General features: G+C 67.6%; 36 protein-coding genes and 15 pseudogenes. 28 read left to right on the forward strand and 23 right to left on the reverse strand.

The window, feature by feature from the left end:
* The 6 genes and pseudogenes from IDM45_RS00005 to IDM45_RS17850 all read left to right on the forward strand — a co-directional run.
* Positions 1-682, forward strand: a pseudogene (locus IDM45_RS00005) (ABC transporter permease); the annotation flags it as partial.
* A 17-nt stretch (positions 683-699) separates the two neighbouring features.
* On the forward strand, positions 700-1,218 hold the full coding sequence (locus IDM45_RS17320) for an ATP-binding cassette domain-containing protein (protein WP_233457447.1): 519 nt from the start codon (positions 700-702) through the stop codon (positions 1,216-1,218).
* Positions 1,219-1,249: 31 nt separating this feature from the next.
* Positions 1,250-1,372 carry a hypothetical protein gene (locus tag IDM45_RS17845; protein ID WP_267912094.1) on the forward strand — a complete coding sequence of 41 codons (123 nt, stop codon included), beginning with the start codon at positions 1,250-1,252 and terminating at the stop codon, positions 1,370-1,372.
* Between the two features lie 3 nt (positions 1,373-1,375).
* Positions 1,376-1,522 carry an ABC transporter ATP-binding protein gene (locus IDM45_RS17325; protein ID WP_233457448.1) on the forward strand — a complete coding sequence of 49 codons (147 nt, stop codon included), beginning with the start codon at positions 1,376-1,378 and terminating at the stop codon, positions 1,520-1,522.
* Between the two features lie 218 nt (positions 1,523-1,740).
* A pseudogene (locus IDM45_RS00015) lies at positions 1,741-2,788 on the forward strand (ABC transporter ATP-binding protein).
* 372 nt (positions 2,789-3,160) lie between these two features.
* Positions 3,161-3,754 carry a metallophosphoesterase gene (locus IDM45_RS17850; protein ID WP_325168923.1) on the forward strand — a complete coding sequence of 198 codons (594 nt, stop codon included), beginning with the start codon at positions 3,161-3,163 and terminating at the stop codon, positions 3,752-3,754.
* Between the two features lie 16 nt (positions 3,755-3,770).
* On the opposite strand, the gene IDM45_RS17855 is transcribed toward IDM45_RS17850, so the two are convergent.
* Together IDM45_RS17855 and IDM45_RS18025 are read right to left on the reverse strand one after the other, a co-directional pair.
* Positions 3,771-3,905, reverse strand: a complete 135-nt coding sequence (locus IDM45_RS17855; RefSeq protein WP_267912095.1) for a hypothetical protein — start codon at positions 3,903-3,905, stop codon at positions 3,771-3,773.
* A 43-nt stretch (positions 3,906-3,948) separates the two neighbouring features.
* Positions 3,949-4,251, reverse strand: a complete 303-nt coding sequence (locus IDM45_RS18025; RefSeq protein ID WP_325168924.1) for a hypothetical protein — start codon at positions 4,249-4,251, stop codon at positions 3,949-3,951.
* A gap of 246 nt (positions 4,252-4,497) precedes the next feature.
* On the opposite strand from IDM45_RS18025, the pseudogene IDM45_RS18030 reads away from it, so the two are divergent.
* Positions 4,498-4,823: pseudogene (locus IDM45_RS18030) on the forward strand (5'-nucleotidase C-terminal domain-containing protein); the annotation flags it as partial.
* Between the two features lie 255 nt (positions 4,824-5,078).
* Positions 5,079-5,582: a YbhB/YbcL family Raf kinase inhibitor-like protein gene (locus tag IDM45_RS00025; RefSeq protein ID WP_209421119.1), complete on the forward strand. Its 504-nt coding sequence runs from the start codon at positions 5,079-5,081 to the stop codon at positions 5,580-5,582.
* 40 nt (positions 5,583-5,622) lie between these two features.
* On the opposite strand, the pseudogene IDM45_RS00030 reads toward IDM45_RS00025, so the two are convergent.
* Together IDM45_RS00030 and zwf are read right to left on the reverse strand one after the other, a co-directional pair.
* Positions 5,623-6,466, reverse strand: a pseudogene (locus tag IDM45_RS00030) (MurR/RpiR family transcriptional regulator).
* Positions 6,460-7,964 (reverse strand): annotated as a pseudogene (gene zwf, locus IDM45_RS00035) (glucose-6-phosphate dehydrogenase). The pseudogenes IDM45_RS00030 and zwf overlap by 7 nt, the downstream one beginning before the upstream one ends.
* Before the next feature lie 167 nt (positions 7,965-8,131).
* On the opposite strand from zwf, the gene tal reads away from it, so the two are divergent.
* Positions 8,132-9,088, forward strand: a complete 957-nt coding sequence (gene tal / locus IDM45_RS00040; protein WP_209421120.1) for a transaldolase — start codon at positions 8,132-8,134, stop codon at positions 9,086-9,088.
* Positions 9,085-10,691: pseudogene (gene pgi, locus IDM45_RS00045) on the forward strand (glucose-6-phosphate isomerase). The gene tal and the pseudogene pgi overlap by 4 nt, the downstream one beginning before the upstream one ends.
* Positions 10,692-10,897: 206 nt before the next feature.
* Here the strand turns inward: pgi and groL are convergent.
* The 10 genes from groL to IDM45_RS00095 form a co-directional block, all read right to left on the reverse strand.
* On the reverse strand, positions 10,898-12,544 hold the full coding sequence (groL, locus tag IDM45_RS00050) for a chaperonin GroEL (protein WP_209421121.1): 1,647 nt from the start codon (positions 12,542-12,544) through the stop codon (positions 10,898-10,900).
* A gap of 95 nt (positions 12,545-12,639) precedes the next feature.
* Positions 12,640-12,930 carry a co-chaperone GroES gene (gene groES, locus IDM45_RS00055; RefSeq protein WP_209421122.1) on the reverse strand — a complete coding sequence of 97 codons (291 nt, stop codon included), beginning with the start codon at positions 12,928-12,930 and terminating at the stop codon, positions 12,640-12,642.
* A gap of 242 nt (positions 12,931-13,172) precedes the next feature.
* Positions 13,173-14,060 carry an alpha/beta fold hydrolase gene (locus IDM45_RS00060; RefSeq protein ID WP_209421123.1) on the reverse strand — a complete coding sequence of 296 codons (888 nt, stop codon included), beginning with the start codon at positions 14,058-14,060 and terminating at the stop codon, positions 13,173-13,175.
* A 31-nt stretch (positions 14,061-14,091) separates the two neighbouring features.
* Entirely contained in the window at positions 14,092-15,168 is a 1,077-nt protein-coding gene (locus IDM45_RS00065) for a branched-chain amino acid ABC transporter permease (protein ID WP_209421144.1), read from the reverse strand.
* Between the two features lie 16 nt (positions 15,169-15,184).
* On the reverse strand, positions 15,185-16,168 hold the full coding sequence (locus tag IDM45_RS00070; protein ID WP_209421124.1) for a branched-chain amino acid ABC transporter permease: 984 nt from the start codon (positions 16,166-16,168) through the stop codon (positions 15,185-15,187).
* A 49-nt stretch (positions 16,169-16,217) separates the two neighbouring features.
* Positions 16,218-16,946, reverse strand: a complete 729-nt coding sequence (locus IDM45_RS00075; protein WP_209421125.1) for an ABC transporter ATP-binding protein — start codon at positions 16,944-16,946, stop codon at positions 16,218-16,220.
* On the reverse strand, positions 16,943-17,719 hold the full coding sequence (locus tag IDM45_RS00080) for an ABC transporter ATP-binding protein (protein ID WP_209421126.1): 777 nt from the start codon (positions 17,717-17,719) through the stop codon (positions 16,943-16,945). The genes IDM45_RS00075 and IDM45_RS00080 overlap by 4 nt, the downstream gene beginning before the upstream one ends.
* A gap of 82 nt (positions 17,720-17,801) precedes the next feature.
* Entirely contained in the window at positions 17,802-18,989 is a 1,188-nt protein-coding gene (locus IDM45_RS00085; RefSeq protein ID WP_209421127.1) for a substrate-binding domain-containing protein, read from the reverse strand.
* A 225-nt stretch (positions 18,990-19,214) separates the two neighbouring features.
* On the reverse strand, positions 19,215-20,789 hold the full coding sequence (locus IDM45_RS00090) for a sigma-54 interaction domain-containing protein (RefSeq protein ID WP_209421128.1): 1,575 nt from the start codon (positions 20,787-20,789) through the stop codon (positions 19,215-19,217).
* Positions 20,790-20,885: 96 nt separating this feature from the next.
* Positions 20,886-22,016, reverse strand: coding sequence for a bifunctional nicotinamide-nucleotide adenylyltransferase/Nudix hydroxylase (locus tag IDM45_RS00095; protein WP_209421129.1), 1,131 nt, complete (start codon positions 22,014-22,016; stop codon positions 20,886-20,888).
* A 112-nt stretch (positions 22,017-22,128) separates the two neighbouring features.
* Between IDM45_RS00095 and IDM45_RS00100 the strand changes: the two genes are divergently transcribed.
* The gene (locus IDM45_RS00100) at positions 22,129-23,676 is read left to right on the forward strand and encodes an ATP-binding protein (protein ID WP_209421130.1); all 1,548 of its coding nucleotides are present in this window, start codon (positions 22,129-22,131) and stop codon (positions 23,674-23,676) included.
* A gap of 524 nt (positions 23,677-24,200) precedes the next feature.
* Here the strand turns inward: IDM45_RS00100 and nadE are convergent.
* The 3 genes from nadE to metK form a co-directional block, all read right to left on the reverse strand.
* On the reverse strand, positions 24,201-25,919 hold the full coding sequence (gene nadE, locus IDM45_RS00105) for an NAD(+) synthase (protein WP_209421131.1): 1,719 nt from the start codon (positions 25,917-25,919) through the stop codon (positions 24,201-24,203).
* A 149-nt stretch (positions 25,920-26,068) separates the two neighbouring features.
* Entirely contained in the window at positions 26,069-26,254 is a 186-nt protein-coding gene (locus IDM45_RS00110; RefSeq protein ID WP_209421132.1) for a DUF1328 domain-containing protein, read from the reverse strand.
* Between the two features lie 163 nt (positions 26,255-26,417).
* Positions 26,418-27,599, reverse strand: coding sequence for a methionine adenosyltransferase (metK, locus tag IDM45_RS00115; protein WP_209421133.1), 1,182 nt, complete (start codon positions 27,597-27,599; stop codon positions 26,418-26,420).
* Positions 27,600-27,743: 144 nt separating this feature from the next.
* Here metK and IDM45_RS00120 point away from each other — a divergent pair, with 144 nt between their 5' ends.
* Positions 27,744-28,601, forward strand: coding sequence for a lysophospholipid acyltransferase family protein (locus IDM45_RS00120; RefSeq protein ID WP_209421134.1), 858 nt, complete (start codon positions 27,744-27,746; stop codon positions 28,599-28,601).
* Positions 28,598-29,467: a lysophospholipid acyltransferase family protein gene (locus IDM45_RS00125; protein WP_209421135.1), complete on the forward strand. Its 870-nt coding sequence runs from the start codon at positions 28,598-28,600 to the stop codon at positions 29,465-29,467. Before IDM45_RS00120 ends, IDM45_RS00125 begins: the two co-directional genes overlap by 4 nt.
* Before the next feature lie 69 nt (positions 29,468-29,536).
* Here IDM45_RS00125 and IDM45_RS00130 read toward each other — a convergent pair.
* Positions 29,537-30,435 (reverse strand): annotated as a pseudogene (locus tag IDM45_RS00130) (alpha/beta fold hydrolase).
* A 58-nt stretch (positions 30,436-30,493) separates the two neighbouring features.
* Complete coding sequence (gene yihA / locus IDM45_RS00135; RefSeq protein WP_209421136.1) at positions 30,494-31,240, reverse strand: ribosome biogenesis GTP-binding protein YihA/YsxC; 747 nt, start codon at positions 31,238-31,240, stop codon at positions 30,494-30,496.
* Between the two features lie 119 nt (positions 31,241-31,359).
* On the opposite strand from yihA, the gene IDM45_RS00140 reads away from it, so the two are divergent.
* The 5 genes and pseudogenes from IDM45_RS00140 to IDM45_RS00160 form a co-directional block, all read left to right on the forward strand.
* Positions 31,360-31,992 (forward strand): c-type cytochrome, encoded by a 633-nt coding sequence (locus tag IDM45_RS00140; RefSeq protein WP_209421137.1) that lies wholly within the window; start codon positions 31,360-31,362, stop codon positions 31,990-31,992.
* Positions 31,993-32,174: 182 nt separating this feature from the next.
* Positions 32,175-34,331 carry a cytochrome c biogenesis protein ResB gene (locus IDM45_RS00145; RefSeq protein WP_209421138.1) on the forward strand — a complete coding sequence of 719 codons (2,157 nt, stop codon included), beginning with the start codon at positions 32,175-32,177 and terminating at the stop codon, positions 34,329-34,331.
* Entirely contained in the window at positions 34,328-35,680 is a 1,353-nt protein-coding gene (gene ccsB, locus IDM45_RS00150) for a c-type cytochrome biogenesis protein CcsB (protein ID WP_209421139.1), read from the forward strand. The genes IDM45_RS00145 and ccsB overlap by 4 nt, the downstream gene beginning before the upstream one ends.
* 70 nt (positions 35,681-35,750) lie before the next feature.
* A complete protein-coding gene (gene msrP, locus IDM45_RS00155; protein WP_209421140.1) occupies positions 35,751-36,761 on the forward strand; it encodes a protein-methionine-sulfoxide reductase catalytic subunit MsrP in 1,011 nt (336 codons plus the stop codon).
* Positions 36,761-37,381 (forward strand): annotated as a pseudogene (locus IDM45_RS00160) (protein-methionine-sulfoxide reductase heme-binding subunit MsrQ); the annotation flags it as partial. The gene msrP and the pseudogene IDM45_RS00160, both read left to right, overlap by 1 nt.
* On the opposite strand, the pseudogene IDM45_RS00165 reads toward IDM45_RS00160, so the two are convergent.
* The 3 genes and pseudogenes from IDM45_RS00165 to lptM form a co-directional block, all read right to left on the reverse strand.
* Positions 37,382-38,148: pseudogene (locus IDM45_RS00165) on the reverse strand (oxygen-binding di-iron domain-containing protein). It lies immediately after the preceding pseudogene.
* On the reverse strand, positions 38,148-39,599 hold the full coding sequence (gene lysA, locus IDM45_RS00170) for a diaminopimelate decarboxylase (protein WP_209421145.1): 1,452 nt from the start codon (positions 39,597-39,599) through the stop codon (positions 38,148-38,150). The pseudogene IDM45_RS00165 and the gene lysA overlap by 1 nt, the downstream one beginning before the upstream one ends.
* Positions 39,562-39,795 carry an LPS translocon maturation chaperone LptM gene (gene lptM / locus IDM45_RS00175; RefSeq protein ID WP_209421141.1) on the reverse strand — a complete coding sequence of 78 codons (234 nt, stop codon included), beginning with the start codon at positions 39,793-39,795 and terminating at the stop codon, positions 39,562-39,564. Before lptM ends, lysA begins: the two co-directional genes overlap by 38 nt.
* A 15-nt stretch (positions 39,796-39,810) precedes the next feature.
* Here lptM and cyaY point away from each other — a divergent pair, with 15 nt between their 5' ends.
* A complete protein-coding gene (cyaY, locus tag IDM45_RS00180; protein WP_209421142.1) occupies positions 39,811-40,149 on the forward strand; it encodes an iron donor protein CyaY in 339 nt (112 codons plus the stop codon).
* Between the two features lie 93 nt (positions 40,150-40,242).
* Here the strand turns inward: cyaY and IDM45_RS17865 are convergent.
* Positions 40,243-42,597, reverse strand: a pseudogene (locus IDM45_RS17865) (penicillin-binding protein 1A).
* Positions 42,598-42,891: 294 nt separating this feature from the next.
* Between IDM45_RS17865 and IDM45_RS00190 the strand changes: the two are divergent.
* The 9 genes and pseudogenes from IDM45_RS00190 to IDM45_RS00220 all read left to right on the forward strand — a co-directional run bounded on the left by IDM45_RS00190 (position 42,892) and on the right by IDM45_RS00220 (position 48,885).
* Positions 42,892-43,967, forward strand: a pseudogene (locus IDM45_RS00190) (pilus assembly protein PilM).
* Positions 43,964-44,564, forward strand: a pseudogene (locus IDM45_RS00195) (PilN domain-containing protein); the annotation flags it as partial. The pseudogenes IDM45_RS00190 and IDM45_RS00195, both read left to right, overlap by 4 nt.
* 43 nt (positions 44,565-44,607) lie before the next feature.
* Positions 44,608-45,278 (forward strand): annotated as a pseudogene (locus tag IDM45_RS00200) (type IV pilus inner membrane component PilO); the annotation flags it as partial.
* 110 nt (positions 45,279-45,388) lie between these two features.
* Positions 45,389-45,847 (forward strand): annotated as a pseudogene (locus IDM45_RS00205) (pilus assembly protein PilP).
* A gap of 579 nt (positions 45,848-46,426) precedes the next feature.
* Positions 46,427-46,768: an AMIN domain-containing protein gene (locus IDM45_RS17355; protein ID WP_233457451.1), complete on the forward strand. Its 342-nt coding sequence runs from the start codon at positions 46,427-46,429 to the stop codon at positions 46,766-46,768.
* Positions 46,765-47,484, forward strand: a complete 720-nt coding sequence (locus IDM45_RS18165; RefSeq protein WP_411828403.1) for a secretin N-terminal domain-containing protein — start codon at positions 46,765-46,767, stop codon at positions 47,482-47,484. The genes IDM45_RS17355 and IDM45_RS18165 overlap by 4 nt, the downstream gene beginning before the upstream one ends.
* A gap of 14 nt (positions 47,485-47,498) precedes the next feature.
* Positions 47,499-47,633, forward strand: a complete 135-nt coding sequence (locus tag IDM45_RS18170) for a hypothetical protein (RefSeq protein ID WP_411828404.1) — start codon at positions 47,499-47,501, stop codon at positions 47,631-47,633.
* Positions 47,630-48,063: pseudogene (locus IDM45_RS18175) on the forward strand (hypothetical protein). The gene IDM45_RS18170 and the pseudogene IDM45_RS18175 overlap by 4 nt, the downstream one beginning before the upstream one ends.
* Positions 48,064-48,285: 222 nt before the next feature.
* Positions 48,286-48,885, forward strand: coding sequence for an Ig-like domain-containing protein (locus IDM45_RS00220; RefSeq protein WP_209421143.1), 600 nt, complete (start codon positions 48,286-48,288; stop codon positions 48,883-48,885).
* Positions 48,886-48,924 lie beyond the last annotated feature (39 nt).

The following is a 48,924-nucleotide window of genomic DNA, read 5'->3' on the forward strand; positions in this document are numbered from 1 at the left end:
ACGGACGACCAGGGCCGCGACATCCTGTCGGCGCTGATCTATGGCGCGCGCATCTCGCTGATCGTCGGCCTGGCCTCGGTGCTGATCTCGGTGGTGATCGGCGTGGCGCTGGCCTGTGGGCCGGCTTTGCCGGCGGCTGGGTGGACGCCGTGCTGATGCGCCTGTGCGACGTGATGCTGTCCTTCCCGGCCATCCTGATCGCCCTGCTGATCGCCGGCGTGGGCCGGGCGATGTTCCCAACGCGCCCGAGTCGCTGGCCTTCGGCGTGCTGATCCTGTCGATCTCGCTCACCGGCTGGGTGCAGTACGCGCGCACCGTGCGCGGCAGCACCCTGGTCGAGCGCAGCAAGGAATACGTGCAGGCCGCGCGCGTCACGGGCGTGCCCGCCTTTCGCATCATGCGCCGGCATGTGCTGCCCAACGTGCTCGGGCCGGTCATGGTGCTGGCCACCATCCAGGTGGCCACGGCCATCATCACCGAGGCCACGCTGTCCTTCCTGGGCGTGGGCGCGCCGCCGACCTCGCCCTCGCTGGGCACCCTGATCCGCATCGGCAACGACTACCTGTTCTCCGGCGAGTGGTGGATCACCGTGTTCCCGGGCGTCATGCTGGTCTTGATCGCGCTGTCGGTGAACCTGCTGGGCGACTGGCTGCGCGACGCGCTCAATCCCCGCCTGCGCTGAAACCGGGCGAATGCTGTATGTCCTTACTTGAAGTCAAGAACCTGATCGTCGAATTCCCCAGCCGGCGCGGCACACTGCGCGCCCTGGACGACGTGAGCTTTGCCATCGCCCCGGGCGAAATCCTGGGCGTGGTGGGCGAGTCCGGCGCCGGCAAGTCACTCACCGGCGCGTCCATCATCGGCTTGCTGGAGCCGCCCGGGCGCGTGGCTGGCGGGCAAATCTTGCTGGAGGGCCAGCGCATCGACCACTTGGGCCATGAGCAGATGCGCCACATCCGTGGCCGGCGCATCGGCGCGATCTTTCAGGATCCGCTGACCTCGTTGAACCCGCTCTATACCGTCGGCCAGCAGCTCACCGAGACCATACGCACGCATCTGCCGGTGAGCGCCCCGAGGCGCGCGAGCGCGCCGTGCAGCTCTTGCGGGACACCGGCATCCCGGCGGCCGAGCAGCGTATCGACACTACCCGCCCAGTTTTCCGGCGGGATGCGCCAGCGCGTGGTCATCGCCCTGGCGCTGGCGCCGAGCCGCAGCTGATCGTGGCCGATGAGCGACCACGGCGCTGGACGTGTCCATCCAGGCGCAGATCATTCCAACTGCTGAGAACATCTGCAAGAGCGCGGCGCGCGCCGTCATGCTGATCACGCACGACATGGGCGTGATTGCCGAGACTGCGACCGCGTGGCCGTGATGTATGCCGGGCGCGTGGCGAGATCGGCCGGTACACGAGGTCATCAACCACCCGGCGCACCCCTACACCGCCGGCCTCATGGCCTCCATCCCCGACATGGACAGCGAGCGCGAGCGGCTCAACCAGATCGACGGCGCATGCCGCGCCTGAACGCCATCGCGCGGCTGCGCTTCAATCCGCGCTGCCGAGGTCTTCGAGCGCTGGCGGTCGAGCGCCCGACTGATGCCCGCCGGCGCCACCCAGGCGCGTGCTGGCTGCACGCCGCGACGCAAGGAGGCCGCATGAACGAATCGCATAGCCTGCCGGCATTGGCTCTTCCCCCTCTGGGGGAAGGCTGGGATGGGGGCCGGTTTGATGGATCCAACGGTATGGGTGGCGGCGCCGGCCTCATCCAACCTTCCCAGGGGAAGAGGGAGCAGAGGAGAGCGTTGGTGCAGGCGCGCGACCTGGCGCGCACCTTCGATGTCTCGCCGCCTGGCTCAACCGGTGCTGGAGGGCAAGCCGCGCCTGCTGCTGCACGCCGTCGATGGCGTGAGCTTCGACATCGAGCGCGGCAAGACGCTGGGCTGGTGGGCGAGTCGGGCTGTGGCAAAAGCACCGTGGCGCGCCTGCTGGTGGGCCTGTACGCACCCACGCGCGGCGGCTTTGCTTCGACGGGCAGGATGCGCACGCGGCGTTCAAGGGGCGCGATGCCCGCGCCATGCGCCGGCGATCCAGATGATTTTTCAAGACCCCTATGCCAGCCTGAACCCGCGCTGGCTGGTACGCGACATCATCGCCGAGCCGCTGCGCGAGCACGGCATCCTGACCGACAAGGCGGCACTTGCCCAGCGCGTGGGCGAGCTGCTGCAGTCCGTGGGCCTGTCGCCGCTGGACGCGGCCAAGTACCCGCACCAGTTTCGGGCGGGCAGCGCCAGCGCATCTCGATCGCCCGGGCGCTGGCACCGAGCCTGAGTTCCTGGTCTGCGACGAGCCGACCTCGGCGCTCGACGTGTCCGTGCAGGCCCAGGTGCTGAACATCATGAAAGACCTGCAGCGCCAGCAGGGCCTGACCTATCTGTTCATCAGCCACAACCTGGCGGTGGTGCGGCATGTGAGCGACCAGGTCGGCGTGATGTACTGGGTCGCCTGGTGAGCTGGCCGACAAGGCCACGCTGTTTGCCGCGCCGCGCACCCCTACACACGCATGTTGCTCGACGCCATCCCAAGATGCACGACACGGGCCGGGCGCGCACGCCGGTGCAGGGCGAGGTGCCCAACCCTTTGAATCCGCGCCGGGCTGTGCCTTCAACCCGCGCTGCCCTGGGCAACGAGCGCTGCCGCGTCGAGCGGCCCGAGTTGCTCGACGCCGGCGACGGCACGCGCGTGGCCTGCCATGCGGTGCAGGAGGGGCGCATCGACCCGGCAGGGCCGTGAATTTGCATGAAAAATGCCGCAAAGCGTTGCTGGGCAAGCGGAGATAGCTATGCAAATGAGAGTTGCAATGTCCAGGTGGCTGCGTGTTTTTGCGCTCTTTCCCCTGCTGGGGGAAGGCCGGGATGGGAGCCGCGCCCGCAGTGAGCGCAGCGCCCGAACTGGCCCCCACCCCAGCCCTTCCCCAGAGGGGGAGGGAGCACCGAAGCAATACCCGGCCCAGCGCGCCACGGGCCATCCCAGCCCTCTCCCAAGGGGGGAGCGGGCAGACGAGTTGGCGCAGCTTGCGTGCGCCGACGGTGCCTCCAGACCTTTCCCAGCGAGCAAGAGCGCGCCCGGTTCCGACTCCCTCTCCGCGTGCGGGAGAGGGTGGGGGTGAGGGGGCCTGCTGCGGGCGCTGCGGCCCTCGCCCTGTCCCTCCTGCTGGCCGGCTGTGGCGGCTCCGGCCCGGTGCAGCCGCTGCCGCCCGCTGATGCGGCCTACCAGCTGACCATCCTGCACCTCAACGACCACCACTCCAACCTGCAGCCGCGCGCCGCCACGGTGCAGCTCGACGACGGCGCGGGCCGGCGCATCCCTGTCGCCATGGAGGTCGGCGGCTTTGCCCGCGTGGCCGGCGCCCTGGATGAACTGGCCGCCGCTGCCGGCCCCAATGTGCTCAAGCTGCACGCCGGCGACGCGCTGACCGGCACGCTGTACTTCGAGCGCGCCGGCAGCGCCGGCGAGGCCGATGCAGCCCTCATGGACGTGGCCTGCTTCGATGCCTTCACCCTGGGCAACCACGAGTTCGACAAGGGCGACAGCACGCTCAAGGGCTTCTGGATCGCCTGGCCGCAGGCCGCTGCCCGGTGCCGGTGCTCAGTGCCAATACCCGCTTCGGCGCTGCGTCCGCGCTGCACGAGAGCCGCGCGCCCGGCATGGTGCAGCCCTCGGTGGTGCTGCGCCGTAGCGGGCAGGACATCGGCATAGTCGGCGTCACCGTGGCCTACAAGACCCGGGTGTCCTCGGCGCCCGACCCGGCACGCAGTTCGAGGACGAGGCCACAGCGGTGCAGCGCGAGATCGACCGCCTCAGCGCGCGCGGCATCGACAAGATCATCGTCCTGAGCCACGTCGGCCACGAGGCCGAGCTGCGCCTGGCCGAGCGCCTGCGCGGCGTCGATGTCATGTCGGCGGCGACTCGCACACCCTGCTGGGGCCGCCGGCCATGGCCCAGGCCGGACTGGGCACGCCCACGGGCGCGTACCCGGCGCGCACGCGCAATGCCGACGGCCAGCCGGTCTGCGTGGTGCAGGCGGCCGAGTTCTCGCAGGTGCTGGGCGAGCTGCGCGTGCGCTTCGACGCGCGCGGCAACGTGCTCGATTGCAGCGGTACGGCGCATGTGCTGGTGGGCGAGACCATGCGCGTCGATGGCCAGCCGCCCGCGCCGGCGCTGGCGCAGCAGCTGGCCGCCAGCCGCGCAGCCACGGGCTTTCTGCGCGTGACCAGCCCTCCGCCGCTGCCCTGGCGGCGCTGGCGCCCTTCGAGGCGCGCGTGGCCGACTTTGCCCGCACGCCGGTCGCCGTGGTGCCCGAGGAGCTGTGCGCGCGCCGCGTGCCGGGCGGGCCGGGCAGTCTGGATCATGGCCGCTCCAGCGCCGCCTGCAACGCCCTGGGCCACGTCGATCAGCATGGCGGCGACATCCAGCAGCTCGTCGCCCAGGCCTATCTGGACGTGGCGCGGCTGCGCTATGGCGGGGCTGACGTGGCGCTGCAGCACGGCGGCGGTGTGCGCACGCCGCTGCTGGGCACGGTGACTGCCGAGCAGATCATCGGCGTGCTGCCTTTGGCAACACGCTGTGGCGTCTGGACGTGAGCGGGGCCGAGCTCAAGGGGATGCTGGAAGACGGCATCGAGGCCGTCTGGGGGCCGGGTGGCTCCACTGGGCCGTACCCCTACGCCGCCGGGCTGCGCTTTGCCGTCGATGTGACGCGCCCGCGTGGCGCGCGCATCAGCGAGCTGCAGCTCCACGACCCGGCCAGCGACCGCTGGGGCGCGCTGGACGAGAAGCGCATGTACCGCCTGTTCGTGCCGCAGTACACGGCACGCGGTGGCGACCGCAACCTGACCCTGGCCGGCGTGCCGCCCGAGCGTCGGCTGGACATCGGCGTGCTCGACGCCGACCTGCTGCTGGACTGGATCGCGCTGCAGCCGCGCGATACTGCACCGGCCTGCCGTTGCTGGCGCGCCGGCCCACCAGCCGCTACAGCACGCAGCAGTTCACCGACCATTGACCCCACAGGAAAGGAATCGACCATGAGCCAGAACTTCAACCTGAGCAGCCCGGACATCGTGGACGGCGCGAGCATAGACGCGCGTTTCGAGTTCAACGATTTCGGCTGCGGTGGCGAGAACCGCTCGCCCGTGCTGCGCTGGTCGGGTGCGCCCGAGGGTGCCAAGAGTTTTGCCGTGACCTGCTACGACCCGGATGCGCCCACCGGCTCGGGCTTTTGGCATTGGTACGTGATCGACCTGCCGGCTGACACGACCGAGCTGGCCGCCGACGCCGGCGCCAAGGGCGGGGCGAATCTGCCAGCCGGCGCGCGCCACATCCGCAACGACTATGGCCAATACGCCTGGGGCGGCATGTGCCCGCCGCCGGGCGACAAACCGCACCGCTACATCTTCACCGTCCATGCCCTGTCGGTGGCGCGCATCGACGTGCCGGATGACGCGCCGGCGGCGCTGGCCGGCTTCATGGTCAACATGAACACCTTGGCCAAGGCCAGCTTCACGGCGACCTACGGTCGCCCGGCCTGAGGCACTGCCTTCCCCAGTGGGGAGGGAGAAAAGCCCCCGCTCAGGTATAGCGCTTGGCCCGCAGGTTGTTCTTCATCTGCTGCAAGAGTGGCTGCAGCGGCTCACCGATGCGCAGCGCCACGCGCGTGGCCAGCACATCAATGACCAGCAGGTGCAGCAGGCGCGACACCATGGGGCTGTAGCGGTCGTAGCCCTCGGGGTGGTCGGCGGCCAGGTGGATCTGGCACGAATGCGCCAGGGGCGAGCCGCTGGCCGTGATGGCAATCGTCGTCGCGCCGCGCCGGCGCGCGATGTCGGCGGCGTCCATCAGGTCGCGCGTACGCCCCGAATTGCTGATGATGACCGCGCAGTCGCCCGGCTGCAGCAGCGTCGCACTCATGACCTGCATGTGCCCGTCACTGGCGCTGAGGCTGGTGATGCCTAAGCGAAAGAACTTGTGCTGCGCGTCCTGCGCCACGATGCCGGAGTTGCCCGCGCCATAGAACTCGATGCGCCGCCCGGTCTGCCAGGTGGCGGCAATCGCTTCGGCGGCGCGATCCAGCGCCTGGACGCTTGCGGCATTGCGGTACTGCAGAAAGGCCGCAACGGCGTTATCCACCACCTTGACCAGCACCTCGCCCGTGCCGTCATCGGCGTCCACGCTGCGGTGGATGAAGGGCACGCCCTCGCTCACGCTGCCGGCCAGGCGCAGCTTGAAGTCCGCCAGGCCGCCATAGCCCATGCTGCGGCAAAGCGCACCACAGTAGGCTTGCTGACCTGGGCGCGCGCGGCCAGCTCGCGCACCGGCAGGCGGGCAAAGGCGCGCGATCCTGCAGTACCAGGCGTGCCACGCGCTGCTCGGCCGGCGCCAGCGAGGGCAGCGAGGCGGTGATGCGCTCTAGCATTCCTCGGCCCAGGTATTGCCGTCGCGCGCCACCAGGGCGCTGGCTGCGCCCGGCCCCCAGGTGCCGGCGGCGTAGGGGCGCGGGCCGTCGCCGCGCGCGTTCTGCTCGTCCCAAAATTCCATGATCGGCTCGACCCAGCGCCACGCGGCTTCCTGCTCGTCGGCGCGCACGAACAGGTTCAGCCGCCCGTCGATCACGTCCAGCAGCAGGCGCTCGTAGGCGCCCACGCGCTTGGCGCCAAAGCGCTGGTCAAAGTCTAGATCCAGCGTCACCGGCGTCAGGGCCGGCGCCTCGCGGGCCGGGCTGGGCCTGGCTGCGGCACCAGCGCCGGTGCGCCGGTCGTTGGCGGCGGCGGCGAACAGGTGCAGCTCCAGTCCATCGCGCGGCTGCAGGTGGATGACCAGCCGGTTGGCGCCGCACGCGAGCGGCGTGCGGTAGATGGCGTGCGGCGTGGGCCGCAGGTGGATGGCGATGTGCGCCTCGTGCGCCGCCAGGCGCTTGCCGGTGCGCAGGTAGAAGGGCACGCCCGCCAGCGCCAGTTGGCGATGCCGGTGCGCAGGGCGACGAAGGTCTCGGTCATGCTGTGCGCTGCCACGCCGTCCTCGGCGCGGTAGCCGGGCACCGGCTGGCCGGCCCGCTGCCCGGCGGCGTACTGGCCGCGCACCACGTCGTGCGCCAGCCGCTCGGGCGTCCAGGGCTGCAGCGAGCGCAGCACTTTGAGCTTTTCGTCGCGGATGGCGTCGGCGTGCGCGTTGATGGGCGGCTCCATGGCGATGGCGCACAGCAGTTGCAGCGCGTGGTTTTGCACCATGTCGCGCAACGCGCCGGTCTGGTCGTAGAAGGCGCCGCGCTTTTCCACGCCGAGCTGCTCGGCGATGGTGATCTCGATGCTGGCGATGGTCTCGCGCCGCCACCAGGGCTCGAACAGGGCGTTGCCAAAGCGCAGCGCCAGCAGGTTCTGCACGGCCGGCTTGCCCAGGTAGTGGTCGATGCGAAAGATCTGCTGCTCGCCGAACACGGCGCGCACGCGGGCGTTGATGTCCTGGTTGGACGCCAGGTCATGGCCCAGGGGCTTTTCCAGTACCACCCGGGTGCGGGGCGTGGCCAGGCCGGCGGCGCCCAGTTGCTCGCAGGCGGTGGTGAACAGTTGCGGTGCCGTGGCCAGGTACATGACCACCACGTCCGCCGATCGCTCGGCCAGGCGCGCGCGCAGCAGGGCGTAGTCGCCGGGCTGGCTCAAGTCCATGCGCTGGTAGTGCAGCAGGGGGGCGAAGCGGGCGAATTCGGCCTCGCTGGGGCGCTTGTCGGGCTCCACGGCGGCCAGGCGCTGGCCGATCAGCGCACGGTATCCGTCATCCGACAACTCGTCGCGCGCCACGCCGATGATGCGCCCGCCCTCGGGCAGCGTGCCATGGCGGTGCGCCTGCGCCAGCGCGGGCAGCAACTTGCGCCAGGCCAGATCGCCCGTGCCGCCGAACAGAACCAGATCAAAGCTCATGGCGCCGAATGTTATCGAGTTTCACCCCCGGCGCCGGCTGGCAGGCGGGCCGGCTGCACGCGCATACACTGTTTGCGCTCTTGCCGCGCGCACCTGCCGATGGCAAGCCGACGCTGAACGAGCAACGCCAAACGCCCAACGCCAAACGACATACGAGAGGTCTGTGTATGAACCAGCTTGATGCCCTGCGCCAGTTCACCACCGTGGTGGCCGATACGGGAGATTTTCGCCAGCTCGCGCAATTCCAGCCGCAGGATGCGACCACCAATCCCTCGCTGATTCTCAAGGCGGTGCAAAAGCCCGAGTACGCGCCACTTTTGACGCAGGCCGTGGCGCAGGGCAGCGGCCAGCACATCGACGCGCTGATGGATCGGCTGATCGTGCGCTTTGGCTGCGAGATCCTGCAGCTCATCCCCGGGCGCGTGTCCACCGAGGTCGATGCCCGCCTGTCGTTCGACACCGATGCCACCGTGGCGCGTGCCGAGCGCCTGATCGAGCTGTACCAGGCCGAGGGCGTGGACACGGCGCGCGTGCTGATCAAGGTCGCCGCCACCTGGGAGGGCATCGAGGCCGCGCGGCTGCTGGAGCGCCGGGGCATCCACACCAATCTGACGCTGCTGTTTTCCTTCGCCCAGGCCGTGGCCTGCGGGCAGGCCGGGGTGCAGCTGATCTCGCCCTTCGTGGGCCGCATCTACGACTGGTACAAAAAACAGGCCGGCAGCAACTGGGACGAGGCTGCCATGGCCGGTGCCAACGACCCCGGCGTGCAAAGCGTGCGCGCCATCTACCAGCACTACAAGCACTTTGGCATCGCCACCGAAGTCATGGGCGCGAGTTTCCGCAACGTCGGCCAGATCATCGCCCTGGCCGGCTGCGACCTCTTGACCATCGCGCCCGAGCTGATGGCGCAGCTGCAATCGAGCACCGCGCCGCTGGAGCGCGCGCTCGACCCGGCACAGGCGCGCGCGCTGCAGCTGCAGCCCGTGCAGTACGACCAGCCGGCCTTCCGCTACGCGCTCAACCAGGACGCCATGGCCACGGAAAAATTGGCCGAGGGCATCCGCGCCTTCGCCGCCGATGCGGCCAAGCTGGAGCAGCTGCTGCAGGCGCAGGCCGGCGCATGAGCAGCCCCGGGGCCGACTGGCGCGACACGCGCACGCGCTGCGACCGCACGCCGGCCTGGGCCGGCTGCAGGCGCACTGGGCGCAGGCCGGGCGCTGTTTTGACCTGCGCGCTGCCTTTGCCGCCGGCGGCGCGGCGCGCGTGGCGCATTTCAGCCAGCAGGCGCCGCATGTGTATGCCGATCTGTCCAAGAACCTGATCGAGCGGGACACGGAAGCCCTGCTGCTGCAACTGGCGCGCGAGTGCGGGGTCGAGGAGTACCGCCGCGCCCTGTTCGCCGGCGCTGCCATCAACCACACCGAAGGCCGCGCGGTCATGCATTGGTTGTTGCGAAATCCACCGCAAAGCCATGCTGGGCAAGCGCTGTCAGCTATGAAAAGCGCAGCAATCGCCGAGGCCGATGCGCAAGTCCACAGCGTGCTGGAGCACATGCTGGCGCTGGCCGAGCAGGTACGCGCCGACGGTGCCATCACCGACATCGTGAACATCGGCATCGGCGGCTCGGATCTGGGGCCGTCCATGGCCGTCAAGGCGCTCGATGACCTGCGCCATCCGGGCAAGCGGCTGCACTTCATCAGCAACGTCGATGGCATGGAGCTGGGCAGCTTGCTGCGCGGGCTGCGGCCCGGCAGCACGCTGTTCCTGATCGCCTCCAAGACCTTCACCACCGCCGAGACCATGACCAACGCCCACGCGGCGCGGGCCTGGTTTCTGGCGCAGGGCGGCAGCGCGGCGCAGCTTTCGCGGCACTTCTGGGCGCTGACGACCAACCTGGACGCCGCCGCCGAGTTCGGCATCGCCACCACGCTGGGTTTCTGGACTGGGTGGCGGGCGCTATTCGCTGTGGTCGGCCATCGGCCTGCCGATTGCCATTGCCATCGGGGCTGAGGGTTTTCGGGCGTTGCTGGCCGGCGCGCACGCCATGGACGAGCACTTTCGCACCGCGCCGCTGGAGCGCAACCTGCCCGTGCGCTTGGGCGTGCTGGACGTGTGGTATCGCAACTTCCACGGTTTTGGCAGCCGCTGCATCGCGCCCTACAGCCACGGCCTGCGCCGGCTGCCGGCCTATTTGCAGCAGCTGGAGATGGAGAGCAACGGCAAGGGCGTGGACGCCGCCGGTGCGCCGCTGCCCTATGCCACGGCGCCGGTCATCTGGGGCGAGCCGGGCACCAATGGCCAGCACGCCTTTTTCCAGATGCTGCACCAGGGCCGGATGTCATCCCGGTGGAGTTCATTGCCCTGTGCCGCCCCGGGCGCGATCTGCCCGGGCAGCACCCGCGCCTGCTGGCCAATGCGCTGGCGCAGGCGCAGGCGCTGATGCTCGGGCGCGATGCGCTGCAGGACGGGCATCGGCACTTCGGCGGCAACCGGCCCAGCACCTTCTTGCTGCTGGAGGCGCTCACGCCCGAGGCGCTGGGTGCGCTGATTGCCCTGTACGAGCACCGGGTGTTCGTCTGCGGGGCGGTCTGGGGCATCAACAGCTTCGACCAATGGGGCGTGGAGCTGGGCAAGGTGCTGGCGCAGGGCCTGGAGCCGCGCCTGGCCAGCGGCGATACGGCGGGGCTGGATGCATCCACCGCCGCGCTGCTGCAACAACTGCGCTGAGCCGGCGCCTGTCTTTCTCCCCCACCCCACCCTCTGCCGCGCGCGGGAGAGGGAGCGAACCGGCACCATGACCCGCCGGCCCCCATTCCCGCCTTCCCCCACAGGGGAAGGAGCAAAAAAACCCCGCCGGTCTTGCAACCTGCGGGGTTTCCTTTTTGCCGCAAAGGGCAGGGGGCGAGCGGCCACCCGGGCCGCTCAGGCCGGCATCACATGCCCATGCCGCCCATGCCACCCATGCCGCCCATGTCGGGCATACCGCCGCCGGCGGCTTCTTCCTTCGGTGCCTCGGCGACCATGGCCTCGGTCGTCAGCAGCAGCGAAGCCACGGACGCGGCGTTCTGCAGCGCCGTGCGGGTCACCTTGGTCGGATCCAGGATGCCCATCTCCAGCATGTCGCCGTAGGTGTCGTTGGAGGCGTTGTAGCCAAAGTTGCCCGCGCCTTCCAGCACCTTGTTCACGACCACCGAAGGCTCGCCGCCGCCGTTGGCCACGATCTCGCGCAGGGGCGATTCGATGGCTTTGAGCACCAGCTTGATGCCGGCGTCCTGCTCGGCGTTGTCGCCCTTCAGATCACCGATGGCCTGGCGTGCGCGCAGCAGCGCCACGCCGCCGCCGGCCACGATGCCTTCTTCCACAGCAGCGCGGGTGGCGTGCAGGGCGTCTTCCACGCGGGCCTTCTTTTCCTTCATCTCGACCTCGGTAGCAGCACCCACCTTGATCACGGCCACGCCGCCAGCCAGCTTGGCCACGCGCTCTTGGAGCTTTTCGCGGTCGTAGTCGCTGGTGGCTTCCTCGATCTGCACGCGGATCTGCTTGACGCGCGCCTGGATGTCGTCGGCGTTGCCGGCACCGTCGATGATGATGGTGTTTTCCTTGCCCACTTCGATGGTCTTGGCCTGGCCCAGGTCGGCCAGCGTCACCTTCTCCAGCGACAGGCCCACTTCCTCGGCGATGACCTTGCCGCCGGTGAGGATGGCGATGTCTTCCAGCATGGCCTTGCGGCGGTCGCCGAAGCCCGGCGCCTTGACGGCGACGACCTTCAGGATGCCGCGGATGGTGTTGACCACCAGGGTCGCCAGGGCTTCGCCCTCGACTTCCTCGGCAATGATCAGCAGCGGACGGCCGGCCTTGGCGACTTGCTCCAGCGTGGGCAGCAGGTCACGGATGTTGCTGATCTTCTTGTCGAACAGCAGCACGAAGGGGTTGTCCAGATTGGCGGACTGCTTCTCGGGGTTGTTGATGAAGTAGGGCGACAGGTAGCCACGGTCGAACTGCATACCCTCGACCACGTCCAGCTCGTTGTCCAGGCTCTTGCCGTCCTCGACGGTGATCACGCCTTCCTTGCCGACCTTGTCCATGGCGTCGGCAATGATCTTGCCCACCGACTCGTCGGCGTTGGCCGAGATCGAGCCGACCTGGGCGATTTCCTTGGAAGTCGTGGTGGCCTTGGACTGCTTCTTGAGCTGCTCGACCAGGGCGACGACCGCCTTGTCGATGCCGCGCTTCAAGTCCATCGGGTTCAGGCCGGCGGCCACGTACTTGGTGCCTTCGCGCACGATGGCCTGGGCCAGCACGGTGGCGGTGGTCGTGCCGTCACCGGCGATGTCGTTGGTCTTGGAAGCCACTTCCTTCACGAGCTGCGCGCCCATGTTCTGCAGCTTGTCCTTGAGCTCGATTTCCTTGGCCACGGACACGCCGTCCTTGGTCACCGTGGGGGCGCCGAAGGAGCGCTCCAGCACCACGTTGCGGCCCTTGGGGCCAAGGGTCACTTTCACGGCGTTGGCCAGGATGTTCACACCCTCGACCATGCGGGCGCGGGCTTCGCCGCCGAACACTACGTCTTTTGCTGCCATTTTTCTATTCCTGAATTTGGTTCAAATCGGCTGCAAACCCTTGCTGGGCAAGCGTGAGCAGCTATGAAAATTGATGCGGTGTGCGCTGGGGAGAATTACTTCTCGACCACGGCGAACAGGTCGTCTTCCTTCATGACCAGCAGCTCGTCGCCGTTGATCTTGACGGTCTGGCCGCTGTACTTGCCAAACAGCACGCGGTCGCCGACCTTGACGCTCATGTCCATGCGGTCGCCGTCCTCGTCGAACTTGCCGGGGCCGACGGCGATGACTTCACCCTGATCGGGCTTCTCGGCAGCGTTGTCCGGGATCACGATGCCCGAAGCGGTGGTGGTTTCGCTCTCGATACGCTTGACGATCACGCGATCGTGCAGGGGGCGAAGATTCATGGCTCTCTCCTGTGTGCAAAAAGGTTGGGGTCAAACAAGGCGCCCGCTGGTTGGCGGGCGCTGGGGTCTGGGGTTGCAGCAGGCGGGGCTTGTTAGCACTCATCTGCTTCGAGTGCTAATGATAGGGGCATTTGGCGCGCTTTCAAGAGGCGCTGCGCCCAGGAGAGGGGCTGGACGGGCAGATACCGCCCAATTTTTTGAATCAAATCGGGCTTTTGCCCTTACTGGACAAGCGCTGCCAGCTATGCTTTTTGAGATGCTTTGGCCAGAAAAGCATCGACCAGCGCATAGTGCTGCGGCACGTTGAGCGCCGGGGCGTGGCCGCAGCCCGGCACTTCGACCACCTCCAGCAGGCCGCGCGCGCCCGGGCCGCGCGTGCGCATTTCGGCCACGGTGCCGGGCAGCACCAGGTCGGAGTCCACGCCGCGCAGCAGCAGCACCGGTAGGGCCAGCGCGTCGTAGTGCTGCCAGATCAGGTAGTCGTCGTCATGCGCCGTGAACTGGCGCACCATGGCCGGGTCGTAGTGCGGCGTCAGGCGCCCGTCGGGCAGGCGCCGCGCCGAGGTCTCGGTGAGGTGCTGCCACTGCGCGTCGCTCAGCCAGCCATAGGGCGCATAGACCTGGCGGAAAAAGGCTTCCAACTCAGCCATGGTGGCAAAGCTGGGCGGCTGGCCGGCGTAGGCGCGGATGCGCGCCAGTGCCGCCTCGGCCAGTTGCGGCGCGTTGTCGTTGAGCAGCAGGCTGCGGATGCGCCCGGCCAGTTGCGGCTCGGCCAGGCCGGCGGCGCACAGCGTGCCGATGGCGCCGCCCATGGAGGTGCCGATCCAGTGCGCCTGTCCGATGTCCAGGCGCTCGAACAGCTCGGCGGCCAGACGGGCATAGAAGGCCAGGCAGTACTCCTGGTCGGGCCACGCCGACCACTGGCTCAGGCCGCGCCCCAGGGTGTCCGGGCAGATGACGCGCCAGCGCCCGGCCAGGTGCTGCGCCAGCGGATCCATGTCGCGCCCGGTACGCGCCAGGCCGTGCCAGGCGATGACCACGGGCGCCTGCGGATCGCCCCATTCCGTGTAGTGAATCTCATAGCCGGCGCAGGTGGCGTAGCGCGAACGGGGAGTGCAGGAAGTGCTCATGGTCGAAAGCCTTGGATAGCCGCGAAACAGGTCAGGCGCTGCGCCGGTGCAGGGCCGCCGCGCGCAGCCGCCCCACCACGCCGGTGGGGAAGTAATAGACCGACAGCACGAACAGCAGGCCCAGCCACAGCAGCCAGCGGTCGGGCGAGAGCAGGGTGGACAGCCAGGGCAGGGCGGCGGTGGCCTCGTGCCCCAGGCGCAGCAAGTCCTGCAGATAGCTTTGCGCCACCAGGAACAGCACCGCGCCGATGGCCGCGCCGTAGATCGTGCCCATGCCGCCGATGACGACGATCAAGAGCACGTCCATCATGATCTCGAAGGACAGCGAGGTGTCCGGCCCGTTGTAGCGCAGCCAGATGGCCAGCAGGCAGCCGGCCAGCGTGGCAAACAGGGCGGACAGCACCGATGACAGCGTGCGATAGATGACTACGCGATAGCCGATGGCTTCGGCGCGGAACTCGTTTTCGCGGATCGCCTGCAGCACCCGGCCAAAGGGCGAGTTCACGATGCGCAGCAGCGCCAGCACCAGCGCCAGCGCGACCACGAACAGCAGGTAGTACGAAACCAGCCGCCCGTCGATGGTCACGCCCAGGAAGTCATCCTCGAAGGGCTCGAAACTGGGCGACAGCAGCAGGGGCATCCGGAACGTCAGCCCGTCCTCGCCGCCGGTGAAGTCCGACAACTGCGAGGCCAGCGTCTGGAAGGCCGCCGCCACGGCCAGGGTGATCATGGCAAAGAAGATGGCGCGCACGCGCAGCGAGAACAGGCCCACGGCCAGCGCCAGCGCCAGCGCCAGCGCCAGCGCTCCGAGTGTGCCCACGGCCAGCGCGCCCCAGGTGGCGCCCAGGCGCGTGGTGGCGATGGCGATGCCATAGGCGCCGATGCCGAAGAACATGGTGTGGGCGAAGCTGACGATGCCGGTATAGCCCAGCAGCAGGTCGAAGCTGGCCACCAGTACCACGAACACCAGCACCTTGGCGGCCACGTTGAGCGCCTTGACGCCTGGAAACAGGAAGGGCGCCAGCGCCAGCCCGAAGAAGATCGCCAGCAGCAGCGCCGCCAGCACGCGGCTGCCGGGGCGGTCGCCCGAGAGGATGCGGTTCATCAGCATGGTGTGCAGCCCTTCAGCGGTTGGCCACTGGATACACGCCCTGCGGGCGCCACAGCAGCACCGCGACCATCAGCGCGATGTTGGAAAACAGCGCAGCCTTGGGGAGCAGAAAGCCGGTGTAGTTGGCCATCAGCCCGACCAGCAGCGCGCCGATCAGCGCGCCCGAGGTCGAACCCAGGCCGCCGATGATGATGACGATGAAGATCAGCACGTTGACCTGCGCGCCCATCTGCGGCACCACGCTTTGCTGGTACAGGCCCCACATCACGCCGCCTAGGCCAGCCAGCGCGCTGCCGGCGACGAACACGCCGATGAACAGCCGCTGGACGCGGTAGCCCAGCGATTCGACCATCTCGCGATCCTGCACGCCGGCGCGGATCAGCAGGCCGACCTTGGTGCGCGAGAGCAGCCAGGCCAGCAGGGCGAACACCGCCAGGCCGACCAGCACCGCCACTACGCGGTATTTCTCGACGGCGGCATCGCCCAGCAGCCAGGCGCCCTTCATGCCGTCCGGCAGCGGCAGCGGGATCTGCTGCGGCCCCCAGATGGCCTTGATCAGCTCCTCGCCGATGATCATGCCGCCCATGGTGATCAGGATCTGCTTGAGGTGCTGGCCATAGACCGGGCGCACGATGAAGCGCTCGAAGGCCAGGCCCACGGCGCCGGCCACCAGCATGGCAACGACCATGGCCGGCAGCACCGCCAGCAGGTTGCGCCACAGCTCGGACGAACCCGTCCAGTCGCTCATGGCGCCCAGCACGCTGGTGGCCACGAACGCCCCCAGGGCGATGAACACCCCGTGGCCGAAGTTGAGCACGTCCATCAGGCCGAAGACCAGGGTCAGGCCCGAGGCGATGATGAACACGATCATGCCCATGGCCAGCCCGGCAATGGTCAGCGTCAGCCAGGTCGAGGGCGAGCCGACCAGCGGCAGCGTGACCAGGGCCAGCAGCGGCACCAGGGCCAGGGGTTTCCAGTCGAGGTCGCGGGTGATCATGGGGTTGGCTCCTTCCCCTTGTGGGAGAAAGATTCGGATGCGCCGGGATTCATAAGGCCAGCCCTAGCAGCGCTTGCTGCAGCGCCGCATCGCCCGCCAGCTCGGCCATGCTGCCGGCGTGGACGATGCGGCCGTTGTCCATCACCGCCACGCCATCGCCCAGGCGCTGGGCGAAGCTCAGGTTCTGCTCGACCAGCAGGATGCTGACCCCGCTGGCCTTGAGCTGGGCAAAGGCGTCGATCATGTTGTTGATGATGCTGGGCGCCAGGCCCTTGCTGGGCTCATCGACGATGAGCAGCTCGCGCGGCTCGACGATGGCGCGCGCCACGGCCACCATCTGCTTTTGCCCGCCCGAGAGCTTGCCCGCCGGGTGGTGCCAAAACTTTTCCACGGCTGGAAAGAGCTGGAAGATCCACTGCAGCCGCGCGCTGTCGATGTGCTGGGCGCTGCGTGCGCCGCGTGCCGCCAGAACCAGGTTTTCCTGCACCGTCAGGTCGGCGAAGATGCCCATGTTCTCGGGCACGTAGGCAATGCCCAGTTGCGCGATCCGGGGCGTGGCCAGGCGCGTGATGTCGCGCCCCTGCCATTGCACGCTGCCCTGGGAGGCCCGCCACAGGCCCATGATGGTGCGCAGCGTGGTCGTCTTGCCGGCGCCGTTGCGCCCCAGCAGCATGGTGACCTGGCCGCGTGGCACGGCCAGATCGACCCCGTGCAGGATGTGGTAGGCGCCGATGTGGGTGTGTACGCCCTGCAGCGTCAGCACTGCCTGGGCGCTCATGCCGGCTCCCCCGGTGCGCTCTCGCGCACGCCCAGATAGGCCTGCTGCACCACCGGCGAGGCAATCACCTCGGCGGGCGGGCCATCGGCCACCAGTTGCCCGTTGGTCAGCACGATGATGCGGTCGGCCAGCTCACGCACCACGTCCATCTTGTGCTCGACCAGCAAGATGGTCTTGCTGGCATCTCGCTTGAGCTGGCGGATCAGCTCCAGGATGACCGGCGCCTCGTCGTGGCTCATGCCGGCGGTGGGCTCGTCGAACATGTAGACCTGCGGCTCCAGCGCCATCAGCAGGGCCACTTCGAGCTTGCGCTGGTCGCCATGCGGCAGGCTGGCCACGGGGGCATCGCGGCGCAGGGTCAGCGCCACGCTGTCCACGATGGCCTGGGCGCGCTCGGTCAGCTGGCGGTGGTCGCTCCACACGCTCCACAGGTTCAGGCCACGGCGGTGGCGCCCGTCCTGCGTGGCCTGCACGGCCAGGCGCACGTTCTCCAGCACCGACAGGCCGGGAAACAGGTTGGTCAGCTGGAAGGCCCGCCCCAGCCCGGCGCGGGTGCGCGCCGAGGCCGGCAGGCCCGACAGATCGCGCCCGGCCAGCAGCACCTGCCCGCTGCTGGCCTTGAGCTGGCCCGAGATCAGGTTGAAGTAGGTCGTCTTGCCCGCGCCATTGGGGCCGACGATGGCGGTGAGCGTGCCCGGCGCAAACGCGCAGCTCACGCCATCGACGGCCACATGGCCGCCAAAGCGCACGCTCAGGGATCGGGTTTCCAGCATGGGTTTCGGGCGAGAAACGGATGGTTGGGCTGTGACTCCTTCCCCCTCTGGGGGGAGGAAGCGAGACAACAAGAGCGGGTTTTCAGCGCTGATTGCGGATGGGGATCTGCATCTCTTCGGGCTTGATCTCGCGCACCAGCTCGGGCACGCCCCAGGCAAAGGCCGGGTCGGCCTTGATCTTGAAGTGGTACATGCTCTGCATGGCCTGGTGGTCTTCGCGCCTGAAGGTCATCAAGCCCTTGGGCGTCTCGAAGCTCATGCCCTCCATGGCCTTGATCAGGGTGTTGGCGCGGGTTTCGCCGCCGGTCTTCTTCAGCGCGGCGACGATGGCCATGGCAGCGGAAAAGCCCCCGGCGGTGAAGAAGTCCGGCGGCGACTTGAACTCACGATAGTGCTCGGCCACCAGGGCCTCGTTGACCGGGTTCTTGGGGATGCCGAAATAGTAGTACGTCGCGCCCTCCATGCCGGGGAAGTTCTTGTAGCTGGCCATGGCCGGCAGGATGTTGCCGCCGGTGGCGATCTCGATGCCGTAGCGCTTCAAGTCCAGGTCGGCGATCTTGAACGGGTTGCCCGCGCCGGCCCAGACGATCCAGATGATCTTGCGCCCGGGCTGATCCTTGAGCTTGTCGATCAGGCGCTGGGCGCCGGCGGTGAAGTCGGTGGTGTTGGTGGGCAGGTACTCCTCGTGTACCAGCTTGGCATTCTTGAGCGCGTCCTTGAAGGCTTTCACGCCATCGCGGCCAAAGGCGTAATCCTGCGCCAGTGTGGCGATGGTGACGCCCGGCTTGTCGATGGCCACGGCATTGCTGATGGCGTCCTGGCTGGAGTTGCGCCCGGTGCGGAAGATGTATTTGTTCCACTTGTCGCCGGTGATGGAGTCGGCCACGGCCGGCTCGACCAGCAAAATCTTCTTGTACTCCTCGGCCACCGGCAGCATGGCCAGCGCCACGCCCGAGGAGGTCGGGCCGACCGCCAGATCGGCCTTGTCGTCCGAGTAGGCCGCCGCCAGCAGGCTCTTGCCCAGGTCGGGCTTGCCCTGATCGTCCTTTTCCAGCACCACCAGCTTCTTGCCGTTGACGGCCATGGTGCCGCCAGTGGCGTAGTTCAAGCCCATCATCAGGCCGGTCTGGGTCTGTTTGCCGTAGGCCTCCAGCGGCCCGGTCTTGCTGTAGATGTGGGCGATGCGGATCTCGGACTGGGCCAGGGCGGAGGTGGACAGCGCGGCGGTGGCTGCGAGGGCGGCCAGGGCCACCAGGGAGCGGCGATACATGGCGAAGGTCTCCTGTTGTGAATTTGTGAGTGAAGTAAATGGACAAGCTATTGCACAAGCCGTGCCAGTTCTGAATGGCTGTGCGTTGTGCGTTGTGCGGTATGGGTTCTGCGAATGCTCACGCCAAGCGCTCAATTCGAAAAAATGGCCTGATGGCCCGCCCTCATTCTTGTATCTGTCCGGATTTCAGGCAAAAAACTGCCTGGAATCCAGGCAGTTGCTCGATCAATGATCAGGGTTTTCCAGTATCACGCTACCCAGTCTCTCGTACAGCTTGGCACGCGAGATGCCCAGGGTGCGCGCCGTGGCCAGCTTGTTGCCGCCGTGGGCGCGCAGGGCGGCGGTGATGGCGCGCCGCTCCAGCTCGGCGATCTGCTGCGGCAGCGGGCGCAGCAGCAGTGCCTCGCTGTCCGCTGCCTGGGCGGTGCTGGCGGCGTCCGGCGCGCCGTGCGGTGCATCATCCAGCGGGGCGGCGGCAACTGGCTCGCTGCCGGCCTCGCGCAGCACGCGCGCCAGTTGCGCGGCATCCAGGCTTTGGCGGTCGCTGCGCATGGCGGCCTGTTCCAGCACGTTGCGCAGTTCGCGGATGTTGCCGCGCCAGGGCTGGCCTGCCAGCAGAGCCAGGGCATCGGGCAGCAGCTCGGGCGGGGCGTCGCCGCCCCGCAGCGCCAGCTCCTCGCCCAGTGCCTCGACCAGCGCCGGGATGTCGCCGCGCCGCTCGCGCAGCGGCGGCACGCGAATCGGCAGCACGTGCAGGCGGTAGAACAGGTCTTCGCGAAAGCGCCCGGCGCGCACCAGGGCGGGCAGGTCACGCGAGGTCGCGGCCAGCACGCGCACGTCGAAGGGCACCAGCCGGTTGCTGCCCAGCGGCTCGATCTCGCCCTCCTGCAGCGCCCGCAGCAGCTTGGCCTGCAGGTGGATGGACATGTCGCCGATCTCGTCCAGGAACAGCGTGCCGCCGTCGGCCAGCTTGAACTTGCCGTCGCGCCCGCGCCGGTCGGCGCCGGTGTAGGCGCCGGGAGCGACGCCGAAGAACTCGGCCTCCAGCAGCGTCTCGGGGATGGCGGCGATGTTGACGCTGACAAACGGCCCGCCGGCGCGGCTGGAAGCGGCATGGATGGCGTGCGCCAGCAGCTCCTTGCCGGTGCCGGTCTCGCCCAGCAGCAGCACCGGGCTGCTGGAGCCGGCGGCGCGGCGTGCCTGGCGCTTGACCTCGGCCGCCGCCGGGCTGGTGCCGATGAAGCTGGCGAAGGTGTACTTGGCCCGGCGCTGGCCGTGGCCGGCGCTGTTGGCCAGGGGGTGGCTGCGCCGTGCGGCCAGTTCGCGCCGGGCGTCGTCCAGATCCTGCTGCATCTGCGCGAATTTGCTGATGAGCGGGCGCAGCGTGGTCTGCGGGTGCTCGAAGAAGACCATGCCGATGGCGCCGATGATGCCGCCCGCCTCGTCGCGCAGCGGGATGCGGCTGACCACGAAGGTGCCGGCGCGGTTGGTGAGCAGGTCGATCAGCTCGGGCTGGCCGGTCTCCAGCACGCGGCGCATCTGCGTGCCGGGGATGGCGTCCTCGACCATGTGGCCGAGGAAGTCATCGACCGACTGCAGGCCCAGCGCCGGCAGAAAGCGCTGGTAGCTGTCGTTGACCCAGACGATGCGCCCGCTCCTGTCGATCAGGAACATGCCCTGGCTGATGCTGGAAAACAGCTCGAACATGGAGCGTGCGGCCAGCGCGTGGATGCCCTGGGCGTCCAGGGGCAGGGTACTCGATGACGTGGACAGTGGTGGGGTGGGGGCCGAGGCAGGCATTGGACAATCGTAGCGCCCGGCCCCTGGCCGGGGCCATGAGGCTGGTTGTGCGTTGTGCGTCGGAGCTCTGGGCTGTTCGCGCACAACGCACAACGCTCATGGCACAACCATTGGGGCGACGTCTGCCTGCCGGATGCCTTGGGCGCTCGCCCGGCCCAGGTTCAGACCCAGGAAGTGATCCAGGATGTGGAAATGGTCGTCGTGGAACTGGTCCTCCAGCGCTGCCAGCGCCGCCACGTCCACCCACTGCGCGGCGCTGGCGTCGTCGCCGCCGCGCACTTCGGGCAGGGCGGCGTCCCCCAGATCGAAGCAATGCACATGGCTGATGACGCGCCCGCGCTGGCTGCGTTCGGGGTGGTCGAACACGGCCACGTCGCGCAGCGCGGCGCGCAGCGTGGCCTCGGGCAGGGTGCAGTGCGTCTCCTCGGCCAGCTCGCGCAGGCAGGACTGCCACAGCGTCTCGCGCGGCTCGATGAAGCCGCCGGGCAGGGCCAGCAGTCCCCGGCCCGGCGCCTGGGCGCGGCGGATCAGCAGCACCTTGCCCTGGCACAGCAGCAGCGCATCAACGGTCACGAAAACCGGCGGATAGGGCGCGCAGGCCCACTCGGAGCGGTACTCGCGCAGCATCTGCCACTCGCGCTGCAGCTCGGCGTAGGCCGGCGTATGGGCAGCGGCGCGCAGCCGGGCCTGGGTGGGCGGGGGCAGGTCGGGCAGCAGCGGGGCGAGGGCTGCGTCCAACGCGGCATCCAGCTCGGCGGGTGGGTGCGTGGTGCCCGGCGCTGGAGGCGGCAGGGCGCCCAGCCAGGCATCGCGGATGCGTGTGGCGTCCATGCCGCCCTGGCGCGGCAGGCTGACCAGCTGCCAGTCCGGGAACCAATCCAGATAGCTGCTGCTGGCGTCCTTGAAATGACCGACCAGGGCGATGCGCGCACCGGCCCCGGCGTGCGGCGCCACGGCGGCGCGCACGGCGTCGGCCCAGCGTGTCTGGTCGTAGTAGTCGCGCACCGGCAGCACGTACAGGCGCTGGGCGCCGGCCTCGGGGGCGGCGCCCAGCAGCATGGCGGCGCGCTCCTGCCAGGTGAAGGGGTTGCGCGGCGTGCGTGCCTGGTGCGCCGAGCCGGCAATCACCAGCACCCGCCGCGCCTGGGCCAGGGCGTGGCGCAGCAGGGCAACGTGGCCGCTGTGTACGGGCTGGAAGCGGCCAATCAGGAGAGCCAGATCGAACATGGGTGATGGAGGTTCAGCTAGGGATCTGCGCAGTATGAAGCGGCTGCGGCGTGGCGGCTGGAGCCTGGTTTCTGCGGGCGCTGTGGAGTCTGGGCCTTCCTACAATGCCCCGATGGCCCGCAAGCAACTCCCCATCGGCATCCAGACCCTGGCCAAGATCCGTGCCAAGGACTGCTACTACGTGGACAAGACGCCGATTGCGCTGCGGCTGATAGCGCAAGGCTCGTACTTTTTCCTGTCGCGTCCGAGGCGCTTCGGCAAGAGCCTGTTCCTGGACACGCTCAAGGAGCTGTTCGAGGGTAACCGGGCGCTGTTCGAGGGGTTGCACGCCGAGCAGCACTGGGATTGGTCAGTCAAGTACCCGGTGCTGCGCTTCAGCTTTGGCGGTGGCATGGTGCAGGATGCTGCCGACCTGCAATCACGCCTGGACTCGCACCTCAAGCGCTATGAGGACGAAACCGGCTGCCCGCGCACCGACAGCAGCCACGCCGAGCGCTTTCGCAGCCTGATCCACCATCTGGCCGAGCAGACCGGCCAGCGCGTGGTGGTGCTGATCGACGAATACGACAAGCCCATCCTCGACCGCATCGAAGACCAGGACGTGGCGCTGCAGCTGCGCGAGGTGCTCAAGGACTTTTATTCCGTCATCAAGGACAGCGACGCGCACATCCGCTTTGCCTTGCTGACCGGTGTATCCAAGTTCAGCAAGGTGAGCATCTTCTCGGGCCTGAACAACCTGGAAGACATCACCATCAGCCCCGAGTACAGCAGCATCTGCGGCTACACCGACCACGATGTGGACACCGTCTTTGCGCCCGAGCTGCCCGGCCTGGATCGAGGCGAGATCCGGCGCTGGTACAACGGCTACAGCTGGCGCGGCGAGTCGGTCTACAACCCCTTCGATGTGCTGCTGCTGTTTCGCAACCGCCAGTTCCAGCCCTACTGGTTCGAGACCGGCACGCCCACCTTTTTGGTCAAGCTGCTCACGCGGCGGCGCCAGTTCACGCCCGCGCTGGAAAACGTCTTCGAGTCGGCCACGCTGCTGTCGAGCTTCGAGGTGGACAACATCGCCACCGAAGCGCTGCTGTTCCAGGCCGGCTACCTCACCATCACCGGCGAGCGCTACCGCCCCGGGCGGCTGGCGCTGCAGCTGTCCTATCCCAACCTGGAAGTCAAGACCAGCCTGAACAACAGCCTGCTGGGCGCACTGTGCGGCGCCACCGAAGTGCCCGAGCGCTACATCAACCCGGTCTATGACCTGCTCGAAGCGGGCGACCTCGCGGGGCTGCAGCAACTGCTGCACAGCTTCTTTGCCAGCATCCCGCACGACTGGTACCGGGGCAACCCCATCGCCCAATACGAGGGCTACTGGGCCAGCGTCTTCTACAGCTACTTTGCTGCGCTGGGGCTGGACATGGTGCTGGAGGACGCCACCAACCAAGACCGCATCGACATGGCGCTGCGCTGGCTGGGGCAGACCTGGCTGTTCGAGTTCAAGGTCGTGGAGCTGGTGCCTGAAGGGCGGGCCATCGAGCAGCTGCAACAGAAAAACTACGCCGACAAATACCGCGCCAGCGGGCCGGTGCATCTGGTGGGCGTGGAGTTCAGCCGCGAGAGCCGCAACATCGTGGCATTCGATACGCTGACCGTGGGTAGCTGAGGCGCTTGCTTCCTCTGCCTCTTGAGGGTGCGTCTTCACCCCCTCATCCTTTGAGGAGCACCTCTTCCCCCCCTCCCCCCCTGGGGGAGGGCTGGGGTGGGGGCCAGCGACGCTGGCCGCACGGCATGGCGCGCCAGAACCAGCCGGCCCCCATCCCGGCCTTCCCCCAGCGGGGGAAGGAGCCAGGACAGCGCACGCCTGCATCGGGCGCGGCGCACGGCATCACACCGCCTGCATCAGCCCCGCAAAACTCCTGTTTTGATAGCTGCCAGCGCTTGACCAGCAAGGGTTTGCAGCCGATTTGACCTGAAGAATCAGCAAAAAAACACTGCAAAACCCCGCCTCCAGACCCCAGGCCGCCCCAAAACCGTCCGAAGCAGCCTGTTTCCGCCCTGTTTTAACAATCAAATCAGCCTGAAAGCCCCGTCTGGCAAGCGATAGGAGCTATGATTTTTGATGTTCCCCAACAACGGAAGCACATCCAGCATGGATCAGGCCGACCCAACCTCCGCAACTGACAGCACTCAAACGTGCCGCGCCGCCACCGGCATCTGCCAGTCGCGCACGCCCAGGCTGCGCGCTCGCACGCGGATGACCGGGGCCAGTTGCTGGCGCTTGAACTGGCTGCGCGCCAGCAGGCCTTGCACCCGCTGCACCAGGGCGCGGCCCTCCTCGCTGCGCTGCTGCTGTACTACGAAGTCGCGTGCGGCGGCGTATTGCTCGGCGGGCAGCAGCGGGCCTTCTATGAGGAATTTCAGCACCTCGTCGAGCACCGGGTACGGCGGCAGGCTGTCGTCGTCGCGCTGCCCCGGCGCCAGTTCTGCCGAGGGCGGCTTGTCGATCACGACCTGCGGCACCAGCTCGCGTCCGGCGTGGGCGTTCAGGTGGCGGGCCAGCGCGAAGACCTCGGTCTTGTACAGATCGCCCAGCAGGCTCAGGCCACCGTTGGTGTCGCCGTACAGCGTGCAGTAGCCGACGGCGACTTCGGACTTGTTGCCGGTGGTCAGCAGCAGATGGCCGAAGGCGTTGGAATACTCCATCAGTGCCGTGCCACGGATGCGCGCCTGCAGGTTTTCCAGCGTCAGGCCGGCCAGCGGCTGGCCGAAACTGGCCGCAAACTGCTGGCCATAGGCAGCTACCAGATCGGCAATCGGGTGGCTGATCAGTTCGATGCCCAGGTTGCGGCACAGCGCCACCGAGTCATCCACCGAGCCGGTCGTGGAAAAGCGCGAGGGCATGGTGATGCCGACGACCTTGTCCGGCCCCAGCGCCTCGGCGGCCAGGGCCAGGGTCAGGGCGCTGTCCAGCCCGCCCGAGCTGCCGACCACGACGCGCGCAAAGCCGCAGCGGCGCGCATAGTCCCGCAGGCCCAGGATGAGCTGGCGGCGATAGAACTCCATCACAGGCAGGCCCTCGCCAGGCACTGGCGCCAGCGCCTCGCCCTGCGCGCCGTGCAGGCCGCCAGCAGCGTTCAGTACCAGCGCAGGCTCGTCCTGCTCGAAGCGCCGGGCCTCGAAGACCACGCCGGCGCCGGGCAGGGCAGCCAGCGAGCCGCCGTCATAGACCAGCCCGTCGTGCCCGCCCACTTGGTTGACGCTGATGAGCGCCGCCGCGCACTGCTGCGCCACCCGTGCCAGGGCAGCATGGCGCTGGCTGCGCCGGCACAGGTGGCTGCTGCGTGCGTCGAGGTGCAGTACCAGATCGGGCGCGGCGGCGGCCACGCGGGCCAGGGGAGAGGCGGGATCGGCTGGCTCGGCAATGTCGCCAATGCCGGCCTCGGCGCCGATCAACAGGCCAATGCGGGTCTGGCCTATCTGCAGCAGCCGTGTGCCATCCGGCCCGGATGCAAGGTGGCGGCGCTCGTCGAAATCGCCGCTGGTCAGCACCTGCCGGCTGCAGGCCAGGCGCAGTTCGCCGCCGTGCAGCACCAGCAGGCTGTCGTGCAGCAGGGTGCCGGCCTGGCTGGCGTGGTCGATGCGGGTGGGCGTGCCCAGCACCCAGTGCAGCCCGGGCAGGGCGGCGCTTTCGCGGCGCAGCGCATCCAGCGCCGCCTCGACCCGATCCATGAAGCCGGCTTGGCCCAGCAGGTCGGCTGGGTAGTAGCCGGTCAGCGCCATCTGCGAAAAAACGATCAGCCCGCTGCCCTGGGCAGCGGCCCGCCGGGCAGCTTCGGCCATGCGGGCGGCGTTGCCTTCGAGGTCGCCCAGGGTCGGATTGAGCTGGGCCAGGGTGATGCGGAGCATGGGGCAATCCTTGGTGTTTGCTAGTTTTTCAGTAGCTGGAAGCGCTGATCAGCAAAGGGTTTGGGTGCTATTTTCCATGTTTTGCCAAACAAAAAAGGCAGGTGTTGCAGCACCTGCCTTTCGCTTATGGCTGCGCGCCAAGCTATCTGCTATCTGAGCGCCTTGCGTGCCGCCCCCACACCCAGCAGGGCCAGCACCACGAACAGCACCGCCAGCGCCACGAAGACGAAGAACAGCAGCTTGGCGATGCCTGCCGAGCCGGCGGCAATGCCGGTGAAGCCGAACGCTCCAGCGATCAGCGAGATGATGGCAAAAATGATGGCGTATTTCAGCATGGCGAGGCTCCTTGCAGCGTGGCGGTGAACTGGGCTTTTGGGGTGGAAAAAGCCTGCAGCCACGATAGCAAGAGGCCTCTGCGCAGCGGCGTCGGCGCACTCTCAGGCCAGGCGTAGGAGAAGAGCGCCGCTCCAGATGGCTATGCGCCACCTCCCCAGGCCGTTACAGACCCGCTGCCTGGCGCAGCGCCGCAGCGCGATCCGTGCGCTCCCAGGTGAACTCGGGCTCCTCGCGGCCGAAGTGGCCGTAGGCGGCAGTCTTGGCGTAGATCGGGCGCAGCAGATCGAGCATCTGGATGATGCCCTTGGGGCGCAGGTCGAAGTGCTCGTGTACCAGCGCGGCGATCTGCTCGTCGGGGATGACGCCCGTGCCTTCCGTATAGACCGTGATGTTCATGGGCCGCGCCACGCCGATGGCATAGGCCACCTGGATCTCGCACTGGCGCGCCAGGCCGGCAGCGACGATGTTCTTGGCCACGTAGCGCGCGGCATACGCTGCCGAGCGATCGACCTTGGTCGGATCCTTGCCCGAGAACGCGCCGCCGCCGTGCGGGCAGGCGCCGCCGTAGGTGTCCACGATGATCTTGCGCCCGGTGAGGCCGCAGTCGCCCTGCGGGCCGCCGATGACGAAGCGCCCCGTCGGGTTGATCAGGTATTTGGTGTCCTGCAGCCACTCCTGGGGCAGCACCGGCTTGATGATCTCCTCGACCACGGCTTCGATGAAGCTGGCCTTCATGGTCGTGGCGTTTTCGCTCTGATCCGGACTGTGCTGGGTGGACAGCACCACGGTGTCGATGGAGTGCGGCTTGCCATCGACGTAGCGCATGGTCACCTGGCTCTTGGCGTCGGGGCGCAGGAAGGGCAGGCGGCCGTCCTTGCGCAGTTGCGCCTGGCGCTCGACCAGGCGGTGCGCGTAGTAGATGGGCGCAGGCATCAGCTCGGGCGTCTCGTCGCAGGCATAGCCGAACATCAGACCCTGGTCGCCGGCGCCGGTGTTCAGGTGGTCGTCGCTGGCGTGATCGACGCCCTGGGCGATGTCGTTGCTTTGCTTGTCATAGGCCACCAGCACCGCGCAGCCCTTGTAATCGATGCCGTACTCGGTGTTGTCGTAGCCGATGCGCCGGATGGTGTCGCGCGCCACCTGGATGTAGTCCACGTGGGCGTTGGTGGTGATCTCGCCGGCCAGCACGACGAGGCCGGTGTTGGTCAGCGTCTCGGCGGCCACGCGCGAGCGCGGGTCTTGCGCAAGGATTGCGTCCAGGATGGCGTCCGAGATCTGGTCGGCCACCTTGTCGGGGTGGCCTTCGGAGACCGATTCGGACGTGAAGAGGAAGTCGTTCGCCATTTGAATAAACTCCGGTGTTTGGCAGCAGCTTTCTTGGGCGTTGCCCAAGGCCTTTGCGGGAGCCTCGTGGCGAACGCTTTAGCAGTTGTGTTTAACGTCGCCCTGCAAGTTGCTCATTTAACTCGGCGACAGCCCGCCATTTTAATGCCATCCGTCTTCCGCCTTCTCGCGAGGCTGCCCTTGCCCCTGCTGCACGCGCTGGGCGCCGTCCTGGGGTGGCTGGTCTTTGCCGCTTCGCCGACCTACCGGCGCCGCTTTGTGGCCAATGCCCGGCAGGCCGGCTATGGCCTGGCCCAAGTCCATGCCGCCGTAGCGCACGCCGGGCAGATGCTGGCCGAGACACCCCGGCTGTGGCTGCACCCGCGCCTGCCGCGCTGCGACATGCGCGGCAGCCAGGTCGTCGAGCAGGCCTATGGCGAGGGGCGCGGCATCGTCTTTCTGACGCCGCACATCGGCTGCTTCGAGTTGTCGGTGCAGCACGCGGCGCGCCAGTGGTCGGCGCAGCACGGCCCCATCACCGTCCTGTACCGCCCGGCGCGCCAGGCCTGGTTGGCGCAGCTCATGCAGACCGTGCGCAACCGCCCGGGCATCGCCGCCGTGCCCACCAGCCTGCAGGGTGTGCGCCAGATGATCAAAGCGCTGCGCCGCGGTGAGGCCGTAGGCCTGCTGCCCGACCAGGTGCCGCCCGAGGGCCAGGGCCTGTGGTCGCCCTTCTTTGGCCGGCCCGCCTACACCATGACGCTGGCCGCACGCCTGGTGCAGCAGACCGGCGCGGCGGTGGTGTTGGCGCGCTGCGAGCGCCTGGGCTGGGCGCGCGGCTATCGGCTGCACCTGCAGGGCCTGGGCGAGCCGCTGTCTGCCGATCTGCCCCAGGCGGTGCGTCAGATCAACGCCGCCATGGAGCAGCAGATCCGCGCCTGCCCGCAGCAGTATCTGTGGGGTTACGCGCGCTACAAGCAGCCGCGCGCCGAGGCGCCGCCGCTGGCGCAGGCGGGCGCATGATGGCGCGCCTGGGCATTGCCCTCCTGAACCTGCTCGGGCGCCTGCCGCTGCCCGTGCTGCGCGCGCTGGGCGCGGGCATTGGCCGGGCGCTGTTCGTGCTGGCCGCACCGCGCCGGCGGGTGGCGCTGCGCAACCTGCAGCTGTGCTTTCCCGAAGTGCCTGCACACCAGCGCCGGCTCTGGGCGCGCCAGTCCTTCGAGGTGTTTTGCCAGACCTTCCTGGATCGCGGCTGGCTGTGGTCAGGCTCCGAGGCGCTGGTCAGGAGCCGTGTGAAGCTGAGCGGTGCGCTGCACGAACTCGATGGCGATACGCCAACCATCGTCTTCGCGCCGCACTTCTACAGCATGGACGCCGGCGGCCTGGCGCTGCCGCTGCACACCACGCGCGAGTTCACCTCCATCTTTGCCACGCATCCCAATCCGGTGTTGGATCAGTGGTTCATGGCCGGGCGCCAGCGCTTTGGCAAGGTGCGGATGCTCAACCGCGCCGATGGCGTCAAGCCCATCATCAACTGCGTGCGCAAGGGCGGCCTGCTGTATCTGCTGCCCGACATGGACTACGGGCCGGACGACTCGGTCTTCGTGCCTTTTTTTGCCGTGCCGGACGCGGCGACCATCCCGTCGCTGTCGCGCTTTGCCCGGCTGGGCCGCGCCAAGGTGGTCGCCCTGTACAGCCGCATGACGCCGCAGGGCTACGAGGCGGTGCTGACCCCGGCCTGGGAGCACTTCCCGACCGACGACCCCATTGCCGACACGGCGCGCATGAACCGCGAGCTGGAGGCGGCGATCCGCACCATGCCGGCGCAGTATTACTGGGTACATCGGCGCTTCAAGACCCGGCCCCAGGGGCAGGCGCCGCTGTATTGAAATTCAGGTCAAATCGGCTTCAAACCCTTGTTGGGCAAGCGCTGGCAGCTATCAAAAAAGAGTGGGGTATCACTCCTGCAACAGGCCGGCCAGCGCCTGGCGCACCAGCTCGGGCTGCTCATGCACAAGCCAGTGGCTGGCGCCCGGCACGGGCTGTACCTGCAGGCGCGGCACCCAGGCGTCCAGGCCATCGAGCAGGGCCGGCAGCAGGGCCGGGTCTTCCAGGCCCCACAGCACCCGCGTCGGCACGCGCACCGTGAGCAGTTCGGGCGGCAGTTGCAGCGGCGGCGCATCCGTTGCCGGCGGGCGCAGCGGGCTGGCGCGGTAGTAGTTGCACGGGCCACTCAGGCCGGCGCTCCACAGGGCGTGGTAGCGCTGGCGCAGCGCCGGCGTCAGCCACTCGGGCCGGCTGCCGTCGGGGCGGGCCAGAAAGCCCTCCAGCCGGCGAAAGCCGTCCTCGGCCAGCAGCGCCTCGGCGTCCGGGCGGCACAGAAAGTGCATGTAGCGGCTGGCCTGCTGCTGCGCCGGGTTGGTCTGCAGCTCGCGCGCAAAGGCGCCGGGTGGGGCGCGTTCACGATCATCAGGCGCTGCAGCAGCTCGGGCTGTAGGGCGGCCAGGTTCCAGGCCAGCGCGCCGCCCCAGTCGTGGGCGATCACGGCGGCGGCGCTGCCACCGGCGCCGGTCTCGGCCCGGATCAGCGCGGCGATGTCCTGCACCAGCAGCCGGGCGCGGTAGTCGGCCACCTCGGGCGGGGCGCTGGAGGGCGCATAGCCGCGCAGGAACGGCGCCACGCAGCGCCAGCCGCCGTGGGCCGCTTCGGCAAAGTGCGCCAGCAACTCGTCCCAGATGAAGGCACCCTCGGGAAAGCCGTGCAGGAACAGCAGCAAGGGCTGGCCGGCCTCGCCGGCGCTGCGGTAGTGCAGCTCGATGCCGTGCGGCAGGTGGTGGACGAGTTGCCGGATCTCCATGGCTGGCCTTTCGTTTTGCTACGTTTTAGATAGCTGATGGCGCTTGCTGGGCAAGGCTTCAGGGCTGATTTGTCTCTGAGTCCCGGCCCTCTGCCCCGGGTGCTGCCGCAGCTGTATCCGCCCCCACTGCGCCAGATTGGGGCGACGGCTCGGGATGCGCCCACTGCCACAGCAGTTGCGCCACCTCGTCCACGCCTTGGCGCTTGAGGGCCGAGAACATGCGCACCTCGCCGCCGCCGGCCTGCAGCCGGGCGATGGACAGCGCCTTGGCCTGCTCGGCGCGCGTGAGCTTGTCGGCCTTGGTCAGCAGCACCAGGAATTTCAGGCCGTCCTCGACGCGCGGGCGCACGGCGTCGAGCAGCGCCTCGTCCAGCTCGGTCAGGCCCAGGCGCGGGTCGCACAGCAGCACGATGGCCGTCAGGCTGCTGCGCTGCATCAGATAGTTCAGCATCACGCGCTGCCAGCGCAGCTTGTCCTCGCGCGAGACGGCGGCGTAGCCGTAGCCGGGCAGGTCGGCCAGCACGGCATCCATCTGGCCCTGGCGGCCCAGGGCGAACAGGTTGATGTGCTGCGTGCGCCCGGGCTTCTTGGAGGCAAAGGCCAACTGGCGCTGCTGTGTCAGCGTGTTGATGCAGGTGGACTTGCCGGCGTTGGAGCGGCCCACAAAGGCGATCTCGGGCACGTCGATGGCCGGCAACTGGTGCAATTGGGCAGCGGTGGTCAGAAAGCGCGCCGTGTGCATCCAGCCCAGGGCGGCTTTGGCATCGGGCAGGGGCGCGGCGGGCGCGGCGTGGGGATGGGTCATCAGGGGCGGGGCAGGTCTCGGGCCGGAAGGCGGGCCAGGGCGGCGGCGCAGGGCTGCGCCAGCGTGCATTGTAGAATCGTGGGGTTTTGCGCCCTTCTCCACAAGAATCAGTCCACGATATGAAGTTGCTCGCCTCCCTGCTGACGGCTGCCGCGCTTGCAGTCCCCGCCCTCTCGGCCGTTGCTGCGGACGCAGCGCCCAAGGCACCGGCCAAGCCCGATCTGGTCCAGGGTGAGACCAAGTACAGCACGGTGTGCGTAGCCTGCCACGCCGAAGACGGCAACTCCACCATTGCCGCCAATCCCAAGCTGGCCCAGCAGCACCCCGAATACCTGGTCAAGCAGCTGCAGGAGTTCAAGTCCGGCAAGCGCGCCGACGCCGTGATGCAGGGCTTTGCCTCCATGCTCAGCGACGACGAGATGCGCAACATCGCCTGGTGGCTGGCCTCCAAGCCGGCCAAGGAAGGCTTTGCCAAGGACAAGGACTCGGTCGCCCTGGGCGAGCGCATCTACCGCGGCGGCATCCAGGAGCGCGGCATCGCCGCCTGCGCCGGCTGCCACAGCCCCAACGGCGCCGGCATCCCGGCGCAGTACCCGCGCCTGTCGGGCCAGCACGCCGACTACACCATCAAGCAGCTCAATGATTTCCGCGACGCCAAGCGCGGCAACAGCGCGCAGATGATCGACGTGGCTGCCAAGATGAACGACCGCGAGATCCGCGCGGTATCCGACTACATCTCCGGCCTGCGCTGAACACTGCGGCGCCCGGCCAGCCGCTGGATTCTCGCCAGCCGAGTAGGGCTGCAGCCCCCGGCGGCGGGAACCTCCGGCCGATAATCCGACCCAAGACGGGCGGGCCCATCTGACACGGATGGCCCGCCCTTTTTGCACGTCGGCAGCCCTTTCCCTGCAGCCCGCCCTTTCTTCCTGTGTCCATGCCCGACTCTTCCATCGCAGCGCCCGCCCCGCCGCGTGCGCCGCGCGCGCAGGCCCTGCGCCCCCTGACCGAGCTGCTGGCCTCGATGCGCTTTGCCATCGCGCTCCTGACGGTGATCTGCATCGCCTCGGTCATCGGCACGGTGATGAAGCAGCACGAGCCGGTCAACAACTACGTCAACCAGTTCGGCCCGTTCTGGGCCGAGCTGTTCCTGGCGCTCAAGCTCAACGCCGTCTATAGCGCCTGGTGGTTCCTGCTGATCCTGGCCTTCCTGGTCATCAGCACCTCGCTGTGCATCGCCCGGCACACGCCCAAGTACCTGGCCGACATCCGCAACTACAAGGAAAACATCCGCGAGAAAAGCCTGCAGGCCTTCGGCATGAAGGCCAGCGGCGCGCTGGCCGGCGAGGCGCCGCAGGCCGCCGCCCAGCGCATCGGCGAGCTGCTGGTGCGCCGGGGCTGGAAGGTGCGCGTGCAGGAGCGCCCGGGCGCTGCCGGCGCCGGCTTCATGGTGGCCGCCAAGGCCGGCGCGGCCAACAAGATCGGCTACATCGCCGCGCACAGCGCCATCGTGCTGATCTGCCTGGGCGGCCTGCTCGACGGCGACCTGATCGTGCGCGCGCAGATGCTGCTGGGCGGCAAGACGCCCTACACCGGCGGCGGCCTGATCTCCGAAGTCGCGCCCGAGCACTGGCTGTCGCCCAATAACCCGACGTTTCGCGGCAACCTGGTGGTCAGCGAGGGCACGCAGTCCAGCACGGCGGTGCTGAGCCAGTCCGACGGCCTGCTGTTGCAGGAGCTGCCCTTCACGGTGGAGCTGAAGAAATTCATCGTCGAGCACTACTCCACCGGGATGCCCAAGCTGTTTGCCAGCGAGATCGTGGTACACGACAAGGAAACCGGCGCCGCCACGCCGGCGCGCATCGAGGTCAACCACCCGTTCAACTACCGGGGCGTGGAGATCTACCAGTCCAGCTTCGACGATGGCGGCTCGCAGGTGCGCCTGCGTGCGCGGCCTCTGGTGCCGGGCGCCGCGCCCTTCGACATCGAGGGCGTGATCGGCGGCTCGGCGCAGCTGGCCGCCGGCAAGCTGCCCGAGGCCATGACGCTGGAGTTCTCCGCCTTGCGCGTGCTCAACGTGGAAAACATGGGCGAGGAGGGCAACACTTCCGGCGCCGACGTGCGCCGCGTCGATCTGCGCGGCTCCATCGAGTCGCGCCTGGGCGCGGGCAACAAGACGGTGACCCGCCGCGAGTTGCGCAACGTCGGCCCCAGCATCAGCTACAAGCTGCGCGACGCCGCCGGCCAGGCGCGCGAGTTCAACAACTACATGCTGCCCATCGACATGGGCGACGGCCAGTTGCCGGTGTATCTGCTGGGCGTGCGCGAGACGCCGGCCGAGCCCTTCCGCTACCTGCGCGTGCCCATCGACAGCGAGGGCGGCATGGAAGGCTTTTTGCGCCTGCGCCTGGCGCTGGCCGATCCGCTGCTGCGCGAAGCCGCCGTGCGCCGCTACGCCGCCATGGCCGTCGATGCCAGCCGGCCCGACCTGGCCGAGCAACTGGCGATCTCGGCCACGCGCGCGCTGGCGCTGTTTGCCGGCACCGAGGTCGATGCCCGGGGCCGGGGCAACGGCGGTCTGCAGGCGGTGTCGCAATTCATCGAAAGCAATGTGCCCGAGGCCGAGCGCGAGCGTGCCGGCGAGGTGCTGGTGCGCATCCTCAACGGCGCGCTGTTCGAGCTGGCCCAGCTCACGCGCACCCAGGCCGGCCTGGCGCCCCTGCCGCTGGACGAGGGCACACGCAGCTTCATGGCGCAGGCCGTGCTGTCCCTGAGCGACGCCCAGGCCTATCCAGCGCCGGTGGTGCTGGAGCTGGCGGACTTCAACCAGGTGCAGGCCAGCGTCTTCCAGGTGGCCAGAGCACCCGGCAAGAACGTGGTCTATCTGGGCTGCGCCCTGCTGATCCTGGGCGTGTTCGCCATGCTGTACGTGCGCGACCGGCGCCTGTGGGTCTGGCTGGCACCGCAAGGCGGCGGCGCGCAGGCCACCATGGCCATGTCCAGCAACCGCAAGGCGCTGGACAACGGCCGCGAATTTGCCCAACTGACCACGCACATCCTTGGCACACCCGTTGACGGAGGCTCCCCGCGATGAACACCGCCACCACCACGACCACCACCCCGGCCACTGCCTACACCCTGGGCGGGGGCTATTTCGCGCGGCGCAACTGGCTGGACTGGCTGTTCGCCCTGGCCGTGGCCGTCGGCGGCCTGTTCGCCCTGCAGCGCTACGGCGTACACATGGATGTCTATGAGAAAGGCATCTTGCTGGCCTCCATCCCGTCGCTGGTCTGGCTGGGCTGGTTCTGGCGGCCACTGCTGTGGCTGATGCTGGCCGTGGCCGGGCTGTCGCTGGCGGCCATCGGGCTGTACCAGGGCGATGCCGGCGGCGATCTGGCGCGCGCCGACAGCGTTTTCCTGCTGAAATATTTCCTGTCCAGCCAATCGGCCATCTTGTGGATGAGCGTGCTGTTCTTCATGAGCACGGTTTTTTACTGGATCGGCATGTTCGCCGGCGGCGAGCGTCAGACCATGATGCGCATCGGCTCGCGCGTGGCCTGGGTGGCCATCGGCCTGGCGCTGATCGGCACCATGGTGCGCTGGTACGAGAGCTACCAGATCGCGCCCGACATCGGCCACATCCCGGTCAGCAACCTGTACGAAGTCTTCATCATGTTCTGCTGGATGACGGCGATCTTTTACCTGTACTACGAGGAGCAGTACGCCACGCGCGCGCTGGGCGCCTTCGTAATGCTGGTGGTGAGCGCCGCCGTGGGCTTTCTGCTGTGGTACACGGTGGTGCGCGAGGCGCACGAGATCCAGCCGCTGGTGCCGGCCCTCAAGAGCTGGTGGATGAAGCTGCACGTGCCGGCCAACTTCATTGGCTATGGCACCTTTGCGCTGGCCGCCATGGTGGCCTTTGCCTACCTGATCAAGCAGCAGGCCGCCGAGACGCGTTGGTACAAGCTCGCGCCGCTGTGGCTGCTGGGCATCGTGTTGTGCTTCGAGCCGCTGGCTTTTCGCCAGGAGGTGGACGGGCGCAGCAGCTACTGGATGGTGTACTTCGGCATCTCGGCGCTGATCGTGGGCGCCATCCTCTTTGGCCGCCGGCGCATCGCCGCACAGCTGCCGGCGCTGGAAGTGCTGGACGACGTGATGTACAAGTCCATCGCCGTGGGCTTTGCCTTCTTCACCATCGCCACCGTGCTGGGCGCGCTGTGGGCCGCCGAGGCCTGGGGCGGCTACTGGAGCTGGGATCCCAAGGAGACCTGGGCGCTGATCGTCTGGCTGAACTACGCCGCCTGGCTGCACATGCGCCTGATGAAGGGCCTGCGCGGCACCATGTCGGCCTGGTGGGCGCTGGGCGGGCTGGCGGTGACGACCTTTGCCTTCCTGGGCGTGAACATGTTCCTGTCGGGCCTGCACAGCTACGGCACACTCTGAATTTGATAGCTGTTAGCGCTTGCCTGGCAAGGCTTTGAGGCCGATTTCATTCAAAAAAGGAGTCTGCGCCATGAGTTTTCGCATCCGCACTGGCGCCGACGGCTTCGTCCATCCCCGCAGCAGCGACATCACGCCGCGCGCCCTGCAGGCCGACCGGCGTGCGCTGCTGCGGCACCTGGCCAGTGGCGCTGCCGGCGCCGCGCTGGCCGCCTGGGCCGGGCGCAGCGCCCTGGCCGAGCAGGCGCTGTATCCGGCCCCTGGGCGGCAGTCGGCGCTGCCGGCGCACCGCAGCGCCGTGGCTGGCGCGGCGACCATGGAAAAAGTCACCAGCTACCGCGACGCCACGACCTACAACAATTTCTACGAGTTCGGCACCGGCAAGGGTGACCCGGCGCAGAACGCTGCCACGCTCAAGACCCGGCCCTGGACGGTGGCCGTCGAAGGCCTGGTCAACAAGCCGCGCAGCTTCGACATCGACGAGCTGCTCAAGCTCGCGCCGCAGCAAGAGCGCATCTACCGCCTGCGCTGCGTCGAGGGCTGGTCGATGGTCATCCCCTGGGTCGGCTATTCGCTGGCCGAGCTGATCCGCCGCGTCGAGCCGCAGGGCAGCGCCAGATATGTCGAATTCGTCACCCTGGCCGACAAGGCCGTGATGCCCGGCGTCAACTCGCGCATCCTGGACTGGCCCTACACCGAGGGCCTGCGCCTGGACGAAGCCCTGCACCCGCTGACCCTGCTGGCCTTTGGCATGTATGGCGAAGTGCTGCCGCAGCAAAACGGCGCGCCGGTGCGCCTGGTCGTGCCCTGGAAGTACGGCTTCAAGAGTGCCAAGAGCATCGTGAAGATCCGCTTCACCGAGCACGAGCCGGCCACCGCCTGGAACAAGGCGGCGAAGAATGAATACGGCTTTTATTCCAACGTCAACCCGGACGTGCCGCACCCGCGCTGGAGCCAGGCCAGCGAGCGGCGCATCGGCGAGGACGGCCTGTTCGCCAAAAAGCGCAGGACGCTGCCGTTCAACGGCTACGAGGCGCAGGTCGGCCAGCTCTATGCCGGCATGGATCTGAAGAAGTTCTACTGATGGCCACGGCGCGCCAGGCTGCCGCCCGCTCCTGGCTGCTGCGCCCGTGGGTCAAGCCGCTGGCGTTCGCGCTATGCCTGCTGCCGCTGGCTTGGCTGCTGTTTGCCGCTGCCACTGATCGCCTGGGCGCCAACCCGGCCGAGGCGCTGATCCGCGCCCTGGGCGACTGGACGCTGCGCCTGCTGTGCCTGACGCTGGCCATCACGCCGCTGCGCCTGGCGCTGGGCCAGCCGGCGCTGGCGCGCTTTCGGCGCATGTTGGGGCTGTTCACCTTCTTCTATGCCGCGCTGCACCTGCTGGCCTATGCCGGCTTCGACATGGGGCTGGACATGGACGAGATGGCCCGCGACATCGGCCAGCGCCCCTTCATCGTGGTCGGCCTCAAGGCCTTTGCCTTGCTGCTGGTGCTGGCTGCGACATCGACCGCCGCCGCCATGCGCTGGCTGGGCGGGCGGCGCTGGCAGCTGCTGCACCGCAGCGTCTATCTGGCAGCGGTGCTGGCGCTGCTGCACTTGTGGCTGATGCGCGCTGGCAAGAACGATTTTGCCGAAGTGCTGGCCTATGGCGCCATCGTGGCCGCCCTGCTGCTGGCGCGCTGGCCCCTCAGGCGCCGACCGCCTTCAGGCCGGGCGCAGCTGGCGCGTCTGCGGGTCGATCATGCCCGTAGGCACCTGGTAGGCGCGCTCGTCGAACAGATCGACGCCGCAGGCCAGGCCATCGAGCCAGTCGTAGAAGTCGCTGATGGCCTTGGCGCCCAGGATGGGTGCGCCGTGCTGCGGCACGATCATGGCCACGTCGAGCTTGCGCACCATGCGCGTCCACAGCCGCAGGATCTTGTTGGACACCATGTAGCGCTTGTGAAAGCCTTCCATGCGCGCGATGTGCGGCCCCAGCTCGGTCACCGGCACGCGCGCCTCGGCGCCGTTGGTCATGGACACGCCCAGGTCGCCCGTGAACAGGATGCGGCTGACCGGGTCGTAGAAGTGGAAGTTGCCCTCCGAGTGCATGAAGTGCGCCGGCAGCAGCACCAGCTCATGGCGCCCCAGCGGCAGGCGCCCGCCGCCGTCGGGTACGGCGATCATGCGGTTGTCCGTCTTGCCGACCTTGGTGAAGTGCGGCACGAAGCGCTCCCAGATGCGCGAGATGACCAGTTGCGCCGAGGTGCTGGTCAGCCAGCGATCCAGCGAAGCGATGATGTCCGGGTCGGCGTGCGAGGCGATCAGGTACGAGAGCTTGTGCGGCGAGAAGTGCCGCGACATGCCCATGAACAGCTCGTTGAAGGCCAGTATCCCGCCGGGTCGATGATGGCGCCAGTGCCGTCATCGACGATCAGGAACTGGTTGGCCTGCACGGCCACGCCATCCTCGTCAATCAGATCGGAGAACATCAGGCAGGCGTGGTTGCTGTCTCGGTACAGTTCCAGGGGGGCGTGGACATGGGCGTCTTCCGGGAGCCAAAAGGGCAATAGTAGCTTTGCGGGATGGTTATTGCTTGAGAGGCGTCAAGTCTATAGGCCCCCGCCTGGGCCGGCAGTTGCTCGTTGCGCAGCAGATCGCTGATGCTCTCGCGCCGGCGCACCACCTGCGCGGTGCCGGCAGACACCAGCACTTCCGCCGGGCGCGGACGGCTGTTGTAGGTGCTGCCCATGGCGCTGCAATAGGCCCCGGCGGACAGCACCGCCAGCAGGTCGCCCGGCTGCACGGCGAGCTGGCGCTCGCGCCCCAGCCAGTCGCCGCTCTCGCACACCGGGCCGACCACGTCGTAGGTGACGCCCTGGCGGCCCTCGGCAGCACAGTCCAGCGGCACGATGGCGTGGTACGCCTGGTACATGGCCGGGCGCGGCAGGTCGTTCATGGCGGCATCGACGATGCAGAAATTCTTGTCCTCGCCAGGCTTGAGGTACAGCACCTCGGTCAGGCACACGCCGGCATTGCCCACCAGCGAGCGGCCCGGCTCGATCATCAGCAGCCGATCGCCGTGGCCGCGCGCATCCAGGCGCTGCAGCAGGCGTTGCCACAGCGCATCGGCCGCCGGCGGGGTGTCGCCGTTGTAGTCGATGCCCAGGCCGCCGCCGAAGTCGATGTGCTGGATGGCGATGCCGGCGGCCTCGATGGCGTCCACCAGGTCGAGCATCCGCTCCAGCGCGTCCATGAAGGGCGCCTCCTCGGTAATCTGCGAGCCGATATGGCAGTCGATGCCGACCACGCGCAGGCCGGGCAGCGCCGCAGCGCGCTGGTAGGTGGCCAGCGTGCGCTCGTGGGCGATGCCGAACTTGTTGCCCTTGAGGCCGGTGGAGATGTAGGGGTGTGTCTTGGCGTCCACGTTGGGATTGACGCGGATGCTGACCGGTGCGCGCAGGCCCATGCTGCTTGCGACTTCGCTGAGCACTTCCAGCTCGGCCTCGCTCTCGACGTTGAAGCACTGGATGCCGGCCTCCAGCGCCTGGCGCATCTCGGCGCGCGTCTTGCCCACGCCCGAGAAGATGACGCGGGCCGGGTTGCCGCCGGCAGCCAGCACGCGCGCCAGCTCGCCGCCGGAGACGATGTCGAAGCCGCAGCCCTGGGCGGCGAACAACTGCAGCACGGCCAGCGAGGAGTTGGCCTTCATGGCGTAGCAGATCTGCACGCGCCGCCCGGCAAAGCCGCGTTGGTAGGCGGCGAGTGCTGCCAGCATGTGGGCGCTGGAGTAGACGTACAGCGGCGTGCCGTGCTCGCGCGCCAAGTCGGCCAGGCGGCAGTCCTCCAGGTACAGGGACTGGTTGCGGTAGTGCAGTTGCGGTTGGCCGGGCAGGGGGGAGGGATCATGGTCGGGAGCGGGAAGGAGAAACCAGGGACGGATCGGAGGCCGGATCGACAGGGGCAGCAGGCGTGGCCGGCTGGGCGATGGAGGCGGCTGCCGGCGGGGCGGCGGCACCCTGCTCGGGCAGATACAGCGGGCCGCGCTGGCCGCAGCCCGCAAGGGCGGCCAGGACTGCCAGGGCAGCGAGGGCGGCAGGGAACGAGGTGCTGACTAGAATGCGGCGGCCTGTAAACATCTGCAAATTGTATTGATGACCGACCTGGAATATATGGATCGCGCCGAGGCCCTGCTGCTGGCGCTGGAGCAGGGCTGCGACCGCATCAACGAGGAGACCGATTGCGACCTGGACAGCCAGCGTTCGGGCGGCATGGTCACCATCGCCTTCGAGGGCGGCAGCCAGATCATCGTGAACTTGCAAAAGCCGCTGCAGGAGGTCTGGCTGGCGGCGCGCTCGGGCGGCTACCACTACCGCTTCGATGCGGCCAGCGGGTGCTGGCTCGACACCAAGGCCGGCAGCGAGTTCTTTGCCGATCTGGCGCGCTGCGCCAGCGAGCAGGCCGGGCAGGCGCTGCGTTTCGTACCTGTCTGACAGCCGGTGTCAACTACTTTTTTGATAGCTGACAGCGCTTGTTGGACAAGGGTTTGAGGGCAAAAAGACCTCAAACCCAGTCACGTCGCAGGATCAGTTGCGAAACAAATCCAGGATGCGGCTGCGCTCCTCCGGTGCGGGCGGGGCGACCGGGGCCGGCGCGCCGGCATCCGGCTCGGAGCTTGCGGACTCCAGGCCGACGCTGGCCACGCCGCCGCTACGCGCGTACTCGTTGTAGTACCACTCGCCGCCGATGTTGGTCACGCCTCGGGCACGGGCGGCTCGGTCACCGGCACGCCCTTGAGTGCCTTGTCCATGAAGTTGATCCACACCGGCAGGGATAGGCCGCCGCCGGTCTCGCGGCTGCCCAGGTTGCGCGGCGTGTCGTAGCCGATCCAGGTCACGGCCGCGATGCTCGGCTGAAAGCCGGCGAACCAGGCATCGACCGAGTCGTTGGTAGTGCCCGTCTTGCCGTACAGGTCAGGCCGCTTGAGCGTGGCCTGGGCGCGCGCTGCCGTGCCCGAGCGGGTGATCTCCTGCAGCAGACTGTCCATGATGAAGGCGTTGCGCGCGTCGATGGCGCGCGGGTTGTGCTCCAGCGGCGGCGGCTGGAAGTTGGACAGCACCCGGCCCTTGTGATCCGACACGCGCGTGATCAGGTAGGGATTGACGCGCCAGCCGCCATTGGCAAACACCGAGTAGGCGGTGGCCATCTGCATGGGCGTGACCGAGCCGGCGCCCAGCGCCATGGTCAGATAGGCCGGATGCTTGTCGGCGTCGAAGCCAAAGCGCGTGACCCATTGCTGCGCCGTCTTCGGCCCGACAGCCTGCAGCACGCGGATCGACACCAGGTTCTTGGAGCGCGCCAGGCCGGAGCGCATGGTCATGGGGCCGTCGTACTTGCCGTCGTAGTTCTTGGGCTCCCAGGCTGGCCGCCGGTCACGCCGGAGCCGAAGAACAGCGGTGCGTCGTTGATCACGGTGGCCGGGGTGAAGCCCTTTTCCAGCGCCGCCGAGTAGATGAAGGGCTTGAAGGCCGAGCCCGGCTGGCGCCAGGCCTGGGTGACGTGGTTGAACTTGTTCTTGTCGAAGTCGAAGCCGCCCACCAGCGCGCGGATGGCGCCGGAGCGCGGGTCGATGGCGACGAAGGCCCCCTCGACCTCGGGCAGCTGGGTGATCTCCCAGGTCTTCTTGGGCGTCTGCACCACGCGAATCACGGCGCCGCGGCGCAGCCGGATGTTGGGCGGCGCCTTGTCGACAGGCCGGACTGGGCCGGCTTCAAGCCTTCGCCGGTGATCTCCAGCTTCTCGCCGTCGGCGCGCGCGGCGACGATCTTTTTCGGCCCGGCCTCCAGCACCACGGCGGCGCGCACGTCGCCGTTGTCGGGGTGCGCGGCCAGGGCGTCGTCGATGGCGTCCTCCAGCTCGGCGGCGCTGCGGGGCAGCTCCACGAAGCGCTCCGGGCCACGGTAGTGCTGGCGCCGCTCGTAGTCCATGATGCCCTGGCGCAGGGCGCGGTAGGCCGCTTCCTGCTCGCCGGCATTGAGCGTTGTATAGACGTTCAGGCCGCGTGTGTAGGCCTCGTTGCCGTACTGGGCAAAGATCAGCTGGCGCGCCATCTCGGCCACGTATTCGGCATGGATGCGCGTGCTGTCGCCCGGCGAGCGCAGCCGGATGGGTTCGCGCTTGGCCTCGGCGGCCTCGGCGGCGCTGATGAAGCCGTTGTCGTACATGCGCTCGATGATGTAGAGCTGGCGGCTGCGCGCGCGCTTGGGATTGCTGATGGGGTTGTAGGCCGACGGGGCCTTGGGCAGGCCGGCCAGCATGGCGGCTTCGGCAATGGTGATGGATTTGAGTGGCTTGCCGAAATAGTCTCTGCCGCTGCGGCAAAGCCATAGGCGCGGTTGCCCAGATAGATCTGGTTCATGTAGATCTCGAGGATCTGATTCTTGCTCAATAGATGCTCAAGCTTGAAGGTCAACAGGATTTCGTAAATCTTGCGTGTAATGTTTTCTCTGATGAGAGATAGACGTTGCGCGCCACCTGCATGGTGATGGTCGATGCGCCCTGGCTCTTGACGCGGCCCAGGTTGCCAGCGCGGCGCGCAGCACGCCTTGTAGTCCACCCCGCCGTGCTCGAAAAAGCGCGCGTCCTCGATGGCCAGCACGGCGTCCGTCATGACCTTGGGGATGTCCTCGATGGGTGTCAGGTTGCGCCGCTCCTCACCGAACTCGCCAGCAGCGCGCCCTCGACCGAATAGACCCGCATGGGCAGCTTGGGCTTGTAGTCGGCCAGCTCCGAATGTCGGGCAGGTTGGGGTAGGCCACGGCCAGGCCCAGCGCCACGGCCAGGACGACGCCCAGCACGCCGGCGACGGCCAGGCCCAGCAACCAGGCCAGGGCCAGCAGCGGCAGGCGCAGCCACGGGGCGGCGGCGGGCGGGCTGGCGATCCGGTTTTTTTCCCGGCTTTTTTTCCGGTTGCGCAACCGGCTCTTGATCGGTGGAGGAAGTCATCTGGCTCGTTCTGCGGGGAACCGGCCATTATAAAATCGTGCCTGTGACCAGTTGTGCCCCGGGCCGGCGCAGCGTTTTCGGGTCGGTTTCGGCGCGCACGATGCGTCTGCTTTTGACAACGACCAAGGGCAGTGCGCCGGTGCGGCAAGTTGTTGACGCAACAATCTTGCTGCTAGCATCGCCCGGCAACCTCGATTGCAGCGTTTGCCAAATAGTTACACAGGGGCGTCTTGGTCTCAGTGGGATCGTTATTTCGTCGCAAGGCCGCCCCTCTTCTGGGGTGGACATCAGCTCATCGAGCATCAAGCTGGTGGAGCTCGGACAGGCCGGCGATGGTCGGCTGACGCTGGAGCATTGCGCGATGGAGCCGCTCGAACGCGGCTGGATCAGCGACGGCAACATCGAGAATTCGATGAGGTGGCCGAAGCCATGCGTCGCCTGGTCAAGAAAAGCGGCAGCCGCACGCGCAACGTCGCCCTGGCCCTGCCACCTTCGGCCGTCATCACCAAGCGCATCGCCCTGCCCGGTGGCATGAGCGAGCAGGAGCTGGAGGTGCAGGTCGAGTCCGAGGCCAGCCAGTACATCCCGTTCTCGCTCGATGAGGTCAGCCTGGATTTTTGCGTCATCGGCCCGGCCAAGAACTCCCCGGGCGACGATGAGGTGCTGATCGCCGCCTCGCGCAAGGAGAAGGTGCAGGATCGCCAGGGCCTGGCCGAGGCCGCCGGGCTCAGGCCGGTCATCGTCGATATCGAATCCCACGCCGCGCGCCTGGCGGCGGCCCGCCTGATCCAGGCGCTGCCCGGCGGCAGCCAGGATGCCGTCATTGCCCTGTTCGAGGTCGGCGCGCTTACCACCAGCTTGCAGGTCATCCGCACGACGATGTGCTGTACGAGCGCGACCAAGCCTTCGGCGGCGCCCAGCTGACCCAGCTGCTCATGCGCCAGTATGGCTTTTCGCAGGAAGAGGCGGAAGACAAGAAGCGCAGCGGCGAGCTGCCCGAAGACTATGGCTCGGCTGTGCTGCGTCCCTTCGTGGACAGCCTGGCGCAGGAATTCGCCGGGCGCTGCAGTTCTTCTTCACCAGCACGCCCTTTCACCGGGTCGATCACATCCTGCTGGCCGGCGGCTCGGCGGCCCTGCACGGCCTGCCCGAGCAGGTCATCCAGACCACCGGCTCGGCCTGCAGCGTGGTCAATCCCTTCGACGACATGGAAATCGGCGGCTCCATCCGCCTGAAGAAACTCATGCGCGAAGCGCCCTCCTACCTGACTGCCTGCGGTCTGGCCATGCGGAGGTTCCTGCAGTGATCCTGATCAACCTGCTGCCGCATCGCGAGGCAGCACGCAAACGCCGCCGCGAGACCTTCCAGGTTGTCATGTTCGCCTCCGCCCTGGGCGGCCTGGCGATCGCCGCACTGATCTACCTGTGGTTCCAGGCCACATCGCCGAGCAGCAAGGGCGCAACGAACTGCTGCGCAGCGAGATCAAGCTGCTGGAAGGGCAGATCAAGGAGATCGCCAGCATCGAGGAGGAAATCACCGCCCTGCAGGCGCGCCAGAAGGCGGTGGAAGACCTGCAGGCCGACCGCAACCTGCCAGTCCACATGCTCAACGAACTGGTGGCCCAGCTGCCCGATGCGTGTACATCACCAGTCTCAAGCAGGGCAACGAGGTCGTGACCATGCAGGGCATGGCCCAGTCCAACGAGCGCGTGTCGGAGATGCTGCGCAACTTCTCCGACAACACGCCCTGGTTCACCAAGCCCGAGCTGGTGGAGATCGTTGCCGCCAACGTGTCCCTGACCCCCAAGGATCAGCGCCGCGTGGCTTCCTTCAACCTGCGCTTCAGGCTGGTGCGCAGCGCCAGCAAGCAGGACGCTGCCGGCCAGCCAGCGGCCGCGGCAAGCCGGCTGCCGGTGGCAAGCCGGCCAGCAGTGAGTGACCAGACAGATGGCGACACGCACCGTTCCCAAGCTGGACTTTGCCGATCTGCAGGATCGCCTGCAGCGGCAGTTCCAGAACCTCGACTCCAAGGATCCCTCCCTGTGGCCCATCGTGCCGCGCGTGTTGCTGTGCCTGTTCATCGCAGCCGGCGTGGCCACTTTCTCCTGGTTCTTCAAGCTGACCGACTACGAAGAGGAACTGGCCGCCGAGCGCGCCACCGAGCAGACCCTGCGCACGGACTACCAGAAGAAGCTGGTCAAGGCGTCAGCCTGGACATGCTCAAGAAGCAGCGCGAGCAGGTGCAGCAGTACGTGATCCAGCTGGAAAAGCAGTTGCCCAGCAAGGCCGAGATGTCGGCGCTGCTGTCCGACATCAACCAGGCCGGCCTGGGCCGCAACCTGCAGTTCGAGCTGTTCCGCCCGGATCAGATCGTGGTCAAGGACTACTACGCCGAGCTGCCCATCTCGATCCGCATCATCGGGCGCTACCACGACATCGGCGCCTTCGCCGCCGACGTGGCCAACCTCTCGCGCATCGTCACGCTGAACAACATTTCGCTAGTGCCGGTGGCCAAGGAGGGCGGCGGCAACCTGACGCTGGAGGCCACGGCGCGCACCTTCCGCTACCTCGATCCCGAAGAGATCCAGGCCCAGAAGGACGCCACCAAGAAAAAGAAGGCGGGCGCAAATGACGGGCCAAGAACCGGATGCTGCCGCTGGCAGCCCTGCCGCTGGCGTTGCTGCTGGCGGGTTGCAGCAGTGACGGCCAGGACGACCTGCGCGGCTGGATGCGCAGTTGCGCAGCACCACCAAGCCACGCACCCTGGAGCTCACGAGCCCAAGCAGTTCGTGCCCAGCGACTACGGGGCCGAGGGCAGCTCCGACCCTTCAACCCGCAGAAGCTGACCCAGGCACTGCGCCGGGACTCCTCGCAGTCGGTGGCCAACGTGTCGCTGATAGCGCCCGAGATGGCGCGGCGCAAGCAGCCGCTGGAGGCCTATCCGCTGGATGCCATCAAGATGGTCGGCAGCCTGAACAAGGAAGGCACGCCGACAGCCTGGTCAGCGTGGACAAGCTGCTGTACCAGGTGCGCGTAGGCAATTACCTGGGCAGAACTACGGAAAAATCATGCCATCAACGAAACCTCGATGGATCTGCGCGAGGTGGTGCAGGACTCATCGGGCGACTGGATCGAGCGCCCGACCAAGATCGAACTGCAAGAGGCAAGTGGGGAGAAGAAACAATGATCGGCTCGACAACACGTCTGCATCAGCGCCTGCGGCTTGCCGCCGTCGCCCTGGCCGCCGTCCTGGGGCTGCGGGGGTGCAGGCCCGGCCCAGCATCGAATCGGTCACGGCTTATCTGCAGGGCGGGACGGAGGTGCTGCGCATCGAACTCACCGAGCCCTGACGGAAGCCCCGGCAGGCTTCGCCACCCAAAGTCCGGCGCGCATCGCACTCGACTTCCCCGCGTGGGCAATGCCACCGGGCGCTCGCTGGTGGAGGTCAACCAGGGCAACATCCGGACAGCCAACATCGTGCAGACCGAGGAGCGCGCCCGGGTGGTGCTCAACCTCAGGCAGACCGCGACCTACAGCACCCAGATGCAGGGGCGCACGGTGCTGGTGACGCTGGACGCCGTGGCCGGCACCTCGGCAGCGGCCTCGCCAGCGCCGAGCGCACGGTGTTTGCCGAAGGGCACAACGCCGATGTGCTGGCGCTGCGCGATCTGGACTTCAGGCGCAGCCCCGATGGCGCGGGCCGGGTGGTGGTGGCGCTGGCCAACAACCAGGTCGGCGTCGATCTGCAGCAGCAGGGCAAGGGCTGGTGGTGGAATTCCTGCGCTCCTCGCTGCCCGAAGGGCTGCGCCGCCGCCTCGATGTGTCCGACTTCGGCACGCCCGTGCAGACCATCAGCGCCACGCAGCAGGGCGAGCGTGTGCGCGTGCTCATCGAGCCGACGGGGGAATGGGAGCACAGTGCCTACCAAAGCGACAACCAGTTCGTGGTCGAGGTGCGGCCCAAGAAGATTGACCTGAACAAACTCAGCCAAGGCCCGCGCTACACCGGCGAGAAGCTGTCGCTGAACTTCCAGAACATCGACGTGCGCTCGCTCCTGCAGTCATTGCCGACTTCACCAACTTCAACATCGTCACCTCCGACACCGTGACCGGCGCGCTGACGCTGCGCCTGAAGGACGTGCCCTGGGATCAGGCGCTGCAGATCATCATGGAGGCCAAGGGCCTGGGGATGCGCAAGTCGGGCACCGTGCTGTGGATCGCCCCAAGGACGAGATCGACGAGCGCACCAAGAAGGACTACGAGGCCACCCAGGCCTGCAGCGGCTCGAACCCCTGCGCACCCAGGCCTTCCAGCTCAACTACGCCAAGGCGTCGGACATCGGCCGCGCCTGACGGCCACTTCCGGCGGCAGCGGCGGCGGTGGTGGTGCCACTAGCGCAGCGGGCACTTCGCCGACAGCCTCCACGCCGGGCGCACGCTTTTTGTCGCCACGCGGCAGCGCCATCGACGAGCCGCGCACCAACCAGATCTTCGTGACCGACACCGCTGCCAAGCTCGAAGAAGTGCGCCTGCTGCTGCAGACCCTGGACGTGCCGGTGCGCCAGGTCATGATCGAGGCGCGCATCGTCGAGGCGCGCGACACCTTTGGGCGCTCGCTGGGGGTGCGGCTGGGCGGCGGCGACCTGCGTGCCCAAAGGGGTGGCGACGGCGGCTACAGCATCGGCGGGGCAACCGCCTGCAATTGGCACCGGCTACGACAACGCGACTGGCTCCACTGGCTTCCAGTCCGGGCGGGTATGAACATCAGCGGCGTGAAGCCGGGCGGCAGGAGGGGGAAGGTCCCAGCACCACTGGCACTTTCCTGAACCTGCCGGCAGCCTTGTCCGGAGTGGGCGGGATCGGCTCCTTTGCCCTGTCGATCTTCAGCCCGGCAGCCAATCGCTTCCTGACCCTGGAGTTGTCTGCCATGGAGGCCGATGGCCAGGCAAGATCGTCTCCAGCCCGCGCCTGGTGACGGCCGACCAGGTCAAGGCACTGATCGAGCAGGGCACCGAATATCCGTATGTGGTGATATCCGACAGGGGTGCCAATACGGTCTGGAGGAAGGCGGTGCTCAAGCTGGAGGTGACCCCGCAGATCACCCCGAGGGCAACATCATCATGGACCTGGACATCAGCAAGGACGCCCGGGGCGAGCGCACCGAGCAGGGCCTGGCCATCGATACCAAGCATGTCATCACCCAGGTGCTGGTGGAAAACGGTGGTACCGTGGTGATTGGCGGCATCTTCGAAATGGAAGAAACCTCGCAGGAAGAGAAAATCCCGCTGCTGGGTGATGTTCCGGTAGTGGGCAATCTCTCAAATCCCGCACCAAGGAATCCACCAAGCGGGAATGCTGGTCTTCATCACCCCAAGGTGATTACTGATCGTGGATCTGTGCGTTAATCATAAGGTGAGAACAATGAAAATCATAGGAAAAATTGCAGCGTGCTTATCCTTCACGTTGTTGGCCGCTTGTGGTGCGGCGGCGGAGATCCGGGAGGGTCTGGAAATCTAGTGGTGAGGGAGGTACGTCAGTCAATGCCATCGTCAATGTCCAGACTTTCAAGGGAGAGGGTCAGGGCGCAGCTCCTGTAAATTCCTTTTCTTCTTCAGAACTGGACGCCCATGTCAGGCTACGGTCAAGGACAGGGCTGGCAATCCGATCCGGGGACGGTCGTTACCTTCTCTCAAGAAGGCTCTGCATTGCTGGAGTTCATCCCGGAATCTGCCACTGCCTTGACGAACAAGGATGGGGTTGCCGAGGTTGATGTCAAAGCCAAGGATGCACAGGCTCTAGGCGCAACCCAAATTGTCGCCACTGTGAAAGTCGTGGATAGAACTGGCCAGGAAAGGTGGCAAACAGGACGGCAAAGCGTATCAGTTTCCCCTACAGTGGTTGCTGATCCACAAGCTGCCGCTGCGGCCATCAATTTCAGCAAGGCTAATCCCTCCGACAGCTCCATCGTCATTGCCGGCTCTGGCGGGAATGGCAGGTCGGAGACCGCATTGCTCACCTTTACCGTGGTCGATGGGCAAGGCTCGCCTCTCAAGGGAGTAGTGGTTGACTTCAATGTTGTGCCTGCAGGCAGCGTCAACCTACTTACCACGCAAGGTACTACAAACTCTGCTGGAGAAATTACGGTATCCGTATCTTCGAAGGAAAATCCGGTTTCTGTCATTGTCAATGCTAGGGTGCGAGAACGCAATATCAGCACGCAAATCTGACACCTTGACTGTCACTACGGATATCGCCACACAACGCGG

Origin of the sequence: Melaminivora jejuensis (genome assembly GCF_017811175.1) — a bacterium.
In the GTDB taxonomy this organism is placed as follows: domain Bacteria; phylum Pseudomonadota; class Gammaproteobacteria; order Burkholderiales; family Burkholderiaceae_C; genus Melaminivora; species Melaminivora jejuensis.

Coding starts and splice junctions, on each gene's coding strand:
- IDM45_RS00080 (WP_209421126.1), bottom strand. CDS start 17,719: ATGCTGGAAACCCGATCCCTGAGCGTGCGCTTTGGCGGCCATGTGGCC.
- cyaY (WP_209421142.1), top strand. CDS start 39,811: ATGACCGACCTGGAATATATGGATCGCGCCGAGGCCCTGCTGCTGGCG.
- nadE (WP_209421131.1), bottom strand. CDS start 25,919: ATGCTCCGCATCACCCTGGCCCAGCTCAATCCGACCCTGGGCGACCTC.
- IDM45_RS00060 (WP_209421123.1), bottom strand. CDS start 14,060: ATGAGCACTTCCTGCACTCCCCGTTCGCGCTACGCCACCTGCGCCGGC.
- IDM45_RS00090 (WP_209421128.1), bottom strand. CDS start 20,789: ATGCCTGCCTCGGCCCCCACCCCACCACTGTCCACGTCATCGAGTACC.
- groL (WP_209421121.1), bottom strand. CDS start 12,544: ATGGCAGCAAAAGACGTAGTGTTCGGCGGCGAAGCCCGCGCCCGCATG.
- IDM45_RS00025 (WP_209421119.1), top strand. CDS start 5,079: ATGAGCCAGAACTTCAACCTGAGCAGCCCGGACATCGTGGACGGCGCG.
- lptM (WP_209421141.1), bottom strand. CDS start 39,795: ATGTTTACAGGCCGCCGCATTCTAGTCAGCACCTCGTTCCCTGCCGCC.
- yihA (WP_209421136.1), bottom strand. CDS start 31,240: ATGACCCATCCCCACGCCGCGCCCGCCGCGCCCCTGCCCGATGCCAAA.
- msrP (WP_209421140.1), top strand. CDS start 35,751: ATGAGTTTTCGCATCCGCACTGGCGCCGACGGCTTCGTCCATCCCCGC.
- IDM45_RS00075 (WP_209421125.1), bottom strand. CDS start 16,946: ATGAGCGCCCAGGCAGTGCTGACGCTGCAGGGCGTACACACCCACATC.
- IDM45_RS00070 (WP_209421124.1), bottom strand. CDS start 16,168: ATGATCACCCGCGACCTCGACTGGAAACCCCTGGCCCTGGTGCCGCTG.
- tal (WP_209421120.1), top strand. CDS start 8,132: ATGAACCAGCTTGATGCCCTGCGCCAGTTCACCACCGTGGTGGCCGAT.
- IDM45_RS00220 (WP_209421143.1), top strand. CDS start 48,286: ATGTCAGGCTACGGTCAAGGACAGGGCTGGCAATCCGATCCGGGGACG.
- IDM45_RS00140 (WP_209421137.1), top strand. CDS start 31,360: ATGAAGTTGCTCGCCTCCCTGCTGACGGCTGCCGCGCTTGCAGTCCCC.
- IDM45_RS00145 (WP_209421138.1), top strand. CDS start 32,175: ATGCCCGACTCTTCCATCGCAGCGCCCGCCCCGCCGCGTGCGCCGCGC.
- IDM45_RS00100 (WP_209421130.1), top strand. CDS start 22,129: ATGGCCCGCAAGCAACTCCCCATCGGCATCCAGACCCTGGCCAAGATC.
- groES (WP_209421122.1), bottom strand. CDS start 12,930: ATGAATCTTCGCCCCCTGCACGATCGCGTGATCGTCAAGCGTATCGAG.
- IDM45_RS00110 (WP_209421132.1), bottom strand. CDS start 26,254: ATGCTGAAATACGCCATCATTTTTGCCATCATCTCGCTGATCGCTGGA.
- ccsB (WP_209421139.1), top strand. CDS start 34,328: ATGAACACCGCCACCACCACGACCACCACCCCGGCCACTGCCTACACC.
- IDM45_RS17320 (WP_233457447.1), top strand. CDS start 700: ATGTCCTTACTTGAAGTCAAGAACCTGATCGTCGAATTCCCCAGCCGG.
- IDM45_RS00125 (WP_209421135.1), top strand. CDS start 28,598: ATGATGGCGCGCCTGGGCATTGCCCTCCTGAACCTGCTCGGGCGCCTG.
- IDM45_RS00095 (WP_209421129.1), bottom strand. CDS start 22,016: ATGTTCGATCTGGCTCTCCTGATTGGCCGCTTCCAGCCCGTACACAGC.
- metK (WP_209421133.1), bottom strand. CDS start 27,599: ATGGCGAACGACTTCCTCTTCACGTCCGAATCGGTCTCCGAAGGCCAC.
- IDM45_RS17325 (WP_233457448.1), top strand. CDS start 1,376: ATGCCGGGCGCGTGGCGAGATCGGCCGGTACACGAGGTCATCAACCAC.
- IDM45_RS00085 (WP_209421127.1), bottom strand. CDS start 18,989: ATGTATCGCCGCTCCCTGGTGGCCCTGGCCGCCCTCGCAGCCACCGCC.
- IDM45_RS00120 (WP_209421134.1), top strand. CDS start 27,744: ATGCCATCCGTCTTCCGCCTTCTCGCGAGGCTGCCCTTGCCCCTGCTG.